This is a genomic window from Vogesella perlucida (assembly GCF_979366545.1).
Genome location: NZ_CEETRO010000003.1, coordinates 56,709 through 110,174 on the forward strand (window position 1 = coordinate 56,709; position 53,466 = coordinate 110,174).

Annotated in this window: 66 protein-coding genes (1 of these 66 cut by a window edge); 9 read left to right on the forward strand and 57 right to left on the reverse strand. The window is 60.0% G+C overall.

Features of this window, described 5'->3' with window-relative positions:
• Positions 1–684, reverse strand: the 5' end (the start) of a protein-coding gene (locus tag ACZ9XP_RS05045; protein ID WP_147686642.1) for an NADPH-dependent 2,4-dienoyl-CoA reductase. It extends 1,338 nt beyond the left edge of the window; 684 of the gene's 2,022 nt are visible here — the first part of the coding sequence; the start codon lies at positions 682–684; its stop codon lies beyond the left edge, outside the window.
• Positions 685–891: 207 nt separating this feature from the next.
• On the opposite strand from ACZ9XP_RS05045, the gene ACZ9XP_RS05050 reads away from it, so the two are divergent.
• Positions 892–1,449, forward strand: a complete 558-nt coding sequence (locus ACZ9XP_RS05050) for a carbonic anhydrase (RefSeq protein ID WP_438696750.1) — start codon at positions 892–894, stop codon at positions 1,447–1,449.
• A 68-nt stretch (positions 1,450–1,517) separates the two neighbouring features.
• Here ACZ9XP_RS05050 and ACZ9XP_RS05055 read toward each other — a convergent pair whose 3' ends face one another.
• The 25 genes from ACZ9XP_RS05055 to ACZ9XP_RS05175 form a co-directional block, all read right to left on the reverse strand.
• Complete coding sequence (locus tag ACZ9XP_RS05055) at positions 1,518–2,432, reverse strand: alpha/beta hydrolase (RefSeq protein WP_438696751.1); 915 nt, start codon at positions 2,430–2,432, stop codon at positions 1,518–1,520.
• A gap of 30 nt (positions 2,433–2,462) precedes the next feature.
• Complete coding sequence (locus ACZ9XP_RS05060; RefSeq protein ID WP_147686635.1) at positions 2,463–2,765, reverse strand: P-II family nitrogen regulator; 303 nt, start codon at positions 2,763–2,765, stop codon at positions 2,463–2,465.
• Positions 2,766–2,776: 11 nt separating this feature from the next.
• The gene (locus tag ACZ9XP_RS05065) at positions 2,777–3,709 is read right to left on the reverse strand and encodes a sodium-dependent bicarbonate transport family permease (RefSeq protein WP_465188101.1); all 933 of its coding nucleotides are present in this window, start codon (positions 3,707–3,709) and stop codon (positions 2,777–2,779) included.
• A 125-nt stretch (positions 3,710–3,834) separates the two neighbouring features.
• Positions 3,835–4,416: a GNAT family N-acetyltransferase gene (locus tag ACZ9XP_RS05070; RefSeq protein WP_017507315.1), complete on the reverse strand. Its 582-nt coding sequence runs from the start codon at positions 4,414–4,416 to the stop codon at positions 3,835–3,837.
• A gap of 116 nt (positions 4,417–4,532) precedes the next feature.
• Complete coding sequence (locus ACZ9XP_RS05075) at positions 4,533–5,399, reverse strand: phosphoribosylaminoimidazolesuccinocarboxamide synthase (protein ID WP_147686631.1); 867 nt, start codon at positions 5,397–5,399, stop codon at positions 4,533–4,535.
• Positions 5,400–5,453: 54 nt separating this feature from the next.
• Positions 5,454–6,584 (reverse strand): 5-(carboxyamino)imidazole ribonucleotide synthase, encoded by a 1,131-nt coding sequence (locus ACZ9XP_RS05080; RefSeq protein WP_465188102.1) that lies wholly within the window; start codon positions 6,582–6,584, stop codon positions 5,454–5,456.
• A complete protein-coding gene (gene purE, locus ACZ9XP_RS05085; protein WP_147686627.1) occupies positions 6,584–7,072 on the reverse strand; it encodes a 5-(carboxyamino)imidazole ribonucleotide mutase in 489 nt (162 codons plus the stop codon). Before purE ends, ACZ9XP_RS05080 begins: the two co-directional genes overlap by 1 nt.
• Positions 7,073–7,236: 164 nt before the next feature.
• The gene (locus tag ACZ9XP_RS05090; protein WP_147686625.1) at positions 7,237–7,992 is read right to left on the reverse strand and encodes a YbgF trimerization domain-containing protein; all 756 of its coding nucleotides are present in this window, start codon (positions 7,990–7,992) and stop codon (positions 7,237–7,239) included.
• Between the two features lie 85 nt (positions 7,993–8,077).
• Positions 8,078–8,623 carry an OmpA family protein gene (locus tag ACZ9XP_RS05095; RefSeq protein ID WP_147686623.1) on the reverse strand — a complete coding sequence of 182 codons (546 nt, stop codon included), beginning with the start codon at positions 8,621–8,623 and terminating at the stop codon, positions 8,078–8,080.
• Positions 8,624–8,723: 100 nt separating this feature from the next.
• Positions 8,724–10,013: a Tol-Pal system beta propeller repeat protein TolB gene (tolB, locus tag ACZ9XP_RS05100; RefSeq protein ID WP_240803452.1), complete on the reverse strand. Its 1,290-nt coding sequence runs from the start codon at positions 10,011–10,013 to the stop codon at positions 8,724–8,726.
• A gap of 4 nt (positions 10,014–10,017) precedes the next feature.
• Entirely contained in the window at positions 10,018–10,890 is an 873-nt protein-coding gene (locus tag ACZ9XP_RS05105; RefSeq protein WP_147686621.1) for a TonB family protein, read from the reverse strand.
• Positions 10,890–11,297: a biopolymer transporter ExbD gene (locus ACZ9XP_RS05110; protein WP_147686619.1), complete on the reverse strand. Its 408-nt coding sequence runs from the start codon at positions 11,295–11,297 to the stop codon at positions 10,890–10,892. The genes ACZ9XP_RS05105 and ACZ9XP_RS05110 overlap by 1 nt, the downstream gene beginning before the upstream one ends.
• Before the next feature lie 105 nt (positions 11,298–11,402).
• Complete coding sequence (locus tag ACZ9XP_RS05115; RefSeq protein ID WP_147686617.1) at positions 11,403–12,068, reverse strand: class I SAM-dependent methyltransferase; 666 nt, start codon at positions 12,066–12,068, stop codon at positions 11,403–11,405.
• Between the two features lie 195 nt (positions 12,069–12,263).
• The gene (locus tag ACZ9XP_RS05120; protein WP_017507325.1) at positions 12,264–12,443 is read right to left on the reverse strand and encodes a DUF3460 family protein; all 180 of its coding nucleotides are present in this window, start codon (positions 12,441–12,443) and stop codon (positions 12,264–12,266) included.
• 57 nt (positions 12,444–12,500) lie between these two features.
• Positions 12,501–13,781 (reverse strand): hypothetical protein, encoded by a 1,281-nt coding sequence (locus ACZ9XP_RS05125; RefSeq protein WP_465188103.1) that lies wholly within the window; start codon positions 13,779–13,781, stop codon positions 12,501–12,503.
• A 20-nt stretch (positions 13,782–13,801) separates the two neighbouring features.
• On the reverse strand, positions 13,802–15,508 hold the full coding sequence (locus ACZ9XP_RS05130) for a tetratricopeptide repeat protein (RefSeq protein ID WP_147686613.1): 1,707 nt from the start codon (positions 15,506–15,508) through the stop codon (positions 13,802–13,804).
• Positions 15,509–15,538: 30 nt separating this feature from the next.
• Complete coding sequence (locus ACZ9XP_RS05135; RefSeq protein WP_465188104.1) at positions 15,539–17,692, reverse strand: UvrD-helicase domain-containing protein; 2,154 nt, start codon at positions 17,690–17,692, stop codon at positions 15,539–15,541.
• A gap of 50 nt (positions 17,693–17,742) precedes the next feature.
• Positions 17,743–18,753, reverse strand: a complete 1,011-nt coding sequence (locus ACZ9XP_RS05140) for a LacI family DNA-binding transcriptional regulator (RefSeq protein ID WP_147686609.1) — start codon at positions 18,751–18,753, stop codon at positions 17,743–17,745.
• A 114-nt stretch (positions 18,754–18,867) separates the two neighbouring features.
• Positions 18,868–19,800, reverse strand: coding sequence for a ribose ABC transporter substrate-binding protein RbsB (rbsB, locus tag ACZ9XP_RS05145; protein ID WP_147686607.1), 933 nt, complete (start codon positions 19,798–19,800; stop codon positions 18,868–18,870).
• 65 nt (positions 19,801–19,865) lie between these two features.
• Positions 19,866–20,804: an ABC transporter permease gene (locus ACZ9XP_RS05150; RefSeq protein WP_147695213.1), complete on the reverse strand. Its 939-nt coding sequence runs from the start codon at positions 20,802–20,804 to the stop codon at positions 19,866–19,868.
• 4 nt (positions 20,805–20,808) lie between these two features.
• Entirely contained in the window at positions 20,809–22,317 is a 1,509-nt protein-coding gene (locus ACZ9XP_RS05155) for a sugar ABC transporter ATP-binding protein (RefSeq protein ID WP_147686603.1), read from the reverse strand.
• 9 nt (positions 22,318–22,326) lie between these two features.
• Positions 22,327–22,725: a D-ribose pyranase gene (gene rbsD / locus ACZ9XP_RS05160; protein WP_147686601.1), complete on the reverse strand. Its 399-nt coding sequence runs from the start codon at positions 22,723–22,725 to the stop codon at positions 22,327–22,329.
• Positions 22,722–23,612: a ribokinase gene (locus ACZ9XP_RS05165; protein WP_147686599.1), complete on the reverse strand. Its 891-nt coding sequence runs from the start codon at positions 23,610–23,612 to the stop codon at positions 22,722–22,724. The genes rbsD and ACZ9XP_RS05165 overlap by 4 nt, the downstream gene beginning before the upstream one ends.
• Positions 23,613–24,038: 426 nt before the next feature.
• On the reverse strand, positions 24,039–26,111 hold the full coding sequence (locus tag ACZ9XP_RS05170) for an acyltransferase family protein (protein WP_465188105.1): 2,073 nt from the start codon (positions 26,109–26,111) through the stop codon (positions 24,039–24,041).
• Between the two features lie 116 nt (positions 26,112–26,227).
• Positions 26,228–26,458, reverse strand: a complete 231-nt coding sequence (locus ACZ9XP_RS05175; protein WP_147695208.1) for a DUF2061 domain-containing protein — start codon at positions 26,456–26,458, stop codon at positions 26,228–26,230.
• A 264-nt stretch (positions 26,459–26,722) separates the two neighbouring features.
• Between ACZ9XP_RS05175 and ACZ9XP_RS05180 the strand changes: the two genes are divergently transcribed.
• The 7 genes from ACZ9XP_RS05180 to lnt all read left to right on the forward strand — a co-directional run bounded on the left by ACZ9XP_RS05180 (position 26,723) and on the right by lnt (position 33,568).
• Complete coding sequence (locus tag ACZ9XP_RS05180) at positions 26,723–27,916, forward strand: cation:proton antiporter domain-containing protein (RefSeq protein ID WP_465188106.1); 1,194 nt, start codon at positions 26,723–26,725, stop codon at positions 27,914–27,916.
• Between the two features lie 94 nt (positions 27,917–28,010).
• Positions 28,011–29,345: a tRNA (N6-isopentenyl adenosine(37)-C2)-methylthiotransferase MiaB gene (gene miaB / locus ACZ9XP_RS05185; protein ID WP_147686591.1), complete on the forward strand. Its 1,335-nt coding sequence runs from the start codon at positions 28,011–28,013 to the stop codon at positions 29,343–29,345.
• A 47-nt stretch (positions 29,346–29,392) separates the two neighbouring features.
• Positions 29,393–29,740 carry a hypothetical protein gene (locus ACZ9XP_RS05190; RefSeq protein ID WP_147686589.1) on the forward strand — a complete coding sequence of 116 codons (348 nt, stop codon included), beginning with the start codon at positions 29,393–29,395 and terminating at the stop codon, positions 29,738–29,740.
• Entirely contained in the window at positions 29,737–30,705 is a 969-nt protein-coding gene (locus ACZ9XP_RS05195; RefSeq protein ID WP_147686587.1) for a PhoH family protein, read from the forward strand. The genes ACZ9XP_RS05190 and ACZ9XP_RS05195 overlap by 4 nt, the downstream gene beginning before the upstream one ends.
• Positions 30,686–31,195 (forward strand): rRNA maturation RNase YbeY, encoded by a 510-nt coding sequence (gene ybeY / locus ACZ9XP_RS05200; protein WP_147686585.1) that lies wholly within the window; start codon positions 30,686–30,688, stop codon positions 31,193–31,195. The genes ACZ9XP_RS05195 and ybeY overlap by 20 nt, the downstream gene beginning before the upstream one ends.
• Before the next feature lie 8 nt (positions 31,196–31,203).
• On the forward strand, positions 31,204–32,040 hold the full coding sequence (locus ACZ9XP_RS05205; protein ID WP_147686583.1) for a transporter associated domain-containing protein: 837 nt from the start codon (positions 31,204–31,206) through the stop codon (positions 32,038–32,040).
• Position 32,041: 1 nt separating this feature from the next.
• Positions 32,042–33,568, forward strand: coding sequence for an apolipoprotein N-acyltransferase (lnt, locus tag ACZ9XP_RS05210; protein ID WP_147686709.1), 1,527 nt, complete (start codon positions 32,042–32,044; stop codon positions 33,566–33,568).
• A 187-nt stretch (positions 33,569–33,755) separates the two neighbouring features.
• Here the strand turns inward: lnt and ACZ9XP_RS05215 are convergent, their stop codons facing one another.
• The 3 genes from ACZ9XP_RS05215 to aptA form a co-directional block, all read right to left on the reverse strand.
• Positions 33,756–35,339 (reverse strand): methyl-accepting chemotaxis protein, encoded by a 1,584-nt coding sequence (locus ACZ9XP_RS05215; RefSeq protein ID WP_240803450.1) that lies wholly within the window; start codon positions 35,337–35,339, stop codon positions 33,756–33,758.
• A 230-nt stretch (positions 35,340–35,569) separates the two neighbouring features.
• Complete coding sequence (locus tag ACZ9XP_RS05220) at positions 35,570–37,057, reverse strand: CoA-acylating methylmalonate-semialdehyde dehydrogenase (protein ID WP_147686579.1); 1,488 nt, start codon at positions 37,055–37,057, stop codon at positions 35,570–35,572.
• Positions 37,058–37,123: 66 nt separating this feature from the next.
• A complete protein-coding gene (gene aptA, locus ACZ9XP_RS05225; protein WP_026107675.1) occupies positions 37,124–38,440 on the reverse strand; it encodes an omega-aminotransferase AptA in 1,317 nt (438 codons plus the stop codon).
• Between the two features lie 125 nt (positions 38,441–38,565).
• Here aptA and ACZ9XP_RS05230 point away from each other — a divergent pair, with 125 nt between their 5' ends.
• The gene (locus ACZ9XP_RS05230; RefSeq protein WP_147686577.1) at positions 38,566–39,960 is read left to right on the forward strand and encodes an aminotransferase-like domain-containing protein; all 1,395 of its coding nucleotides are present in this window, start codon (positions 38,566–38,568) and stop codon (positions 39,958–39,960) included.
• A gap of 44 nt (positions 39,961–40,004) precedes the next feature.
• Here ACZ9XP_RS05230 and rplQ read toward each other — a convergent pair whose 3' ends face one another.
• The 28 genes from rplQ to rplC form a co-directional block, all read right to left on the reverse strand.
• Entirely contained in the window at positions 40,005–40,397 is a 393-nt protein-coding gene (gene rplQ / locus ACZ9XP_RS05235) for a 50S ribosomal protein L17 (RefSeq protein ID WP_026107677.1), read from the reverse strand.
• Positions 40,398–40,420: 23 nt separating this feature from the next.
• Positions 40,421–41,404, reverse strand: coding sequence for a DNA-directed RNA polymerase subunit alpha (locus ACZ9XP_RS05240; protein WP_026107678.1), 984 nt, complete (start codon positions 41,402–41,404; stop codon positions 40,421–40,423).
• Positions 41,405–41,427: 23 nt separating this feature from the next.
• Positions 41,428–42,048: a 30S ribosomal protein S4 gene (rpsD, locus tag ACZ9XP_RS05245; RefSeq protein ID WP_147686575.1), complete on the reverse strand. Its 621-nt coding sequence runs from the start codon at positions 42,046–42,048 to the stop codon at positions 41,428–41,430.
• An 18-nt stretch (positions 42,049–42,066) separates the two neighbouring features.
• Positions 42,067–42,462, reverse strand: a complete 396-nt coding sequence (gene rpsK, locus ACZ9XP_RS05250; protein WP_017507353.1) for a 30S ribosomal protein S11 — start codon at positions 42,460–42,462, stop codon at positions 42,067–42,069.
• A gap of 18 nt (positions 42,463–42,480) precedes the next feature.
• A complete protein-coding gene (rpsM, locus tag ACZ9XP_RS05255; protein ID WP_017507354.1) occupies positions 42,481–42,843 on the reverse strand; it encodes a 30S ribosomal protein S13 in 363 nt (120 codons plus the stop codon).
• A 68-nt stretch (positions 42,844–42,911) separates the two neighbouring features.
• The gene (gene rpmJ / locus ACZ9XP_RS05260; protein ID WP_011137711.1) at positions 42,912–43,025 is read right to left on the reverse strand and encodes a 50S ribosomal protein L36; all 114 of its coding nucleotides are present in this window, start codon (positions 43,023–43,025) and stop codon (positions 42,912–42,914) included.
• Between the two features lie 35 nt (positions 43,026–43,060).
• A complete protein-coding gene (infA, locus tag ACZ9XP_RS05265; RefSeq protein ID WP_017507355.1) occupies positions 43,061–43,279 on the reverse strand; it encodes a translation initiation factor IF-1 in 219 nt (72 codons plus the stop codon).
• Between the two features lie 20 nt (positions 43,280–43,299).
• Positions 43,300–44,616 (reverse strand): preprotein translocase subunit SecY, encoded by a 1,317-nt coding sequence (gene secY / locus ACZ9XP_RS05270; RefSeq protein WP_147686573.1) that lies wholly within the window; start codon positions 44,614–44,616, stop codon positions 43,300–43,302.
• A gap of 10 nt (positions 44,617–44,626) precedes the next feature.
• On the reverse strand, positions 44,627–45,061 hold the full coding sequence (rplO, locus tag ACZ9XP_RS05275) for a 50S ribosomal protein L15 (RefSeq protein ID WP_147686571.1): 435 nt from the start codon (positions 45,059–45,061) through the stop codon (positions 44,627–44,629).
• Between the two features lie 3 nt (positions 45,062–45,064).
• The gene (rpmD, locus tag ACZ9XP_RS05280) at positions 45,065–45,250 is read right to left on the reverse strand and encodes a 50S ribosomal protein L30 (protein ID WP_017507358.1); all 186 of its coding nucleotides are present in this window, start codon (positions 45,248–45,250) and stop codon (positions 45,065–45,067) included.
• Positions 45,243–45,761, reverse strand: coding sequence for a 30S ribosomal protein S5 (rpsE, locus tag ACZ9XP_RS05285; RefSeq protein WP_147686569.1), 519 nt, complete (start codon positions 45,759–45,761; stop codon positions 45,243–45,245). The genes rpmD and rpsE overlap by 8 nt, the downstream gene beginning before the upstream one ends.
• Before the next feature lie 12 nt (positions 45,762–45,773).
• A complete protein-coding gene (gene rplR / locus ACZ9XP_RS05290; RefSeq protein ID WP_017507360.1) occupies positions 45,774–46,127 on the reverse strand; it encodes a 50S ribosomal protein L18 in 354 nt (117 codons plus the stop codon).
• A gap of 13 nt (positions 46,128–46,140) precedes the next feature.
• Positions 46,141–46,674 carry a 50S ribosomal protein L6 gene (gene rplF, locus ACZ9XP_RS05295; RefSeq protein ID WP_147686567.1) on the reverse strand — a complete coding sequence of 178 codons (534 nt, stop codon included), beginning with the start codon at positions 46,672–46,674 and terminating at the stop codon, positions 46,141–46,143.
• Positions 46,675–46,686: 12 nt separating this feature from the next.
• Positions 46,687–47,082 (reverse strand): 30S ribosomal protein S8, encoded by a 396-nt coding sequence (gene rpsH, locus ACZ9XP_RS05300; RefSeq protein WP_026107679.1) that lies wholly within the window; start codon positions 47,080–47,082, stop codon positions 46,687–46,689.
• Between the two features lie 13 nt (positions 47,083–47,095).
• A complete protein-coding gene (gene rpsN / locus ACZ9XP_RS05305; RefSeq protein WP_026107680.1) occupies positions 47,096–47,401 on the reverse strand; it encodes a 30S ribosomal protein S14 in 306 nt (101 codons plus the stop codon).
• 4 nt (positions 47,402–47,405) lie between these two features.
• Positions 47,406–47,945: a 50S ribosomal protein L5 gene (gene rplE, locus ACZ9XP_RS05310; RefSeq protein ID WP_017507364.1), complete on the reverse strand. Its 540-nt coding sequence runs from the start codon at positions 47,943–47,945 to the stop codon at positions 47,406–47,408.
• Positions 47,946–47,954: 9 nt separating this feature from the next.
• Positions 47,955–48,269: a 50S ribosomal protein L24 gene (gene rplX / locus ACZ9XP_RS05315; protein WP_017507365.1), complete on the reverse strand. Its 315-nt coding sequence runs from the start codon at positions 48,267–48,269 to the stop codon at positions 47,955–47,957.
• A gap of 11 nt (positions 48,270–48,280) precedes the next feature.
• Entirely contained in the window at positions 48,281–48,649 is a 369-nt protein-coding gene (gene rplN, locus ACZ9XP_RS05320; RefSeq protein ID WP_017507366.1) for a 50S ribosomal protein L14, read from the reverse strand.
• Positions 48,650–48,819: 170 nt separating this feature from the next.
• Positions 48,820–49,083 carry a 30S ribosomal protein S17 gene (gene rpsQ / locus ACZ9XP_RS05325; protein ID WP_017507367.1) on the reverse strand — a complete coding sequence of 88 codons (264 nt, stop codon included), beginning with the start codon at positions 49,081–49,083 and terminating at the stop codon, positions 48,820–48,822.
• Between the two features lies 1 nt (position 49,084).
• Positions 49,085–49,273, reverse strand: coding sequence for a 50S ribosomal protein L29 (gene rpmC, locus ACZ9XP_RS05330; protein ID WP_017507368.1), 189 nt, complete (start codon positions 49,271–49,273; stop codon positions 49,085–49,087).
• Positions 49,273–49,689: a 50S ribosomal protein L16 gene (rplP, locus tag ACZ9XP_RS05335; protein WP_017507369.1), complete on the reverse strand. Its 417-nt coding sequence runs from the start codon at positions 49,687–49,689 to the stop codon at positions 49,273–49,275. The genes rpmC and rplP overlap by 1 nt, the downstream gene beginning before the upstream one ends.
• Positions 49,673–50,377 carry a 30S ribosomal protein S3 gene (gene rpsC / locus ACZ9XP_RS05340; RefSeq protein ID WP_017507370.1) on the reverse strand — a complete coding sequence of 235 codons (705 nt, stop codon included), beginning with the start codon at positions 50,375–50,377 and terminating at the stop codon, positions 49,673–49,675. The genes rplP and rpsC overlap by 17 nt, the downstream gene beginning before the upstream one ends.
• 10 nt (positions 50,378–50,387) lie before the next feature.
• Positions 50,388–50,717 (reverse strand): 50S ribosomal protein L22, encoded by a 330-nt coding sequence (rplV, locus tag ACZ9XP_RS05345; RefSeq protein ID WP_017507371.1) that lies wholly within the window; start codon positions 50,715–50,717, stop codon positions 50,388–50,390.
• A 9-nt stretch (positions 50,718–50,726) separates the two neighbouring features.
• Positions 50,727–51,005 carry a 30S ribosomal protein S19 gene (gene rpsS / locus ACZ9XP_RS05350; protein ID WP_017507372.1) on the reverse strand — a complete coding sequence of 93 codons (279 nt, stop codon included), beginning with the start codon at positions 51,003–51,005 and terminating at the stop codon, positions 50,727–50,729.
• A 14-nt stretch (positions 51,006–51,019) separates the two neighbouring features.
• Positions 51,020–51,847, reverse strand: a complete 828-nt coding sequence (gene rplB, locus ACZ9XP_RS05355; protein WP_147686565.1) for a 50S ribosomal protein L2 — start codon at positions 51,845–51,847, stop codon at positions 51,020–51,022.
• A gap of 11 nt (positions 51,848–51,858) precedes the next feature.
• Complete coding sequence (rplW, locus tag ACZ9XP_RS05360; protein WP_017507374.1) at positions 51,859–52,167, reverse strand: 50S ribosomal protein L23; 309 nt, start codon at positions 52,165–52,167, stop codon at positions 51,859–51,861.
• Entirely contained in the window at positions 52,164–52,784 is a 621-nt protein-coding gene (rplD, locus tag ACZ9XP_RS05365; protein WP_017507375.1) for a 50S ribosomal protein L4, read from the reverse strand. Before rplD ends, rplW begins: the two co-directional genes overlap by 4 nt.
• A complete protein-coding gene (gene rplC / locus ACZ9XP_RS05370) occupies positions 52,784–53,428 on the reverse strand; it encodes a 50S ribosomal protein L3 (protein WP_020480219.1) in 645 nt (214 codons plus the stop codon). Before rplC ends, rplD begins: the two co-directional genes overlap by 1 nt.
• Between the last annotated feature and the right edge of the window lie 38 nt (positions 53,429–53,466).

Below are 53,466 nucleotides of genomic sequence, written 5' to 3' on the forward strand. Positions count from 1 at the left end.
GGTGCTGCCGTTGTTCACCAGGTCCAGCATGGACAGGCGGTAGATGATGATGAATTCGCGGCCTACCGCCTCGCGCACGGCACGCAGTACCGCCAGCGGGAAGCGGATGCGGTTCTCGAAGCTGCCACCCCAGGCGTCGGTACGCTTGTTGGTATGCTGGGCGATGAACTGGTTAAGCAGATAGCCTTCCGAGCCCATGACCTCTACCCCGTCGTAGCCGGCGTCCTGCGCCAGCTTGGCGCAACGGGCAAAGTCGGCAATGGTGCGCTGGATGTCGTCTTCGGACATTTCACGCGGGCGGTAGAAGTTGATCGGCGCACAGATCGGCGAAGCCGAGACCAGGTTTTCCTGAAAACTGTAGCGGCCGGTGTGCAGAATCTGCATGGCGATCTTGCCACCTGCGGCGTGCACGGCATCGGTCACGATGCGGTGATGCGGCACCTCGGCGGCGTCGGCCAGCATGGAAGCACCCTCGGCCACACGGCCTTCTTCGTTGGGGCCAACCCCGCCGGTCACAATCAGGCCTACGCCGCCACGCGCGCGCTCGGCGTAGAAAGCCGCCATTTTCTCGAAGCCTTGCGGGGCCTCTTCCAGACCGGTGTGCATGGAGCCCATCAGTACGCGGTTTTTCAGCGTGGTAAAGCCCAGGTCCAGCGGTGCCAGCAGGTGCGGGTAAGCCGTCATGATGTTCATCCTCGTGTTGGTTGGTGTGGCGGCTCGTTTGGCCACCACAGCGCTGTCTTCGTTATAGGGGGTGCAGCATGAAAGCGAAGATACTTACTAGTTAGTAAGCTGTCAATTCTGCACGGCTGGCATACCGTAGACATACGACATGGCAGCGTAAATCACCTAGAATGTAGCCAGGTTATTGATAAATTCAGGGAGAAAATCATGTGCCAATGCCCCAACCACGCACAGCAGGACGCTGCGGCCAACCCTGGCCGTCGCCAGTTTGTACAGCTTGCCGCCCTGGGCGGCGGCGCAGCCCTGCTGGGCAGCTTCCTGCCGCAAGCAGCCTACGCTGCCGGTGGCACCGATGCGCTGCTGCTGTCATGCATGGACTACCGGCTGGTCGATGAAACCGAAGCCTTCATGGCCAGGCAAGGCATGAAGAACAAGTACGACCATATCGTACTGGCCGGGGCGGCGCTGGGGGCGATCACCAGCAAGTTCCCCGCCTGGAACCAGGCATTCTGGGAGCACCTGGATGTAGCGATCAGCCTGCACCATATCCACAAGGTGATGATCCTGGACCACCGCGACTGCGGCGCCTACAAAGTGGTACTGGGCGAGGACTTTGGCAAAATGCCGGAAAAAGAAACGCAGACCCATGCCGAAACCCTGATGACGCTACGCAAGCAGATTCTGGCCAAATACCCGCAGCTGGCGGTAGAAACCTACCTGATGGCGCTGGATGGCAGCGTGCAGCAAATCGTGGCCAAAGGCTAAACCTGCCTGGCTATCAATGAAAAAAGCACCGTCCAAGGCAACGGTGCTTTTTTCATGGTTTACACAGCTTAGGCCGTCATACGGTTCAGCCAGGCCAGCAAATCGGCCTCCAGCTGGGCACGGTTGGTTTCATTGTGCATTTCGTGCCGCCCGCCCGGATAGACGGTAACGCTCACATCCCGCATGCCCGCTGCACGGTAGCGGCTGGCCAGCTGGCCCAGACCAAACTTGCCCAGGCTGACCGGGTCGCGGCTGCCGGCCTGTAGCCACACCGGACAGGCTTTGGGCAGCGCGCGGCCATCGGCCTCACCCAGCTCCAGCTCGATAATGCCGCCAAACAGATCGATCCACAGCTGCGGGGTGGGATGTTGGCCGCATAAGGGGTCGGCAATATAGGCATCCACCTGCGCCGGATCGCGGCTTAGCCAATCCAGCCGGGTACGGGCGGGTAAAAACCCCAGATTGAAGCTGCCGAACACCAGCGCTGTCATGAAGGTACTGGGCTTATTTGCCCCGCCCAGCCGGGCCGCCAGCCTGGCGACACCACGCATCACACGCGACAGGTAGCGCTGGCGGTAGCCCGTGGCAGACAGTACGAGCCCGGACAAACGTTGGCCGTAACGCAGCATGAACGCCCGTGCAATAAAGCTGCCCATACTGTGGCCATACAACACCACCGGGCGCTCGTGCTGCTGCCGAGCGTAGTCCACCACCTCGCGCAAATCATCTACCACCTTCTGCCAGCCACCTTGCTCCGCAAACCAGCCGGGTACCGGCGCATGCTCACCATGGCCGCGGTGGTCGTGGGCATACACCGCGTAGCCGGCCAGCGACAGCTTTTGTGCCAGCGCCTGATAGCGCCCGCCGTACTCGCTCATGCCATGGCTAATCACCACCACCGCGCGTGGCTCACCAGCGGGTAGCCAATAGCAACCATGAATATCGGCACCATCACTGGCGGTCAAACGAAAGGTTTGCGTCATGTTTTCCCCCTGATGTCTGGCAGGCTCGCACTAGAATTTGTCTGCGCGTAGCACCCCTACATCCGAAACATACAGGATCAAACCGTAATCCGGCAGATAGCTTTGTTCGCAACGGCGTGCAATCGCCTCGGCCACCTGCGCATCGCATACCACATCGATGCGGATATTGCGGTCGAAACTCCACGCCCCGCCCTGCACGCCATGCGCGCCGCCACCGCGTGCATCCACCACGGTGTAGCCATGTGCGCCCAGGCGCTGGATATCTTTGACCAGCCGTGCCTCCAGCACAGACTCGGTAACAATCGTCAGCAGCTTCTTAGTATGAAATGGCATCGAGCTTCCTTTCAGGCGTAAACCTGCTGTGCCAACCACAGGTACAGCGGTATACCGAGCAACAGGTTAAACGGGAAGGTGACCCCCAGGCTGGCTGCCAGCGATATGGCCGGGTTGGCTTCCGGCACGGCAATACGCATGGCAGCGGGGGCGGCAATATAGGATGACGAGGCACACAGGGTGGCCAGCAGCATGGCACCGCCTACCGACAAGCCCATGCCCACCGCTGCCGCCAGGCCAACGCAGGCAAACAGCAGCGGCATCAGCGTAGAAAAGACCACGACAAACAGCCCCTGGGCACGCAGGCCGGCCAGCTTGCCCGCGGTGAGTAAACCCATTTCCAGCAAAAACAGCGACAGCACTGGCTTGAACATATCGATATACAGCGGAGACAGGCTTTTGATGCCCTCCGCGCCGGCGATCCAGCCTATCAGCAAGCCCCCCATCAGCAGCACCATGCTCTTGCCCAGAAACACCTCGTGCGCCAGGCGGCCCCAGTTCACGCGCTTGTCACCCCCCATGCGGGCCAGCAGCACGCCAACCACCAGCGCCGGCATTTCCATGACCGCCAGAAACACGGTGAGCTGCGGCTCGGCCTCCACGCCATGACGTGACAGGTAAGCACTGGCTACGGCAAAGGTGACCACACTCACCGAGCCATAATGCGCCGCCGTGGCCGCCGCATCCGCCCGGCCCAGACGCCAGCGCAACACGGCAAACGCCAGCAAGGTGAGCGCCGCGCCCAACAGGATCACCGCCACAACCTGCCACAGTACCGCGCTACCAGAAAGCTTGGACAAGGCCACGCCCCCCTTCAGGCCGATGGCAATCAGCAGAAACACCGACAGGGTCTCGTAGAGCGCGGGGGGGAGTTTAAGATCAGACTTGGCCAGCGCAGCCAGCAAGCCCAGCACGAAAAACAGCACGACAGGGTCTAGCGTCATCGGAACACCTTGCATGATGAGGAGGCCACATCATAACGCATGCAGAAATTCCGCCAACCCTATGAGGAATAGGCCTTTTCCGCCATGCGGCCAACCCTGCAGCACGGTGGCCCGTGCGCGCGCGCTCAGGCGCGCAGCGGTGTGCTGTCGAAATCCGGGTTACGGCGCGAAGTCAGCACATGGTCGCGCCAGGCACCGTTCAGGAACAGATAATCCTTGGCCTCGCCTTCAATGGTAAAGCCCAGCTTGGCGAGCAGGCGCGCGCTGCGCTGGTTTTCCGGCTGATAGTTGGCCTGCACGCGGTGCAGGCCCAGGTCGCGGAAGGCAAACTGCACCACCGCCTCCACCGCCTCGCTCATCATGCCCTGCCCCTGGTAGGCATGGTCGATGTTGTAGCCCAGGTGGCAGGCCTGAAACACACCGCGCACGATATTGCTCAGGGCGATCGTGCCGATCACTTGCCCTGGCTGCTTGTCGTGCATCACCAGAAACATGGCACCGCGGCCCAGCTTGAAATCCTCGATGCGTTCGCGCAGGCGCATGCCCCAGAACAGCTCGGTGAAGTACATATCGCCGTGGGTCGGATCCCACGGGGCCAGGTGCTCGCGGTTACGCAGCTGGTAGTCGCGAACGGCGCGGGCCCAGGCCGCTTCTGGCGGCAAAAGCTGTAAACGGGCGGTGCTGAGCGCGGGCTGGCTACGGGCCATATGAGCTACTCCCTTGGCAAATTCGATAAAAACGCAAGTATGCCACCAGTGCGGCAACCAGGCATGAAAAAGCCCGCGCAAGGCGGGCCGGGCAAGCGTCTGGCGTGGGCCGGGGCTTACTGTGCGGTCAGGCGCTCCAGCGCCTCGCGGTATTTGGCCGCGGTTTTTTCGCGTACGTCCAGCGGTACGGCCGGGGCTGGCGGTGCCTTGTTCCAGCCGGAAGCCTCCAGCCAGTCGCGTACGAACTGCTTGTCGAACGACGGCGGCGTGGTGCCTTCAGCGTAGCTGTCGGCCGGCCAGAAACGGCTGGAGTCCGGCGTCAGCGCTTCGTCCATCAGCACCAGGGTGCCGTCGGCATCCAGGCCGAACTCGAACTTGGTATCGCAGATGATAATGCCACGCTTGGCAGCAAAAGCGGCGGCGGTCTGGTACAGCAGGATGGCGGTGTCACGCACCTTGGCCGCCAGCTCGGCACCCACGATGGCTTCGCACTGGGCAAAGGTAATGTTCTCGTCGTGGTCGCCTACTGCCGCCTTGGTAGACGGGGTAAAGATAGGCTCGGGCAGCTTGCTGGATTCCTGCAGGCCGGCCGGCAGAGCAATGCCGCATACCGTGCCGGACTTCTGGTATTCCTTCCAGCCGGAGCCGGCCAGGTAGCCGCGTACCACGGCCTCGATCATCACCGGCTTCAGGCGTTTGGCCACCACGGCACGGCCGGCGACCAGCGGCAGCTCGGCAGCAGCGACCACGTCTTCTACCTGGTCACCGGTCAGGTGGTTGGGCACCACGTCTTTCAGGGTATCGAACCAGAAATTGGAAATGGCAGTGAGGATCTGGCCCTTGCCTGGAATAGGGTCGTCCAGGATCACGTCGAAAGCGGACAGGCGATCGCTGGCCACCATCAGCATGCGCTGATCGTCGATCTCGTACAGGTCGCGTACTTTACCCGAGTAGATTTTTTTCAGGCTGGTCAGTTGGGTCATGAAACTTCCTTCACAAAGCAAAAAGCGACGCCTTGTGGGCGTCGCCTGTTTTCATTACAAGGTGTCTTTCAGCGCGCGCGCCTGTTCCAGCGCGTCGTCTACGTTGGCCGCCAGCACACAGTAGTGCGCCATTTTGCGGCCTGGCCGGGCGTGTTTTTTGCCGTAGCTGTGCAGGTGGGCGTTGGGTGCTTCCATCAGCACCGCCCAGTTCGGCTCGCTGCCGTCCTCGCCCCACACATCGCCCAGCAGGTTCACCATGACCACCGGCGACAGCAGGTCTGTCTTGCCCGGCAGCAGGCCGCACATGGCGCGCACTTGCTGCTGGTACTGGTCGGTGACGCAGGCGTCGATGGTGTAGTGGCCGGAGTTATGCGGGCGCGGCGCCATTTCGTTGACCACCAGGCTATCGTCGCCCAGTACGAAGAACTCCACCGCCAGTACGCCCACGTAGTCCAGCGCTTCGGCCAGCTGCACGGCGTACTGCTGTGCCCCTGCGGCCAACTCGGGCGCGATGCGCGCCGGCACGATGGATTCGTCCAGAATGCCGTTCTTGTGGATGTTTTCCGATACCGGGAACACCGCCACTTGCGCCGCACTGGTGCGGGTCACAATGGCCGAGACTTCCAGCTTCAGGTCCAGCATTTTTTCCAGCACGCAGGCCTGGCCGCCCAGGTTGGCGTAGGCAGCACGGGCTTCGTCGGCGGTTTTTACCCGCACCTGGCCTTTGCCGTCGTAGCCCAGGCGGGCGGTCTTGAGAATGCCCGGCAGGTAGGGCGACAGCTCGACCTGGATGTCCTCCACGCTTTCAATCGCCAGATACGGCGCGGTAGGCAAGCCGGCTTTGCCCACCCAGCTCTTTTCGGCAATGCGGTCCTGGGCAATGGCCACGCAGTCGCCGGATGGCGATACACGGGTGGTCTTGGCCAAGAGACGCATGGCGTCGGCGTTAACGTTTTCAAACTCGGTGGTCACGGCGGCACAGGTACGCGCCAGCGTGGCCAGGGCGTCGGCATCGTCAAACGCGGCACACAGGTGTACATCGGCAAACTCGGCTGCCGGGGCGTTGGCGTCCGGGTCCAGCACGGTCACGCGATAGCCCATGCGCTTGGCGGCGGTAACAAACATGCGGCCCAGCTGGCCACCGCCGAGGATGCCCAGCATGGCTGGCGGCAAAATGGCGGCCATTACTGTACCTCCGGCAGGCTCATGGCCAGCACGGTGTCTTCTTGTTGCTTGCGGAAGGCCTTCAGCTTGGCCGCCAGCTCGGGGTTGCCATTGGCCAGCATGGCGATGGCAAACAGGCCAGCGTTGGCCGCACCGGCTTCGCCAATGGCGAAGGTGGCCACAGGAATGCCTTTGGGCATTTGCACGATGGACAGCAGCGAGTCTTCACCACGCAGGTATTTGGACGGCACAGGCACACCCAGTACCGGGATGTGGGTCTTGGCGGCCAGCATGCCCGGCAGGTGGGCGGCGCCACCGGCACCGGCGATGATGGCTTTCAGGCCACGCGCTTCGGCGGTTTCGGCGTACTGGAACAGAAGGTCGGGGGTACGGTGGGCGGAGACGACGCGGGTTTCGAAAGCGATGCCGAAGTCTTTCAGAACGCGCGCAGCGTTTTGCATGACTTCCCAGTCGCTGTTACTACCCATCACGATGCCAACTTCGATCATGGAGGCTGATTCCGTCAAGAAGGGGAAAAAACGGAATTTTACCTGATTTGGCAAGGGCTTGCCGCCGGGATTTACCTTCCACGGAAGCATCTTCCCGGCAAGACAAAGCCGGCATCCCCTAGGGAAAGCCGGCTTTCGATAGCGACAGGTGCGCTGTGGCCAGACTAGAGCGTGGCCAGCTGTTGCTGGGCGCGCTGCGCCGCCGGGGTGCCGGGGTATTGCTTGATGATTTTACGCAGGGTCAGGCGGGCCTGGTCTTTCTGCTCCAGCTGTAGCTGGTTGCCAGCCATCAGGCGCAGGGTTTCTGCGGCTTTGGGGTGTTTGGGGTATTGCTCGGCAAAACGGCGCTGGATATCAATGGCGGCGCTGTATTGCTTAAGTGCGGTGTGTGCTACGCCCATCCAGTAGGTGGCCTCCAGGCTCTGCTCGCTGCCGGGGTAGCCATCGGCCACGGCTTTGAGCAGGGGCAGTGATTTGGCAAAGTCGCGGGCGCGCAGCACTTCCAGCGCACGGGCCAGTGCGGTTTCGGCAGGGTTGGCCGCAGCGGGCTCGGCGGCGGGTGCCTCAGCCTGTGGCTGGCTGGCTTCTCGCAGCTGCTTTTCCATCTTGCCCACACGCAAGTCGATGTCGTTGTACAGGTCGTTCTGACGCTTTTGCGTTTCGGCTACCTGGTGTTGCAGTACCTCGTTCTGCCCACGCAGCGTGGCCATTTCGCCTTTCAGCAGCGTGACCTGGTTCACCAGGTCCAGCAGGCGCTGGTTGGCCAGCTTGGCTTCGACATCGGACAAACGTGCACTGGCTTGCTGACTGGAGCTGGCCAGCTTGGTTTCCAGGTCCAGACGCGCCTGTTCCAGATCGGTGGTGGTGGCACACGCACCCAGTACGATGGGCAACAGCAGGGGGAGCAGTCGGTTACGCATGGTGGTTAGGGCTTTGCAGAATGGGCAATCCGGGCAGGTTGACGCCTTCCCGGATGCAGGTCAAGCCGGCGTGGCCGGCCGGGGTTTACTGGTAAGCGAAATCGGCGCGGCGGTTTTGTGCGTGATCGCTATCTGTAGTGCCGGTAGCACGGGGTTTTTCCATGCCAAAGCTCACCGCTTCTACCTGCTCCGGCTTCACGCCCAGCACTTCCAGCGACTGTTTCACGCTTTCGGCACGGCGCTGGCCCAGCGCCAGGTTGTATTCGCGGCTACCGCGCACATCGGTGTTGCCTTGTACCAGTACGCGGCCTTTGTACTTGCCCAGATAGGCGGCATGCGCTTCGACCACACCCTTGTATTCGTCCTTGATGGCGAACTGGTCAAAATCAAAAAACACGCTCTTGCCGTTCACGCCAGCATACGCTGCAGCTTCTGCGCTCACTGCATCGACCTGTGGCAGAGGCTGCGCCGGGTTCAGGCTGCTGCCACCTGCACTGCCGGTGGTGCTGCCACTATTGCCGGACACGATAGCGGCATTGCCAGCATTGGCTGTGTCTGCCGGGTTGCTGGTACTGGCGCAGGCACTGAGCAATACCGCCGCTGCGGCTACGACGAAGGGTAAAACTTTCATGCGACGCTCCTTGTTGTGGCTGGCCTGGTGTAGCCAGTGAAATGACTCGGGTAAACCATAAAGACTTTTGAACAAAACCAAAGTTCCACCGCCTTGGCCGTCAGGGGTTAAACGGCCCCCAGGCAGCGTCTTGCACCTGGCCTTCCAGCGCGCCTAGCTTGACGCGGCCAGGGTGCTGGGTAGAGGCGGCATACAGCACGCTACGGCCGCCTTCGTCGCTGGCGTACAGCACCATCTTGCCGTTGGGGGCAAAGCTGGGCGATTCGTCAAACGCGCTGTTGCTGATCATGCGCGCGTCACCGGTGGCCAGGTCTTGCAGCATCACCTTGAAGCGCCCACCCTCGCGGCGCACATAAGCCAGCTGGCGGCCATCTGGCGAAAAAGCCGGCGACACGTTGTACGCGCCCTGGAAGGTCACGCGGCGGACGGTTTTGCTGCCATCCAGTGGCTGGATGTAAATCTGGGGCCCGCCGCTGCGGTCGGACACAAACGCAATCTGGCGGCCATCCGGGCTGAATACCGGTTCGGTATCGATGGCATCACTATAAGAGAAACGGCTTAAGCCCGTGCCGTCGGCATTGATAATATACACCTGCGAATTACCGCTTAATGTCAGCACGATGGCCAGCTTGCGGCCATCCGGGCTCCAGGTCGGTGCCGAGTTGCTACCCTTGAAGTTGGCCAGCAGGCGGCGCTGGCCGGTAGCCAGGTCTTGCACGTAAATCACCGGTTTTTTGTTCTCGAACGACACATACGCCAGACGGCTGCCGTCCGGGCTCCAGGCGGGCGAAATAATGGGCTCGGCCGAGCGCAACACGGTTTGCGCGCGGCGGCCGTCCACATCGGCTACTTGCAGGCGCGACTCTTTACCTTTTTGCACGACAAAGGCAATACGGCTGGCGAACAGGCTCTTGCTGCCCAGCAGCGCCTCGTAAACCATGTCGGCAATGCGGTGCGCCACATCGCGCAGCTGCGAGCTGTGGACATCAAACTCGGCGGCCAGCTTCTGCTCGCGCGGGTTCACCGTTTCGGCCCAGAAGGTCAGGCGCAACAGGCCGCCTTCCAGTTTGGTCACTTTGCCGTACAGCACGGCACGGCTGCCGTTTTGCTGCCATGGCGCGGGATCGAATGCCTGTGGAGAGGCCGGCAGCACGGTGCCGCCCGGCGGCTCCAGCAGGCCGAACAAGCCGGTCATGGCCAGATCGCTTTTGACCGTTTGCGTTACCGCCTCGGGCAGCCATTCTTCGTTTTGCATGGGCAGAATGGTCAGCGGGTAGCGGCTGCTGCCACCGCCCACGATATCTACGGTCAGGTCGGCGCGCGCCAACGGTGCGGCCAACATCATGGCCAGCAGCAGCATGCGCCAGCAGTAAGCAATCAGTCGGTGCAAGGCATTACTCCTTGGGGCGGAAATTAAGGGTGATACGGCGGTAGTCGGCAAAGTCTGCGCCCTTGGGTAGCGGCGGGAAGCGCCGTACTTCGGCCAGGGCTGCCAGTACGGCCTGGTCCCACGCGGGCGAGCCGCTACTGCGCAGGATACGCGTACTGCGGATTTCCAGCGTCGGCAGGATGATCACTTCCACCGACGCCTCGGGGTTACCCTTGATGCCGTCCGGTATCACGATATACGGGCGCACACGGTTCTTGATGGCCTCGCCGTACTGCTGTTTCAGATCTGGCTGGCCGGTGGCCGAACCGGTTTTCGCACCGGTTTTGGCACCGGCCTGGCTCACCTTGCCCTGCCCGGGGCCGGGTGGCAGCGCGTCCAGCTCGGCCAGCAGGTCGTCGGTTTTCACGGCGGCAGGTTTAGGGTTGGCCGCAGGCTTGGCTGCCGCATTACTGGCAGGCTTCGGTGGCGGTGTCCGCTCTGGCGCAGGGGCCGCGGGCTTGGTCTTGGCCACTGGCGGCTCTTTCACCGCAGGTTTGGTGTCCGCTTGCGGCGGCTTTCTGGTGGGCTTGTCGGCCTGTACTTTCACATCGGCAGCCGGGTTATCCACGACCGGGGCCGGAGGCGGCGCTTTCGTGCTCGCCACCGGCGCGGGAGCCGGAGCCGGGGCTGGCGCAGGGGCTGGCTTAGCGGCGGGCGCCGGCGTGGCCACCGGCGCAGCGGCCTGGCCGGTATTCCCCGCCCACAGTTCTACGGCCAGCGGTGGCGGAGTTTTCAGCTGTTCCGGGGCGGCAGACCACCACAGGCAGAGTAATACCAGCGCATGCAAGCAGGCGGACAGCAGCCAGGAGGCGGCACCGGGTTGGCGGGTGGCAACCATCAGCTACCCTGCTGGCGCACCGTAAGCGCCACACGCTGGATACCGGCCGCGTGCAGCTTGTCGGCTACTTTGACCACTTCACTGTATTTCAGGTCCTGATGCGCGGTGACCACTACCGGGCGGCCATCTTTCAGCCGCGCCTGCACCATGGCAATCAGCTCGTCCAGGTTGGCCGCAGGATCACGCTTGCCCCCTTCCCCGACAAAGTAGGCACCACTGGCTTCAATGCTGATTTCCAGCGGCGTGGTGTCGACCTGGGCGGCACGGCTCACACTGGGCACATCGATGACACCCGGGGTAAACATGGGCGCAGTGACCATGAAGATCACCAGCAGCACCAGCATCACGTCGATGTAGGGCACCACATTCATCTGGTTCATCATGCGGCGCGGGCGGCGTTGCAACATGGGTTTATCCTGTTTCAATAACATGCCGATGTTAACACCGGCAGCGGGCTAAAAGGCGTGATTAACAGACCAGCCCGGGAACAGCGGGTTCCTTGAGGTGACCGCTCACAAACGGCGCAGCAGGGTCATGCCATCGCCCATGGGCAAGATGCACAGGCTGACACGCGGGTCGGCCAGCAGCTTTGCGTTGAATTCGTGCATGACGTGCACGCTGCGCGGGTGATCGGGCTGCGGTGCCACCACTCGGCCATTAAGCAGGATATTGTCGATGGCAATCATCCCGCCCGGGCGTACCAGCTGCAGGCAGGTTTCGTAGTAAGCCGGGTAGTTCTGTTTATCGGCATCGATGAATGCCAGGTCAAAGCTGCCGGCCGCGCCCTGCTCCAACAACATGGCGAGCGTCTGTACGGCAGGCTGCACGTACAGGTCTATGCGTTCGGCTACGCCGGCTTGCTGCCAATAATCGCGGGCGATGGTGGTGAACTCTACGCTCATGTCGCAGCACACCGTGCGCCCCTGCTCGCCCATGGCCAGGGCAACGGTGAGCGCGCTGTAGCCCGTAAACGTACCGATTTCCAGATAGCGGCGTGCGCCGGTAAGGCCGACCAGCCAGCGTAGAAACTGGCCCTGCTCCGGGGCGATCTGCATCTTGGCCATGCGGTGGCCGGCAGTAAATTCGCGCAGGGCGCGCTGCACCGGGTGCTCGGTCACACCGATTTGCAGCAAGTAGCTCGCGACATCGTCGCTCATGGTCATGGTTTGTCTGGTCATGCTGATGCTCAAAAAACAAACGCCCTTGCGGGCGTGAAGACTACTGACAAAGCGCCCCGTCCGGTTTGGCCGGGGCGGGCAGCGCCAGGCTGCATGGCGGCCCCGGGCAAGCCCTGGTGTGGACAAGACAAACCCTGCGAGCGTGGCAAGCAGGGTTTGATCAATACGACGGGCCGGAACGGCGGTACGCCAGGTTTACTCGGGCTGGTAAACGTAGGGTTTCTGCGGCACGCGGGAGGCTTTCCAGCGGCGCAGGTCATCCAGGTCCAGCGTGCGTTCCCACCAGGTCAGGCGCAGTTCGCGACGTTCGGTATCGACTTGCGGGTTCTTTTCCAGAAAGCCGTTCATGAAAGCGGTAAATTCGGACTGATACATGTGTATTCCCCCGGTTGGCGATGGCGGCAATTGTACTGCAAAACCGGCAGGCCGGCATCAGCGCCCGGCCACCCCCTGCCCCTGCGGGGCCAACGGAGGGGCCAGTGAGGCGCCAGCCAAGGCACGCTCCAGCTCGCCCACGCCTTTATCCATCTCGAAACACTGCCATATCAGGCCAGCCTCGTCGGGCCGCCCGCCCATGGCGGCTGTCAGCCAGTGCGAAAGCCGGGGGGCATTCACGACCATACCGGGCTCATCCTGCAGCAGCACCAGCACCAGCTGGCCATGGCGTAAACGGACAACCGTCAAGCCGTCAAATGGCGCGCTGCTCAACTGGCTGTCCAGCTGCAGCATGGCTTTTGCCAAATGAAATGTACGACGGCGTACGCCCTTGCCATGCACCCACCAGACACGCATCAGGCACGATGGGGGAAGCGTTTGCAGCTGCCGCTCCAGGGTTGCCAGCGCTCGCTGTGGTGAAACGGGTGCCTGCTGCATGGCGCGCACCAGCCATTGTTCTTGCAGGCGGCGTGCTTGCCGGGTCTGCCGCAGCAGGCCACGACTCTGTCGCCATGACTGCCACCCCAGCAACCAAAGCAAAAGCATAAACGCCAGCAACACCACACTGCGCCATGACAGCTGGTCCAAGGGCTGCCAGGCACGCCACAGGGTAAGATTCAGCTCGAAAGCCCCACTACGCAATGCTTGCTGGCTTAATAAATTACCTGCCGCGCTAGCCGCTGCCGGGGCAGCAGGCTGTGCTGACAGCGTGGCCTTGATATCAGCGGGCAAACTGTCTGGCAGTAGCGCTTGAGGCGACAGCCATAAAGCCAGTGCCATGCCCTGCTTGCCCGGCAAGATCAGCAATAGCTGCTCTGGGGCACGCGGCTGCCAGACCAATAGCTGCGCCTGGCCACGCTGCAAGGCCGGTACGACTGGCGTGACCAGTGGCTGCCGTGCCAGGTCTTGGGTGGGTAGCAAGACCCCACCCAACTGAAAGGGCACAAACGCCAGCACTTCCAGCTGTTTGCCCTGCGCCGGGTTGGCCGCCAGCAGGGCCACCTGCCCCAGCTGGGGGTAATGCTGGCGCAAGCTGGCGAGGTAGGGTGCGTACTGCTCGCTGCCTTGCGCACGGGTCAGCTCCAGGGTGCGCAATAGCTGCCGTGCTTCTTGCTGCATGCCATCCAGCTGGGTGCGTAGCTGCACCAGCTGCTGCTCGGCCTGGTCATCCAGCACCTGCTGTGTCGCGTGACGCTCACCGGTTTCCAGCCATACCCAGCCCATTGCCGCAAACAACAGCCAACAAGAAAACAGCCCCGTAAACAACAGGGGCTGCATACCGTGGTGCTTTGGCGGTATCACAACAGGAATTCCCGCTTCTGGTGCTGGTCGATCAGGCTACGCCAGGCCTGCAACAACTTCTGGAATTTATTATTGGTAGGTGCCATTTCGCGCACACGCTGCAACAGCTCGTGGGCGTGCTTGATATTGCTTTCGTGCCAGCCCTGGCGGTGGCACTGGGCAATGATGGCGTTCACCAGGTTGAGCATCAGCTGCACGTTTTCCGGCATTTCCTGCAAAGCCTTCTGGAACAGGGCGATGGCCTTGTCGTGGTCGCCAGACTGGGCCTCGCGCACGGCCTGGTTGTTCAGGTCCACAATGCCCTGCACATTGCTGGCGATCAGCTCGCGGCCGGCATCGCCGCGGCCAACCTGGTCAAACATGGTGGAGAGTTTTTGCAGCAGCTCTTCGTTATCGTGGTTATTGCGTACCAGGCCACTGGCGACCTTGTCGCCCATGTCGTGCTGGCCCTGCCCATAGCAGGCGCGGGCAAACTCCAGCCGGTCGCTGTCTTTCAGTTTAGTGAGCTGCGACATGCGCTCTTCTGCAGAACGCAACAACTTCTCGGCCGCTGCCTTGTTACCGCTATGACTCTGGATGGTGCTATCGACCACATCTGCCATCCACTCGCCTTCCGGGTTGTGCTTGTAATCGCGGCGTAGCGAGGCCAGGGTTTTCATGGCCTCGGCCTTGTCCTGGCTGGCAAGCTGCGTACGCGCCAACGTAGCGTAATGGGTGGGGCTGCGGTGCCAGCTGGCTTTGGATAGCTCCAGCGTGGTGTTGTAGGCTTTCTTGGCTTGCTCCAGATCGCCGTTTTCTTCGGCCACCTGGCCTAGCGCCTGGTGGCGGCGAATGGTGGCCGGGGATAGCTCGGTGGCGCGCTTCAGGGTTTGCTGCGCTTTGCCCAGGTCGTGGTTATCCTGGTACAGCTTGGCCAGCCAGTCGTAGGCTTCCATCACGCGGTCGTTTTCCACAATCACTTGCTGGAATAGCGCAATGGCCGGCTCCACTTTCTTGAGCCCGGCCATGGACTTGGCCATGCCCACCTTGGCCCACGGGATTTCCTTGATCTTCAGCACCTGCTGGTACAGGTTATGCGCCGAGTCGTAATCGCCTATCTTCATGCTCAAGCTGCCCTTGAGCTTCATGAAATCCAGGCTGAACTCGTTGCGCTCGCTGATTTTCTTGCCACACGCCTCAATGGCGGCCATGTAGTCGTGGCTCATTAGCGCCTCGTCTACCACTTTGAAGGCATCGCGGCGGCGCATGGCGACCTCTAGCCGTTTGGCCAGCTCTTCGCCGGTAAACGGTTTGAGCAAGTAGCCATCCGGTGCCAGCTCGGCGGCAGACAACACCTTGGCCGCACGGCGCTCGCCGCTGACGATCATGAACACGCAGGACTGCTTCAGCAGGTTGCGCTCCTTCGCCTCCTCGTACAGATACAGGCCATCGCTACCGCCGCCCAGATCGTAATCGCACAGCACCACGTCAAAGTCGTAGCGCATCAGCTTCACCAATGCGTCGCTGGCCTTGCCGGCGTATTCCACTTTTTCGGCACCAAAAGACTGCAGCGTCATGGACATGGCACGCTGCATTTCCGGCACGCAATCCACTACCAGAAACTGCTTTTTGGCAAACGGGTTGGAATAATCCCGACGCCCAGTGGCTTCTTTGGCACTGGTAATGGCATTGAACGTAGTCGATTGATTGGACAGCGAACTCATGTATTGCCCCGCTTTTGTTATGTTGGTGGCTTATAGAGACGTCAGTTTGTCTGCAGCGTAACGCAAATCCAGCCACTTGATGCCGTGCTCGGCAAAATTGATCTGCAAACGCAGGTCGTCGCCTGCACCTTCCGCGTTAATCACGACCCCCGCACCAAACTTGGTATGGCTAAGCGACTGGCCCACACGCCAGCCCCCCTGCCGGGCGGCCGCCTTTTGCTGCACAAAAGCCGGTTCTGCCCAGCTGCTGCGGCTGGCAACAGGCGCAGCTTTTACCGTAGCAGATAAAACCTGTAACAGCTCGGCCGGAATTTCATCCACAAAGCGCGAACGGATAGGGTAACGGCTCTGCCCGTGCAGCATGCGGCTTTGCGCATTGGTGAGGTAAAGCCGCTGTCTGGCACGCGTGATGGCCACGTACATCAGCCGCCGCTCTTCTTCCAGACCCTTGGCGTCATTAAAGCTGTTTTCGTGCGGGAACAGCCCTTCCTCCAGGCCACCCACAAATACGGCGTTGAATTCGAGCCCTTTGGCCGCGTGCACAGTCATCAGCTGCAAGGCGTCCTGGCCTGCGTCGGCCTGGTGGTCGCCCGCTTCCAGGCTGGCCTGGGTGAGAAACTCCACCACCGCCAGCTGTGGCTCTTGCGGCATGAAGCCGGTGGCAGCATTGATCAGCTCGTCCAGGTTGGACAGGCGTTCTTCGCCGTCTTTCTTGTCGGCCTCGTACATGCTACGCAAACCGGAATCGTCGATCACCAGGCTCACCTGCTCGGCCAGGTTCAAAGGCTCGCAGCGCTGGCGCAGTTTTTCTACCAGCAGCACAAACTCGGCCAGCTTGCCGGCGGTACGCCCGCCCCCTGCCCCGCAGGCGGCCTGCCACAGGCTGACGCCCTGCTCGCGGCTGGCGGTTTGCAGGTTTTCCACCGTACGGGCACCAATGCCGCGCGCCGGCACGTTGATCACGCGCAGCAGGGCGTTGTCGTCATCCGGGTTGATGGCCAGGCGCAAGTAGGCCAGTGCGTGCTTGATTTCCTGACGCTCGAAAAAGCGCAGGCCACCATAAATACGGTAGGCCACGCCGGCTTGCACCAGCACCTGCTCCAGAATGCGCGACTGCGCGTTGCTGCGGTACAGCACCGCCATGTCGGACAGATTCCAGCCGTCGCGTTTCAGTGCTTTGACCTCGTCCACGATGAACTGGGCTTCTTCGCCATCGGAATACGCATCAAACAAGCGGATCTTGTCGCCGGGGCCGGCGGCGGTCCACAGCTTTTTGCCCAGGCGCCCGTCGTTGCGCTCGATCAGCGCGTTGGCCGCATCCAGGATGGTGCCGGCCGAGCGGTAGTTCTGCTCCAGCCGCACAGGGCCGGCCACGCCGTAGTCGGCCAGCAGCGCGCGCATATTGCCCACTTCGGCGCCACGGAAGGCGTAAATGGACTGGTCGTCGTCGCCCACGGCAAACAGCGCGTTGTCGGGGCCGGCCAGCAGCTTGAGCCAGGCGTATTGCAGGCGGTTGGTATCCTGGAACTCGTCTACCAGCACAAAGCGGAAACGCGCGCGGTAGTGCTCGCATAGCGCGGCATTACGCGACAGCAGCTCGTAGCTGCGCAGCAGCAGCTCGGCAAAATCCACCACGCCTTCGCGGTTGCACTGCGCGTCGTAGGCGGCGTACAGCTCGATGAGCTTTTTGGTATACGGGTCGTAGGCGCTGAGCTCGCCGGCGCGCACGCCGGCTTCTTTCTGGCCGTTGATGAACTGCTGTACCTGCTTGGGCGGGAATTTCTCGTCGGAGATATCCAGGCTCTTGAGCAGGCGTTTGATAGCGCTTTGCTGCTCGCCGCTGTCCAGAATCTGAAAGGTTTGCGGCAGGCCGGCGTCACGGTAGTGCATGCGCAGCAGGCGGTTGCACAGGCCATGGAAGGTGCCTATCCACATGGTTTTCACGTTCACCGGCATCATGGCGGCCAAGCGGGTCTGCATTTCGCGGGCGGCTTTATTGGTAAACGTTACCGCCAGAATGCTGGCCGGGTTGGCTTGGCCGGTTTGCAGCAGCCAGGCAATGCGCGTGGTCAGCACCCGTGTTTTGCCACTACCGGCGCCAGCCAGCACCAGCGCGCTTTTGGCGGGCCAGGTGACGGCGGAAAGTTGTTCGGCGTTCAGGCCAGCAAGCAGGTCATTGTTCATGGGGCGGGGTCAGGCGGGTACGAAAGCGTTCATTCTACCAGCCGCCTGCCCTAGCCGCCGTGCGGGCTGCGCAACAGGGTAGCGGCAATGCGGGTGTCGGTGGCCGGCAGCGGCTGGCCTTCCAGCAAAGCCAGCACTTTAGCCAGGCTGGCGGCGGCCAGGCTTTCCGAATCCTGCTGCACGGCATCGATGGCCAGCGGCAGGCAGTCCAGCAGCGCGTGGTGGTCAAAGGTCATCATGCTGCGCGGCGCATCGTGCAGGCCGTGCTGGCGCAGGTACGCCAACACGCCTTCCAGCAGGGTGATGGATGCGGTAAACAGCGCCTGCGGGTAGCGGCCGTTGGCCGCATGCCAGGCTTGCATCATGGCGTAGCCGGATTCGCGCAGGAAGTCGCGCTCGCACACCCAGCCCGGCTGCTCGGCCAGGCCGGCAGCGGCCAACGCCTGGCGATAGCCGGCCAGGCGGTCGCGGCTGGGGGATAGCGCGGCCTGGCCGCCAAAATACACCAGCTCGCTGATGCCTGCGGCCAACTTGGGTGCCAGGAGCTGTACCACGCTGTCGGTGGCGTCGGTCACCACCGAGGGGATGCCGCTGTCGTCCAGCCGGCGGTCGACAAACACCAGCGGCAGGCGACGTGTCCATTTCTGGTAATGGCGAGCATCGCTACTGCACGGCACCACCAGCATGCCGTCTACCTGACGTGCCACCAGCTGTGTCATGCCGGCGCTTTCGCGCTCGGGGTCTTCGTCGCTGGTCACCATCAACAGCTGCAGGTCGCGGGCGCGGCACAGGTTTTCCAGCGCCTGCGCCAGCGCAGCGTGGCTGGCGTTGGTCAGGTCGGGAATCACCAAGCCAATGGCCTGGCTGCGGCGATTGCGCAGCGAACGTGCCGAGTGCGACGGGCTGAAGTTCAGCTCGCGCGCCACCTGCTCTACCCGCGCCACCGTGGCCTGAGCAATGCGGTAGCGTTCGGCGTGGCCATTGAGCACCATACTGGCCGTGGTGCGCGATACCCCGGCAATACGGGCGACATCGTCAATGGTCAGGCGCTGAAACGTCATGAAAAACTCCTGCGGCGTAGCCGGGCAAAGAAAATCCCTGCCAGCCCTATGCTGGCAGGGACCTCGATTGTATTACAGCGGCTACCCGCCATAGCGGGTTAGCCGCAAGCTGGCTTACTTCACCAGGTTCAGCGGTACCGGGATAAATTTATCCACAGGCTGGCCGGCGATCAGCTTTTTAGCGGTTTGCACGCCGTACTGGCCAATCAGCTCGGGCTGCTGCTGTACGGTCGCGGCCAGGGTGCCACCTTTTACCGCGGCCACGGCGTCGGCGGTCGCATCAAAGCCCACCACTACCACGTTTTTCAGGCCGGCAGCCTGGATGGCTTTCACCGCGCCCAGCGCCATTTCGTCGTTGTGGGCAAACACACCCTGAATGCCTTTATTGCCCTGGATGATGTTTTCCATCACCGACAGGCCTTTGGCACGGTCAAAGTCCGCCGGCTGTTTGGCCAGCAGTTTCACGTCGGCCTTACCATCCACTACCTGATGGAAGCCCTGGCCACGCTCGCGCGCAGCAGACGAACCGGCAATGCCTTCCAGCTCTACGATATTGCCCTTGCCGCCCAGTTTTTCCAGCAGAAACTCGCCGGCCATCTTGCCACCGGCCACGTTGTCGGACGCAATGTGCGCGCTGACGTCGGCACCGGTCACGCTACGGTCCAGCGATACCACCTTGATGCCCTTGCTGGTGGCTTCTTTCACCACATTGGCCACGGCGGCGGAGTCGGTCGGGTTAATCAGGATCACGTTTACCTTTTTCTGGATCAGGTCTTCCACGCTGGCCTGTTGCTTGGCCGGGTCGTCCTGAGCATCCACGGTAATCAGGTTGATGCCTTCTTTCTTGGCCTCCGCCTCGGCGCCGTCACGCAGCGACACAAAGAACGGGTTGTTCAGCGTGGACACGGCCAGGCCAACGGTGGCGGTGCTGGTGGCAGCAGCCGGCTCGCTGGCAGCGGCCGGTGCGCTGTCCGGGCCCTGCTTGGAGCAAGCAGCAATACCAAAAGCCAGCAGGCTGGCCAGCAGCGGGGTGATGATGCGATTCATGGTGCGACTCCCTGTTTTATTGAACGACACGTGTTGCCGCCACCGGCCACCGGCCGGCAGCCGGTTTACTTTTTGCCTGCGCGGTCCAGTAGTACCGCCAGCAGAATGACAGCGCCCTTGATCACCTGCTGGTAGAACGACGATACGCCCAGCAGGTTCAGGCCATTGTTCAGTACGCCAATCAGCAGCGCCCCCATCAGGGTGCCAAAGATCCAGCCACGGCCGCCGGTCAGGCTGGTGCCACCCAGCACCACGGCTGCGATGGCGTCCAGCTCGTAGCCGGTACCGGCGGTGGGCTGCGCCGAGTTCAGGCGCGAGGTCAGCACCACGCCTGCCATGGCCGACATGGCGCCGGACACGGTGTAAACCCAGATCTTGATGCGGTCCACCTTCACGCCGGACAGGCGCGAGGCTTCTTCGTTACCGCCGGTGGCGTACACGTGGCGGCCGAAAACGGTCTGCTTCAGCAGGAACCAGAAGCCGGCAAACATCAGCAGCATCCATACCACCGGTACCGGCACCAGACCGGCCACGTAGCCGCCGCCCAGCATCTGGAAGAAATCGCTGTCCAGGCCGGTAATGGGGCTACCACCGGAAAACACCAGCGACAGGCCGCGCAAGATGGTCATGGACGCCAGCGTGGCGATAAACGGTGCCACCTTGCCCTTGCTGATGATCCAGCCGTTGGCAAAGCCCATGCCGGCACCGGCAGCAATGCCCAGCAGCGTGGCCAGCACCGGGTCCAGCCCGCTCTGGATCATCAGCGCAATGCACACCGACGACAGCGCCAGGATGGAGCCCACCGACAAATCAATACCGCCCAGCAGGATGACCAGCGTCATGCCGAAGGCAATCAGCGCGTTGATCGATACCTGGCGCATCACGTTCATCAGGTTGCCCACGGTCAGGAAATCCGGGCTCATGATGGCCAGCGCGCCGGAAACCACCAGCAGCGCGATAAAAGGGCCCAGCTTTTGCAGCGTGGCTTTTTGTTGTGCAGTCATGCTTTTAGTCCTGTGTAGTGCGGGTGTCGTGGCCGGCGGTGCCGGTGGCGGCGGCCATGATGTCTTCCTGGCTCAAGTTGGCCGCATCGAACAGCGCTGTCTGGCGGCCTTCGTGCAGCACCAGAATGCGGTTGCTCATCGCCATCACCTCGGGCAGCTCGGACGACACCATCACGATGGCCACGCCGGCGGCGGCCAGCTGGTTGATGATGTGGTAAATCTCGGCCTTGCCGCCCACGTCCACGCCGCGCGTGGGTTCGTCCAGCAGCAGCACCTTGGGCGGCTTGGCAAGCCATTTGGCAAACACCACTTTTTGCTGGTTGCCACCGGAGAGCGATTTCACGTCCAGCTCAGCATCGCGGGTGCGGATGCGCAGCTGGCTGATCTGCTGCGCCACCGCGGCCTGCTCGGCCGCACCGTTGACCACGCCCAGGCGGGCGTAGCTGTCCAGGTGCACCAGCGTGGCGTTTTCGCGCACCGACATGCCCAGCACCAGGCCCTGGCTTTTGCGGTCTTCGGTGACAAACGCCAGGCCGGCAGCAATGGCGGCGGCCGGGCTGCGCACGTCCAGCGGCGCGCCGTCCAGCCACACTTCGCCGGCGGTGCGGCGGTTCACGCCAAACAGTGTCTTGAGGATTTCGCTACGGCCGGCGCCCATCAGGCCGGCAATGCCCAGTACCTCGCCGGCGCGGGCTTCGAAGCTGATGCCGTCGATATGGCGGCCATCAGACAAGCCGCGCACCGCCAGCCGCACCGCGCCCGGCACCACGTCACGGCCGGGGAAGCGGTCGCCGATTTCGCGGCCAACCATCAGCTTCACCACTTCGTCGAAACCGGTGTCGGCAATCACGCGCTCGCCCACAAAACAGCCATCGCGCAGCACGCTGATCTTGTCGCAGATATGGAAGATCTCTTCCATGCGGTGCGACACATACACAATGGCCACGCCGCGCGCCTGCAGGCCGCGCATCAGCGCAAACAGGGTGTCGATCTCGCGCGCCGACAACGCGGCGGTGGGCTCGTCCATGATCAGCACGCGGGCGTCCATGGCCAGCGCCTTGGCGATTTCCACCATCTGCTGCTGGCCGATGGACAGGCTGCCGGCTTCGGCTTCCACGTCGATCTGGCTGGCGCCCAGCGCGTCCAGCTGCGCCCGCGCCTGCTGGCGCATGGCGGCACGCTGGATCACGCCAAAGCGCGACGGCTCGCGGCCCAGAAACAGGTTTTCCATCACCGACAGCTGCGGAATCAGGTTCAGTTCCTGGTGGATGATGGCAATGCCCGCTGCCTCGGCGTCGCGGGTGCTGCGGATGGCCACGGCCTGGCCGTCTACCTCCACGCTACCGCTATCCGGCTGGTACACGCCGCTAAGGATCTTCATCAGCGTGGACTTGCCCGCGCCGTTTTCGCCCATCAGCGCGTGGATTTCGCCACCGTGCAGGGTGAAGTCCACGTTTTCCAGCACCCGCACCGGGCCAAAGGCCTTGCAGATGCCACGCATGCTTACCTTCATCGCCGCCTCCTAGAAAATCACGCCGGCGTACAGGATCACATTGGCGTACGGCGTGGCGTCGCCGGTGCGGATCACCGCCCGCGCCTGGCGGCAGTGCTGCTTGAACGCTTCGTGGCTGACAAATTCGGTGGCAATGCCCTGCGCCGGTAGCGCGGCGGCCAGCGCCGACACCGCCGGGTTATGGCTGTGGCACTCGCTGGCAAACAGCGCGCGCTCGCACGCCATGTCGGCCAACACGGTCTCCAGTACGCGGGCAAAACCGGGCTCGCCCAGCGCCAGCGACACGTCGATGCACTCCACGCCCGCGGGTACCGGCAGGCCGCAATCGGCAATGACAATACTGTCGGTATGGCCCAGGCACGCCAGCACGCGGGCGATATCACGGTTCAGATGGCCCAGTTTTTTCATGCGGCGTGCTCCTGCAAAAAGGTGTCCAGTGCGGCCAGCGTGGGCATGCCGCCCTGCGCGCCCGGCTGCGTGACCGACAGCGCACCGGCGGCGGCGGCGCGACGTACCGCTTCGGGCAGGCCCAGGTGCAGGAAAGTCGCCAGCGCGCCGTTGAACGTGTCACCGGCCCCGGTGGTGTCTATCGGGGTCACCGCAAAACCGGGCTGCTGCTGCAGCTGGCCGCCGACATCGGCAAAGAAAGCGCCTTCGGCACCGTGCGTCATCACGATGCAGCCGCCTGCAGCAGCCACCAGCTCGCGCCATGGCTGCTGGCTGGCCAGCGTGGTGGCCAGCTCGAATTCATTGGGGGTCAGTACGCTGACGCGGGCCAGCAGCGCGGCCGGCAGCGCCACCGCTGGCGCCGGGTTCAGCATGAAGGGCTTGCCGTGGCGTGCGGCCAACATGGCGGCGTGCTCGACGGTAGCCAGTGGCACCTCCAGCTGCGCCAGTACCACGTCGGCGTCGGCAAAGGCCTGCTCGGCGGCGTCCAGCTGCGCCGGCTGCAGCGCATGGTTGGCGCCTGGCACCACGATGATGGCGTTATCGCTGCCACACAGGGTAATGCTGGCCACGCCGGTGGCCACGTCCACTTCGCTGACCCAGCGGGTATCCACGCCTTCGTGCGCCAGCACGGCTTTCAGCGCGGCGCCGAACGCATCGCGCCCCACACAGCCGATCATGCTCACCTGCGCGCCCAGACGCGCGGCGGCCACCGCCTGGTTGGCACCTTTGCCGCCCGGATAGGTGGCAAAGCCGCTACCGCTGAGCGTTTCGCCCAGCCGTGGCATGGTGGGGCTATTCACCACCATGTCCATATTGATACTGCCTATTACCAGCACACGCGTCATCGCGCTTGTCTCCTGCCTGCGGCCAACCTTGGTGGTAAACCGCGTTATCTGTTAGCTAACGTTTAGCTAAAACGTCATCAGCCAGCGCGAATGCTAGCGCACAGGGCCAGCGGCAGGAAAGAGAAAAACGCAAAAAATGTAAGGCATGCACTACAGAAAAGCACCGGATATGCCATTGGTTATCAATAGGACGCAGCAAAATGCAGCGTTAGCATACTCAGCAAGCCGGGCAGGCAGCGTGCTGTAGTTGCAGCGCACAAATTCTGACAAGCCACCGCAGCAAGCCTGCCCGGTGGCGAGCACCGCAGTGCAGCACGACCAGGCTGCCCGGCTGGGGCGGCACCAGCCCTGGGTGTGCTACAAAAAACAACACCCTCTGGTGACCTATGTCAGCAGAGGGTGTGTACAGGCGAGCAATAAACCGCTTCAGGGTTGGCTTGCCCAGCTAAACAAGGGGGCAAACTCCGCCTGCAGAGTACGCGACATACTGGCGGTCAGGTGATTCTGGTCCTGATAGCGCACCACGCCTGCGGCTGCCGCATAACAAGTCTGGGCATCGCAAAAACGGGCGATCGGGTCCCAGACGCGCACATTGGCATGGCGGCTGGCAACTTGCTGCAGAATGGGCAGGATAGCGGCGCGCTGGCGGTCGACATCGGCACGGCTGGCATGGCAGGCGGCTGCGCCACGGCGGGCCAGGCATTCCGGCACAGAAAGCGGCATTTCCGGCTCGGGCGCCAGCAGCACCAGCTTGAGCTTGAGCGCCGCCAGCTGGCTGGCGACGCGATCCAGCGAGGCCGCCATCACCTGCAAGGAATGCGCACGGTCAAGCTGGCCCACGCCTGCCAGCATGGCCCCCGCCACCGCCACATTGCCCTGGGCATCCGCCTGCGCCAGGCCGGTAATGCTGGCACTGCCCGCGACAGGCAGCGCGGTATAGCCGTTCCAGCGCACGTTCATCAGCACGCCATGCAGCCCGCTACGCGATAGCTGTGCCAGCTCGGCCATCACCGCGCGCGAGTGATTCAGGCACCAGCTGCGCACCTTACCCTCCCCCACCGGCACGGCATCCACCAACGGCGGGCAGCCATGGTAAGCGCGGCGCAGGATACCTACCCCTTGTGCCTGTGCCAGTAGCTGGTACATGGGCATGGCGTGGTCGGTATGGGAATCGCCCCAGGCCAACAGCTGCAAGGGCGCTTGCGCGGGGCCGATACGGCAGCGGGCTTGCGGCGAGAGTGGCACGCCACGTTCTGGCATGTCACAGCCTGGCGGTAGCTGCGCCTGGTCTTGCTTGACCTGCAAAATAGCCTGATAACCTGGCCAGGGGTATTTTTTGGGCAGATACATGGCAGCGCTGGCGACCAGCCACACCAGCACCGACATGGCCAGCCCGGCCCACAGCGTAGACTTGTCGGTTGCAAAGCAGCGCCAGCGGCGTTGCCTTACCGGCTGCTCGACCAGGCAGTAGGTTAGCCAGGCCAGCAACAGCGCCAGCACCCCACCCAACAGGAAATCCCGTGGCAGATCGCGCTGGCCTACATCGTAATAACGCCCCAGCGCCAGCAAAGGCTGGTGCCACAGATACCAGCTGTAGGACAACAAGCCTAGCGCCGTAAACCAGCGGCTACCCAGCAGGCGGCCTGGTGCGTTATGCGGGTCCAGCCCGCCTGCGGCCAACACCAGCAGCGTACCGCATACTGGCAGCAACACCACCCAGCCGGGGAACACCATGCTGTGCTCGTCAAGCAGCACAATGCTGGCCAGCAAGATAGCCAGGCCGCCACCCGCCAAAGCATTGGCATGCCATGCACTACGGCTATGGCGCAGCGGTAGCCAGGCCAGCAAGCCACCCGCCGCAAACTCCCACGCTCGTGCCGGCATCAGGTAAAACGCCTTGGGCATATCGCGATAGGACAAATAAAGACAAGCAGCAAAAGACAGCAACAGCACGGCCAGCAAGGTTGGCCGCAAAGCCTTTTCCCCGCCCCCCGCACGGTAAGCCCCCAGCATCAGCAGCGGCCACAACAGGTAATACTGCTCCTCTACCGCCAGCGACCAGGTATGCAGCAAGGGCTTCAGGTCGGTAGCCGTATTGAAGTAGTCAAAAGCATGCTTCATGAAATGGTGGTTGGCCGATAAGGTCACCACCGCGCGCGCCTCGCGCCCCAGCGTGTTGGCAGCATCCGGCAGCAAAACCATATAGCCTGCCAGCAGCGTAGCCAGCGTCACCAGCACCAGTGCCGGACCCAGACGGCGGATACGCCGTGCAAAGAAGGCGGCAAAACCCAGGCGGCCGGTAGCCAGCAGCTCCTGGCGCAGCAAGCCGCTAATCAGAAACCCGCTGAGTACAAAAAAGATATCCACGCCCACAAAGCCACCCGGCAAGCCGGGCACACCAATGTGATAGGCAATCACGCTCAGTACCGCAATGGCGCGCAAGCCATCGATATCCGGGCGATAAAACGCAGAAGAAGCAGGACGGGGGAAGGCCAGCATGCGGGAAACCAGTGTAGGAGGCGGGCTCTGCATCGCTAGCACACTCGCTAACGCACAACAAAACCCTACAAAAATGATGCAATTCTACACCAGCCTTTTACATACGGCGGGAGCTGCTAGTGGCGATGCAGCAGCCCCCGGTGCCCGGCGGTGGCGGTATCCGGTTCTGCCGCCTTGTTGGCCCGGATACGGTCCCACACTTTTTCATGAAAGTAGTACGCCACGGTATTCACCAGCGGTTCTACCAGTGCCAGCAGGCTGGCGATGCCAAAGCTGCCGGTGAGCAGATAAGCCACGCAGAACGCCACGGTGAAATGACAGATGGCGAAGGTGATGGTCTTGATCATGATGCACTCCAGAAGCTATTGAACTTAAGTTGATGATAGCCACAATCACTCAATAGCTAAAATTGAATGTTTTTAGCAGCACCATTAAGTAAAACAAATTCGATGGATTATGCTCAAACGGTGAACTCTGCCGCCGCCAGACTTTCTATCTTTAAATAGCCGCCAGCCAGGCCTAGCGCAGACAGGCCAGCCGCGCCCTGCCGCCCCGCCCGCAGCACGCGGCCAGGCTGGCGACCACAAAATGACAATGGACAGGGAGAACACATGCATGCAACCCCACTGATTACCACGCTGGTCGGCGCACTGGTCACCGCCTTTCTGCTGGGCGCCGTGGCGCTCAAGCTGCGCCTGCCACCGCTGCTGGGCTATCTGGCGGCCGGTATTCTGATCGGCCCGTTTACCCCGGGTTTTGTGGCAGATGGCCACCTGGCGGCCGAGCTGGCCGAGCTGGGGGTCATCCTGCTGATGTTCGGCGTCGGGCTGCACTTTTCCATACAAGACCTGTGGGCGGTACGGCGCATTGCACTACCCGGTGCTTTTGCCCAGATTACAGTGGCCATCGCCCTGGGCTGCGGCCTGAGCGTGCTACTGGGCTGGAGCGTGCCGCAGGGCCTGCTGTTTGGCATGGCGTTATCGGTAGCCAGCACCGTGGTGCTGCTCAAGGCACTGGAAGAACACAACAAACTGGAAACCCCGGCTGGCAAGGTGGCGGTAGGCTGGCTGGTCAGCGAAGACCTGGCCACCATTCTGGCGCTGGTGCTGATCCCCGCGCTGGCAGGTAGCGCTGCGGCCAACCTGGGGGACTCGCTACAGGCGATTCTGCTCACGCTGGGCAAAGTGGCCGCCTTTGTGGCGGTGATGATGCTGGTGGGACAGAAAGCCATCCCGTGGATGCTGGAAAAAATCGTGCACACCGGCAGCCGCGAAATGTTCCGCCTGGGTGTGCTGGCCACCGCACTGGGCGTGGCCTATGGCGCCACCGCCTTGTTTGAGGTGTCGTTTGCGCTGGGCGCCTTCTTTGCCGGCACCGTGCTGGCCGGCTCACCGTTCAGCCACCGCGCCGCCGAAGAAGCCATGCCGCTGCGCGATGCGTTTTCGGTGCTGTTTTTCGTGGCTGCCGGCATGCTGTTCGACCCGCGCGTGCTGATTACCGATACCGCGGCCGTGCTGGCCACGCTGGCCATCATCATCGTGGGCAAGGGCCTGGCCGCCTGGCTGCTGATGGCGCTGCTGCGCCAGCCACGCGGCGAACGCTGGCTGCTGGCGGCCAGCCTGGCGCAGATAGGCGAGTTCTCCTTCATTCTGGCCAACCTGGGCCTGAGCCTGCAGCTGCTACCCGAACGCGGCCATGCGCTGATCATGGCCGGGGCCATCTTGTCCATCCTGCTGAACCCGCTACTGTTCCGCCTGGCACTGCGCCGCGCCGGCCCGCCCGCTGCCGCTACCGGCGCGATGTGATAAACTCGCGCAAGCTATTCATTCGCCAGCAAAAACACGCCCACGACACAAGTGGCCGCTGTGAGCTGGCCTTCTCTTTTTTGCAGATACCAGCATGAAAAAGGTTTACATCAAGACATTCGGCTGCCAGATGAACGAGTACGACTCGGACAAAATGGTAGACGTACTGGGCAGTACCGAGGGCATGATCAAGACGGAAAACCCGGAAGAGGCCGACGTGATCCTGTTCAATACCTGTAGCGTGCGCGAAAAAGCGCAAGAAAAGGTGTTTTCCGACCTGGGCCGTATCCGCCCGCTGAAAGAGGCCAACCCCAACCTGATTATCGGCGTGGGCGGCTGCGTAGCCAGCCAGGAAGGCGACACCATCGTGAAGCGTGCGCCGTATGTAGACGTGGTGTTCGGCCCGCAAACCCTGCACCGCCTGCCCGAGCTGATCAAGAGCCGCCAGCAAAGCGGCACCTCGCAGGTAGATATTTCCTTCCCCGAAATCGAAAAATTCGACCACATCCCGCCGGCCAAGGTAGACGGTGCCGCCGCCATGGTGTCGGTGATGGAAGGCTGTTCCAAATACTGCTCGTTCTGCGTGGTGCCCTACACCCGCGGCGAAGAAGTATCGCGCCCGTTTGACGACGTACTCACCGAAATAGCCAACCTGGCGCTGCAAGGCGTTAAAGAAATCACCCTGCTGGGCCAGAACGTCAACGCCTACCGCGGTGCCATGGCCGACGGCGAGATTGCCGACTTTGCCACCCTGCTGGAATACGTGCACGAGATCCCCGGCATCGAGCGCATGCGTTTTACCACCAGCCACCCACGCGAGTTCAGCCAGCGCATCATCGACTGCTACGCACGCCTGCCCAAGCTGGTATCGCACCTGCACCTGCCGGTACAAAGCGGCTCCGACCGCGTGCTTAGCGCCATGAAACGCGGCTACACCGCGCTGGAATACAAGTCCATCATCCGCAAGCTGCGCGCCATCCGCCCCGACCTGTGCCTGTCGTCCGACTTTATCGTGGGCTTCCCCGGCGAAACCGAGGCCGAGTTCGAGCAGACACTCAAGCTGGTGAAAGACCTGGCCTTCGATTTCAGCTACGTGTTCATCTACAGCCCGCGCCCGGGCACCCCTGCGGCCAACCTGGTAGACGACACCCCGCACAAGGAAAAAGTCCGCCGCCTGGAAGCGCTGAACGAAGTGATCGAAGCGCGTGGCTTCGAGATCAACCAGAGCATGGTGGGCACCGTACAGCGCGTGCTGGTGCAGAACATCTCCAAAAAAGACCCCGGCATGCTGGCAGGCCGTACCGCCAACAACCGCGTGGTGAACTTTGTCGGCCAGCCACGGTTGATCAACCAGCTGGTAGACGTGGTGATTACCGAAGCCAACCCGCACTCGCTGGGCGGTGAAATCCTCACCCTGGAAACCGCCTGAGCCAGGCCAGCCGGGCAGCCCGCTGCCCGGTCCCTACCGGAGCCACCATGCCACGCACCCTGCCCCTGATTGCCTGCCTGCTGCTGGCCGCCTGTGCCAGCCTGAAGCAGCCCGACCCCGCCACGCTGGACTGCGCCGGCCTGGCGCAAGCCGTGGCCGACACCAGCCTGGTGCTGGCCCGCGAGCGTACAAACCTGCGGGCGCCGGTTACACTGAACATCGGCTTGGGCGGTGCGGTAGGTAGCCACGGCAGCATCGGTGTCGGTTTTGGCCTGCCGGTGGGCACACCGCGCGCCGACGACGACCGCATCCAGGCCCTGGAAGAAAAGCTGGCCCACCTGCAAAGCCTGCAGCGCCAGCGCCAATGCCCGCCAACTACAGCAAAGCGTCCATGAGCGAATCTACCTGCACCCACAGTTTTACCCCTGTCGATAACGACCGCCTCGCCCGCCTGTGCGGCGCGCTGGACGAAAACCTCAAGCAGATTGAAACCGGGCTGGATGTGGTGATCCAGCGCCGCAGCGAGCAGTTCACCATGCGCGGCCAGCACGCCCACACCGCGCTGGCCCTGCTGCTGCGCTTTTACGATATGGCCGAAAAACGCGATCTGGGCATACGCGACATCCAGCTTGGCCTGGTAGAAGCACGCCAGCACAACCCGCAGGGGGCGGACGACGACACCCCGCAGCTGGCTACCCGCCGCCGCGACCTCAAAGGCCGCACCCCGCGCCAGGGAGCCTATATCAAGGCGATCTTCGGCCACGACATTACCTTTGGCATTGGCCCGGCCGGCACGGGTAAAACCTACCTGGCGGTAGCCTGCGCCGTGGATGCCATGGAACGCGACGCGGTGAAGCGCATCGTGCTGGTGCGCCCGGCGGTAGAAGCCGGCGAAAAACTGGGTTTCCTGCCCGGCGACCTGGCACAAAAAGTAGACCCCTACCTGCGCCCGCTGTACGACGCGCTGTATGACCTGATGGGCTTTGACAAAGTGGCGCGCCTGTTCGAGAAGAACCTGATCGAAATCGCCCCGCTGGCCTATATGCGCGGCCGCACGCTGAACAACGCCTTCATCATTCTGGACGAGGCGCAGAACACCACGCCCGAACAAATGAAGATGTTCCTCACCCGTATCGGCTTTGGCTCGCGCGCGGTCATTACCGGCGACATCACCCAGATCGACCTGGCACGCCACCAGAAAAGCGGCCTGGTCGAGGTAGAGCGCATCCTGGGCAAGGTGCGCGGCATCCATTTCCATCATTTCCAGAGCGACGACGTGGTGCGCCACCCGCTGGTGCAGAAGATCGTCGACGCTTACGACCACTATCAGGCAAGACAAGATGAAAAAAGCGAAACGTAACCCCTTCCTGCAAAGGTTGGCCGCACGGCTGGACCTGACCCTGGAAGACCGCCTGGAAAGCGAACAGCCGCTGCCGGACGGCAAACAATGGCGCCGCTGGTGCCAGGCCGCCCTGCAGCGCCAGCACCGCCAGGCGCAGGTCTCGCTGCTGGTAGTAGACGAGGCCGAAGGCCGCCAGCTGAACCACGACTACCGCGGCAAGGACTACGCCACCAATGTGCTGTCCTTCGCGCTGAACGAAGGCGACACCGTGGCGGGCATGCCACTGTTTGGCGACCTGGTATTCTGTGCCCCCGTGGTCGCCCGCGAGGCCGCCGAGCAAGGCAAGACGCTGGACGCGCACTACGCCCACCTCACCGTGCACGGCATGCTGCACCTGCAGGGCTTTGACCACGAGCAGGACGACGAGGCCAACATCATGGAAGCGCTTGAAACCGCCATCCTCGCCAAGTTAGGCTATGACGACCCTTACGCCGCAGAGAAAACCTGACCCCATCTATGGACGACCCCAGTAAACCCGCCAGTTGGTTTGACCGCCTGCTAAACCGCTTTACCCACGAACCTGAAGACCGCGAAGAGCTGCGTGAGCAACTGCACGCCGCCTTCGAGCGCAACCTGATGGACGCCGAGGCGCTGTCCATGATCGAGGGCGTGCTGTCGTTTTCCGAGCAAAGCGTGCGCGACGTGATGGTACAGCGCAGCCAGATTACCGTGCTGAAGCTGGAAGACAGCATCGAAAAATGGCTGCCGCAGCTCATCGAAACCGGCCATTCGCGCTTTCCGGTCATCGGCGACGACAAGGACGACATCAAAGGCATCCTGCTGGCCAAAGACCTGCTGCACTACTTTCACCAGCCCGACGCCTTCGACGTGAAAAAAGTACTGCGCCCGATGGTATTCGTGCCGGAAAGCAAGCCACTCAATGCCCTGCTGCGCGATTTTCGCGCCAGCAAAACGCATATGGCCATCGTGGTGGATGAATACGGCGGCGTGTCAGGCCTGGTCACCATCGAGGACGTGCTGGAAGAAATCGTGGGCGAAATCGACGACGAACACGACCTGGAAGAGCAAGAAGACGATATCGTACCGGTACGCGGCGGGCGCTACCGCGTACGCGCCACCACCGCCATCGACGACTTCAACACCTTCTTCGACAGCACCCTGCCCGACGACGAAGTCGACACCGTCGGCGGCCTGGTGATGGCTAACCTGGGCTACGTACCCACACGCGGCGAAGGCCTGCAGCTGGACGACTGGCACTTCACCGTGATCCGTGCCGACAGCCGCCGCCTGCACGCCCTGCTGGTAGAGCGGCGTGCCGCCAAACCTAGCTGACATGCTACGCCACGCACTCACCCTGCTGCTGGCCACGCTGGCCGGTGCCAGCACCGTACTGGCCTTTGCCCCCTACCGCCTGTACTGGGTGGCCCTGCTGGCGCTGGCGGCGCTGATCCTGCTGGTACAACGTTGGCCGCAGCGCGCCTTTGGCCTGGCCTGGGTGTGGGGCGTGGCCGCCTACACCAGCCAGTTCTACTGGATCTACATCAGCCTGCACGATATTGGCGGCATGCCCCCGCTGCTGGCCGGCGGCATGACCCTGCTGCTGCCCATGTACCTGGCGCTCTACCCCGGCCTGGCCACCTGGCTGGCCGCCCGCATGCACCACCTGCCCGCTGTGCGCTGGCTGGTGGTGTTCCCCGCCGCATGGACGCTGGGCGAATGGCTGCGCAGCTGGGTGTTCACCGGTTTCCCTTGGGGCGCCATCGGCTATAGCCAGATTACCGAAAGCCCGCTCGCCGGCTTGGCCCCCGTGGGCGGCATCCATGCTGTGACCCTGGCGGTGGCGCTCAGCGCCGGCGTGCTGGCGCTGCTACCGCAAGCCGGTCTGCATCTAGCCAAGCGCGCTGCCCTTGGCGGCTTGCTGCTGTTGCTATGGGGTGGCAGCGGCTGGCTGCAACAGCAAACATGGACCACCCCAGCCGGCGCCCCGCTGCGCGTGGCACTGCTGCAAGGCAATATCCCGCAGGCGCTGAAATGGGATCCGGCCACCTTCGACTTCACCCTGGCCACCTACTACCGCATGGTGGTGCAGGCGCCACCGGCAGAGCTGACCTTGCTGCCGGAAACCGCGCTACCGGTGTTCCTGGACGACCTGCCCTCCGGCTACCTCACCATGATCAACGGCGTAGCCGACCGTAAAAAGACCGCCCTGGTCGCCGGCATCCCGCGCCGTACGCCGGATGGCCGTGGCTACCTGAACGCTGTCATCGCGCTGAACCAGCCCACGCAGGACTACTACGCCAAAAACCACCTGGTACCGTTTGGCGAATTCATCCCGCTGCCTGCCGTCACCAGCTGGATCTACCAGTTCCTGCGCATGCCGCTGTCCGGCTTTACCCCCGGTGGTACGGATCAGCTGCCGCTAACCATCGGCCAGCAAAAGGTCGCGTTCAATATCTGCTACGAAGACGGCTTTGGTGAAGAGCTGATCGGCCCGGCGGCCAACGCCACCATTCTGGCCAACGTCAGCAACCTGGCCTGGTTCGGCAAAAGCAACGCCATGAGCCAGCACCTGCAACTGTCGCAAGCGCGAGCCCTGGAAACCGGCCGCCCCATGCTGCGCGCCACCAATACCGGCATGACCGCCGCCATCGACCACCGTGGCGAGCTGATCGCCGCTGCCGCACCGGACACCCGCCAGACGCTGCTGGCCACGGTACAGGGCCATAGCGGCCTGACACCGTATATGCGCCACGGCAACGCGCCGGTACTGCTGCTATGCGCTGTGCTGCTGGCCATCGCCGGCGGCTGGGGGCTGTGGCACCGCCGGGCAGCCCAAACTAACAGCAAGGCAGCGGTGTAAAAGACAAGGTGGGCAATAGATAGCGTGAGCATGGCGCCACAGCCTGTGCCCACGCTGTTTTCACTTTATTAGCACGCGCATCCCGTTTCACTGCACCCGACAAAAAAGCTTGGCCGCGCGCCCTGTCACAGGCAATGCGGCCAAGCTTTTTATCTTACCGGCAGCGTCGCCGGGCTAGACCACGGGACTACACCTGAAAACGCGACACCATGCTGCGCAGGCGCTGGGTCAGCTCGTTCAGCTCGCCAATCGCCTGGGACGACTGGCCGGAGGCGGCAGCGTTGTTGGCTGCAGCCTGGGCGATCTGCTCCACATTGCGGGTGATCTCCTCGCTGGCGTGGCCCTGCTCGGCCAGTGCTTGCGAGATGTCTTTCACCACACCCACCACGCCGTTGGCACTGTCGCGTATCTGGTGGATAGCCTCGCCACCCTGCTCGGCCAGCGCCAGGCCGGCTTTTACGCGGTTGACGGCTTCTTCCATATTGCTGCGCGAGGCCTCGGAGCCAGCCTGAATCTCGTTGATCATGCCGGCGATTTCCTGCGTGGCGGCGGCAGTCCGCTCGGACAGCTTGCGCACCTCGTCGGCCACCACGGCAAAGCCACGGCCCATTTCCCCGGCACGCGCGGCTTCAATCGCCGCGTTCAGCGCCAGCAGGTTGGTCTGGTCGGCAATGTCCTTGATCACCTGCATGATGGTGGAGATGGTTTGCGTCTTGCTCACCAGATTGCCAATGGTGCCAGCCGCCTGGTCTACCGCGCTGTTGATGCGCTGCATTTCGCTGACGGCACTGGCAATCACTTCGCCGCCCTGGTTAGATAGTTGGCCGGAGCTGGCCGACACGGTACGGGCGTGCTCGGCCAGCTCGGCAATCTGCTTGATGCTGGCGGTAAGTTGCTCGATGGACGCGGCCATTTCGGTCGCCGCGTGGCTTTGCTGGTCGGAGCTGCTGGCAACCGCGGCGGCACTACCAGCAATATTGCCAGCCATGCCGGACAGGGTACTGCTGCTGCCGGCAATACCACCTACCAGCTCGCGCAGGTGCTGCTGCATATTGGCGACGGCGGCCAGCAGGCTGTCTTTATCGCCTGCGGCCAACGGTACCTGCACGTTCAGATCGCCCTGGGCGATGCGGTGTACCACGTCCCGTGTCAGTGCGGGGTCGCCGCCCAGCTGCTGCATCACGCTGCGGCGAATCAGGTAGCCCACGGTCACCACCAGCGCCACGGCCAGCAGCACCTCGACGATCAGCACATAAGCCTGTGCCATAAAGCCGGCCTGTACGTCGTCCAGGTAAATGCCGGTCCCCAGTACCCAGCCCCAGCCAGCGGTAGTGGCGATATAGGAAATCTTGTCTTGCGGGGTATCAAAGCCCGGCTTGTCCCACACATAGGCCACCAATCCTTTGCCGCCCCCGCTTTGCAAGGCTTGCTCGAACAACGGTTTCAGCGGCACACCAGAAGCATCTTTGACGCTATTCAGGTTTTTGCCAATCATGGCGGCCTTCGCACCATGCGCAACCCAGTTCCACTCGCGATCAAAGGCAAAAAAGTATTCACGTTCGTCGTAGCGCATGGCGTTCAGTACCGATGCGGCCTGCTTTTTGGCCTCGGCTTCGCTCAGCGCACCGCTGCTGGCCTTGTCTTCGTAGGCCTTCACCACGGTCATGGCCGACTCCACCAGATTACGTACTTTTATCTCGCGGTCTTCCAGCATGGTGGCACGCTCATGCATGAGCGACAGCACACCCAGCACACAGAGAATTACCGTCACCAACACCACCTGAAGCTGTAACCTACGCTTCAGCGACAAACCAGCGGTTTTTTGCATTCCATCACTCCCGTGAAGCATTTTTATTAAATCAGGCCGCATTGTGCGACACATTTGTATCAAGTAATTTAAGCCGCATCAGACAGTTTGTCATTGCCTTAAACAAAAAAAACCCGGCCAAAGCCGGGTTGAAGCTGCGATACAAGGGTTATCCCCCTATCGTGGACAGAGCATTACTTCATGGTGGGCATCACAAACTCGGCGGTGAGCTTGTCTGGCCAGCGCGTAGTGATGGTTTTCATGCGGGTGTAGAAGCGCACGCCTTCCGGGCCATGCATATGGTGGTCACCAAACAGCGACGCTTTCCAGCCGCCAAAGCTGTGGAAGGCCATGGGCACCGGGATGGGCACGTTCACACCGACCATGCCTACCTGGATGCGGTGGCCAAACTCGCGGGCGGCGGCACCGGAACGGGTAAAGATGCTGGTGCCGTTGGCGTACTGGTGGCTGTTGATCAGCTGTAAGGCTGTCTCGAAATCCGGCACGCGCACGATGGATAGCACCGGGCCGAAGATTTCTTCGCGGTAGATGGTCATCTCCGGCGTCACGTTATCGAACAGGCTGGGGCCCAGGAAGAAGCCGCTTTCGTAACCCGGGTGGCGGTAGCCACGGCCGTCGACGACCAGCTTGGCGCCTTCGTCCACGCCCTGATCAATGTAACCGGCGACCTTCTGCTGGTGCACGCGGGTCACCAGCGGACCCATTTCGGCGGCGGCGTCGTTGCCCACGCCGATTTTTAGCTGGCGGGCACGTGCGGCCAACTTCTCTACCAGCGCATCAGCAATGTCGCCTACCGCCAGCGCCACCGAAATCGCCATGCAACGTTCGCCGGCCGAACCGTAGGCGGCGCCAATCAGCGCTTCTACCGTGCCGTCCAGGTCTGCATCCGGCATCACCACCATGTGGTTTTTAGCACCGCCCAGTGCCTGCACGCGCTTGCCGTGGCGGGCACCGGTTTCGTAGATGTATTGGGCGATCGGCGTGGAGCCGACAAAGCTGATGGCCTGCACATCCGGGTGGGTCAGCAGGCCATCTACCGCCTGTTTATCGCCGTGCAGTACGTTGAACACGCCGTCGGGCAGGCCGGCTTGTTTGAGCAGCTCGGCCAGGAACATGGCGGCGGACGGGTCGCGCTCGGACGGTTTCAGAATAAAGGTGTTACCGCAGGCCAGCGCTACCGGGATCATCCACAGCGGCACCATGGCCGGGAAGTTGAACGGGGTGATACCGGCCACCACGCCCAGCGGCTGGCGCAGGCTGTGGCTGTCGATACCGCTGCCGACTTGCTCGGTAAACTCGCCTTTCAGCAGCTGCGGAATACCGCAGGCAAACTCCACTACTTCCAGGCCACGGGTGACTTCGCCCATAGCGTCCGACACCACCTTGCCGTGTTCTTGCGAAATGATCTCGGCCAGCTTTTGCGCATTGTCTTCAAGCAGGGCTTTGAACTTGAACATGACGCGGGCACGCTTCAGCGGCGAGGTCTCGGCCCAGGCCGGGAAAGCACGGCGGGCAGCGGCTACGGCAGCCTGGATGTCGTCATCGTTAGCTAGCGGTACGCGGGCAATGACTTCGCCCAGCGCCGGGTTGTACACTTCGGCAAAACGGCTACCCTGGCCTGCATGCAGCTCGCCAGCAATCAGGTGTGGAATGGTTTTCATGGTGTCAGCTTTATCAATGTCAGTATCAGTCCGCTGCGGCCAACGTTGGCCGCAGCGCCAGTAGGGTCAGTCGGCTTCGTGAATGGCTTCGCCAATGGTGGCAAACAGGCGGTCGATCTCGGCTTCGCTGATGATCAGCGGTGGCGACACGGCGATGATGTCGCCGGTAAAGCGCACCAGTACGCCTTTTTCCCAGCATTTCAGGAACACATCCATGCCACGCGCACCAGGTGCACCCGGCCGGCTATCCAGCTCGATACCGGCCACCAGGCCCAGGTTGCGAATGTCCTTGATATGGCGGGTGCCACGCAGCGCGTGGGCTTTTTCTTCAAAGCGCGGGGCTAGGTTGGCCGCACGCTGGAACAGGCCTTCGTCGCGGTACAGGTCCAGCGTGGCCACCGAGGCGGCGCAGGCCAGCGGGTGGGCCGAGTAGGTGTAGCCATGGGGGAACTCGATGGCACGGTCAGCCGCAGCCGCCATAAAGGCGTCGTGGATGGCAGGTTTGACGATGAGCGCGCCCATCGGCACCACGCCGTTGGACAGGCCTTTGGCACAGGTGATGATGTCCGGCAACACGTCGAACTTGTTGGCTGCCCAGTCGGCGCCCAGGCGGCCAAAGCCGGTGATGACTTCATCAAAAATCAGCAAGATGCCGTATTTGTCGCAAATCTCGCGCAGGCGTTTCAGGTAGCCTTTGGGCGGAATCAACACACCGGTGGAGCCGGCCATCGGCTCCACGATCACGGCCGCAATGGTGGACGGGTCGTGCAGCGTGGTGATGCGCGCTTCCAGCTCGTCGGCAAACTCTGCACCGAACTCCGGCTCGCCGCGCGTAAAGGCATTACGCGCCAGGTCGTGCGTGGAGCGAATGTGGTCGGTAGCCGGCAGAGCCACCGGGAACAACTTGCGGTTGCCGGCAATGCCGCCTACCGAAATACCGCCAAAGTTCACACCGTGGTAGCCGCGCTCGCGGCCCACCAGCTTCACGCGACCAGCGTCACCACGCACACGGTGGTAGGCAATAGCCATTTTCAAGGCGGTGTCGGCAGCCTCGGAACCCGAGTTCACAAAGAACACTTTATCCAGCCCAGCCGGTGCCATCTCGGCCAGTTTCTCTGCCGCTTCGAATGCCTTGGGGTGGCCCATCTGGAAAGGCGGCGCGTAGTCCAGCGTGGCAGCCTGGCGCTGAATGGCTTCCACAATGGGTTTGCGATTGTGGCCGGCATTCACGCACCACAAGCCAGCGCAGCCATCCAGAATGCTGCGGCCAGCGTCGTCCTGGTAGTACATACCGTCTGCGCTGACCAGCATGCGCGGGTTGGCCTTAAAGTGGCGGTTTGCCGTAAACGGCATCCAGAAAGCGTCCATTGCTTGGGGGTTCATTGCGGTGTCTCCTCTGCCTGATTGCAGCACTGATGGCATAAATGTAGGTGCCAAGCCAGTACAGTTACAGGTACAGTTAGGTCGCAAACACACCAAACCGTACTGGTAAAAAAATAGGTACAGTCATGAACCGCTATCAAAGCTACCTGGACCCCAGCCAACGCACCAAGGTAGAACAGCTGGTGCGCGGCATCCAGCAGGCCATTCGCGAGGGCCGCCTGACACCGGGTAGCAAGCTGCCATCGATCCGCGCATTTGCCAAAGAGATTGGTGCCAGCCCGTTCACGGTAAGCGAGGCCTACGACAGACTGGTACAGGAAGGCTGGCTGGCCGCCAGGGCGGGCTCCGGCTTTTATGCACAACGTAAACAACAGCAGAGCAGCGGCCAGGCGGTGCGCAAACAGCTCAGCGATTTGCCGCTGGATAGTGACTGGCTGCTCAGCGGTATCTATCAGGGAGAACAGCAGGGCATTCTGGCAGGCTGCGGATGGCTGCCAGCCAGCTGGTACGACGATCAGGCCCAGGTGCGCGCCCTGCGCAAGATCGCCCGCGAGCAGATAACAGAAATGACCTACGGCCACCCGCAGGGCCTGTTGTTACTGCGCGAGTTTCTGGCCGATAAACTGAGCCAGCAAGGCATGAGCTGCCATGCAGAAGAGATCCTGCTGACCCAGGGTGCCACGCACGCACTGGACATTGTGTGCAGTACCCTGCGGCTGGATGGCACAGCAGTACTGATAGATAACCCCGGCTACTGCAACCTGCTGTCGGCACTGCGCTTCAGGGAATGCCAGCTGCTACCGGTGAACTGGACACCACAAGGGCCGGATCTGCAGCAGCTGGAACAACTGATGCAGCAACACCGTCCGCGGGTGTTTTTTACCAACCCCTGGCTACACAACCCCACCGGGGCCAGCTATGCGCCGCATATTGCCCACGGCGTGCTGCGACTGGCGCAGCAGTACGACGTATTGCTGGTAGAAGATAATGTCTCGGCGGACCTGTTGGCCCATGGCGGGCCCAGTCTGGCCGCCATGGATGGCCTGCGTCAGGTACTGCACATCGGTAGCTTCAGCAAGGCACTGAGCCCGGCGCTGCGCGTAGGCTACCTGCTGGCACCGGCACGCTGGCAAGCCGCGCTGACGCGCGCCAAGATGTTGGCCGCACTCACCTCCTCTACCCACACCGAACGGCTCGCCTACGAACTGGCCAGCGACAGCAAATACAAACGCCAGAACAGCCGGCTGATAGAACGCATCGCGCAGAGTACCAGCAAGGCGGTAGCACGCTTCGAACAACTAGGCTGGCAGGTGTTTCAGCCCAATAGCAAAAGCATGTTCATCTGGGCCAGGCCGCCTCAGAGCGTGGTGATTGATCAGGAAAGTGCACGGCAGCAGCAAATCTTTCTGGCACCAGGCGAGCTGTTTAGTAGCGATGGCAGCAGCACGCCTTACTACCGTTTTAATGCAGCCTACCTGGACCATACGCAGTTCTGGCAATGGTTGGCCGCGCAACAATAGAAAAAGCCAGCGCAAGCGCTGGCTTTTTTTACAGAGGCTGTCGATTACTCGGCGGCTTCTTCTACTACCACTTCACCTTCCGGACGGTCTACCAGTTCTACCAGTGCCATCGGAGCGTTGTCGCCCTGACGGAAACCGTACTTCAGGATACGTACATAACCACCGTTACGGGCAGCGTAGCGCGGGCCCAGAACGTCGAACAGTTTTACAACCATTTCGCGGTCACGAGTACGGTCGAAAGCCAGACGACGGTTGGCCAGAGAAGGCTTCTTACCCAGGGTAATCAGCGGCTCGGCTACGCGACGCAGTTCTTTTGCTTTCGGCAGGGTAGTCACGATAACTTCGTGACGGAGCAACGAGTTCGCCATGTTGCGAAGCATCGCCAGGCGATGGCTGCTCGTGCGGTTCAGTTTACGATTGCTATTACGATGACGCATTGTAGTGTCCTTTTATCCCAAACTTACGGCTTCTCTAGGCCAGCCGGAGGCCAGTTTTCGAGCTTCATGCCGAGTGTCAGGCCTTTAGAAGCGAGAACTTCCTTGATCTCGTTCAGCGACTTACGACCAAGGTTCGGGGTCTTCAGCAGCTCGGTTTCCGTACGCTGAATCAGATCACCGATGTAGTAAATGTTCTCGGCCTTCAGACAATTGGCGGAACGAACAGTAAGTTCGAGATCATCGACTGGGCGCAACAAGATCGGATCGATCGGTGGCGCCTTCTCAACGACTTCCTCAACTGCTGTACCTTGCAAGTCTGCAAAGATCGACAGCTGATCTACCAGAATACGGGCCGCCAAGCGTACCGCTTCTTCCGGTTCGATCACACCGTTGGTCTCGATGTCCAGTACCAGACGGTCAAGGTCGGTACGTTGTTCTACACGGGCGCTTTCAACATTGAAGCTGACGCGGCGCACCGGGGAGAAGGAAGCATCAAGCTGGATAGTGCCGATCGCACGATTGTCATCGTGGTTGATACGGGCTGCTACCGGCTGGTAGCCGCGGCCTTTCTCAACCTTGATTTCCATATCGATTTTACCGCCAGCAGACAGATAGCAGATGACGTGATCAGGGTTGATCACTTCTACATCGTGCGGCAGTTCGATGTCACCAGCCAGGACAGGACCTTCACCTTCCTTTTTCAAGGAAAGAATCAGGCTGTCACGACCATGCAGCTTAAGCACTACGCCCTTCAGGTTCAGGAGGATGTCGACGACATCTTCCCGAACACCGTCAAGAGCGGAATACTCATGCAAAACGCCAGCGATTGTTACTTCGGTCGGAGCATAGCCCGGCATGGAAGAGAGCAGAATACGACGCAGTGCATTACCCAGAGTATGGGCATAGCCGCGTTCGAACGGCTCCATCGACACACGAGCATGTGTAGCCGAAACCGGCTGCACATCGATCAGTCGCGGTTTCAGAAATTCCGAAGCGCTGTTTTGCATAGTCATTCCTTAAGAGCTAGCGATTACTTGGAGTAGAATTCCACAACGAGTTGTTCGTTGATATCGCTAGACAACTCGGAACGCTCAGGAGCAGTTTTGAAGACACCTTCCATCTTTTTGGTATCAACAGCTACCCATGCCGGGAAGCCAATCTGCTCTGCCAAAGCCAGACCTTCTTGAATACGAACCTGTTTCTTGGACTTTTCACGAACAGCAACCACATCACCAGCTTTAACCTGGTAAGAAGGGATGTTCACTAGAGCACCATTCACGGTGATCGCTTTGTGGCTTACCAGTTGGCGAGCTTCTGCACGAGTGGAACCGAAGCCCATGCGATAAACAACGTTATCCAGACGAGCTTCCAGGATCTTCAGCAGGTTTTCACCAGTGGAGCCTTGGCGACGTGCAGCTTCGGCGAAGTATTTACGGAACTGACGCTCCATAATGCCGTAGATGCGACGTACTTTTTGTTTTTCACGCAGTTGAACACCGAAGTCGGACAGACGGGTGTTCTTGGCGCCATGCTGGCCAGGTGCAGTATCCAGCTTGCACTTGGTGTCCAGAGCACGACGGGCGCTCTTCAGGAAGAGGTCAGTCCCTTCGCGACGAGCGAGCTTACATTTAGGGCCGGTATAACGTGCCATTTCTCAGACTCTCCGAAATTAGATACGACGTTTCTTGGGAGGACGGCAGCCGTTGTGCGGGACTGGCGTCACGTCAGAGATGCTGGTCACTTTGAAACCCAGAGCATTCAGTGCGCGCACGGAGGACTCACGGCCTGGACCGGGACCCTTGATGCGAACTTCCAGGTTTTTTACGCCGTATTCTTGGGCAACTTTACCAGCGTGCTCTGCTGCTACCTGAGCGGCAAAGGGTGTACTTTTACGCGAGCCTTTAAAGCCAGCACCGCCGGAGGTAGCCCAAGACAAAGCATTTCCTTGACGATCGGTGATGGTAATGATGGTGTTATTGAAGGAAGCGTGCACGTGCACGATACCGTCGCTAACAGACTTGCGTACTTTTTTGCGTACACGGACAGCTGTGTTTGCTTTAGCCATTATCTGTGTTCCTTAAAATTACTTCTTACCGGCGATAGCCTTGCGCGGACCTTTGCGGGTACGAGCATTGGTACGAGTGCGCTGACCACGGCACGGCAGACCACGACGATGACGGAAGCCACGATAGGAACCCATGTCCATCAGACGTTTGATGCTCATGGTGATTTCACGACGCAGGTCACCTTCAACGGTGAACTTGGCGACTTCTACACGCAGAGACTCCATCTCGGCTTCGGTCAGATCCTTCACTTTCGAAGAAGGATTGATACCAGCGGAAGCACAAATGTGCTTAGCGCGGGTAGCACCAATGCCATAGATAGCCTGCAGGCCGATAACGGCATGCGCATGATTGGGGATGTTTACCCCTGCAATACGGGCCATTCTCTTTCCTTAAGCCTTAAGCTTGAAAAGGTTGCGATTGTAACACGACAAAACCAAGCTAACAAATGTTAGCCTTGTTTTTGTTTGTGACGCGGATCAGTGCAGATCACTCGAACAACACGGTTGCGACGAATGATTTTGCAGTTACGGCAAATTTTCTTTACCGAAGGTTGTACACGCATTTCAGTTCCTTTCTATCTGAAAAGAGCAAGTGCGATTACTTCGCACGGAACACGATACGGGCACGAGACAGGTCATACGGTGTCATCTCCACCGTTACCTTGTCACCAGGCAGAATACGGATGTAGTGCATACGCATCTTGCCAGAGATGTAACCCAGAACTACGTGTCCATTTTCGAGCTTGACCCGGAAAGTTGCGTTAGGCAACGTTTCCAGGACTTCACCCTGCATCTGGATAGTATCTTCTTTCGCCATAAAACCAGTTACCGTTTACCTTAACGATTACCGCCACTCTTGAAGTTTGCTTTCTTGAGCAGGCCTTCGTACTGATGGGAAAGAACATACGACTGTACTTGCGCCATGAAATCCATCGTTACTACTACCATGATCAGCAGAGAAGTGCCGCCAAAGTAGAAAGGAACGTTCCAGCTAAGGATGAGGAACTCGGGCATCAAGCAAACAAGTGTGATGTAGATCGCACCAATCAATGTGAGGCGGAGAATGATCTTCTCGATATACCGCGAAGTCTGCTCGCCTGGGCGGATTCCGGGAATAAATGCCCCACTCTTCTTCAGGTTATCTGCCGTTTCCTTGGGATTGAATACCAAGGCGGTGTAGAAGTAACAGAAGAAAATGATTGCCGCAGCGTACAGCAACACGTATACCGGCTGGCCAGGATGAAGCTTGTCTGCAATAGACTTCAGCACGCCAAGGCCTTCGGTATTACCGAACCAACCCAACACCGTTGCCGGGAACAGGATAATGCTCGATGCGAAAATTGGCGGAATCACACCGGCCATGTTCAGTTTCAGCGGCATGTGGGTGCTTTGACCCTGCACAACGCGGTTACCTACTTGACGCTTGGCATAATTAACCAGAACTTTTCGCTGGCCCCGTTCCACGAATACAACCAGATAGGTTACCGCAATCACTGCAACAAACAGCGCGATCACCAGCAGGATAGGCAGGGAACCTTGGCTAGTGAGCGTCAGGGTCTTACCAATCGCAGCGGGCACACCGGCAGCTATACCTGCGCAGATGATCAGGGAAATACCATTACCCAACCCGCGTTCCGTGATTTGCTCACCGAGCCACATCAGGAACATGGTACCGGTTACCAGCGAAACAACTGTCGTTACGTAGAACTCGAGCTGTGGTGCCACCACCAGACCAGGCTGTTTAAACAGCATTACCGCGATACCAAAACTCTGGAAGCTAGCCAGAGCCAAGGTTGCATAACGTGTGTACTGAGTTATTTTGCGACGTCCCGCATCGCCCTCTTTCTTCATCTGTTTGAGCGACGGAACGATCTCCGACGCCAACTGAAGAACGATAGAGGCAGAGATGTACGGCATAATGCCCAAGGCAAATACCGTAAATCTCTCCAAGGCGCCTCCCGAGAACATGTTAAACATGTCCAGGAGGCCCGTTTGCGACGACTGGAACAACTTCGCTAGTTCTGCAGGATTGATACCTGGCACGGGTACGTGTGCACCAATGCGGTAAACAATCAAAGCTCCGACCAAAAACAAGATACGGCGCTTGAGATCACCAAACTTGTTGGCGTTTCCAACTAGAGAAGTATTCGCCACGGATTGCGCCTTATTCTACGAAACTGCCACCAGCAGCTTCGATCGCAGCTTTAGCACCAGCGGTAGCAGCAACGCCACGCAGGGTAAATGCACGATCAACGGAGCCGGACAGGATCAGTTTGGCGCCCAGTGCTTGCACAGGAACCAGACCAGCCTGTTTCAGGGACAGCAGATCCACCTCGGCAACTGGCAGCAATGCCAGCTCGGACAGGCGAACTTCAGCCACATCACCAGCAGTCAGGGACTTGAAGCCACGCTTAGGCAGACGACGTTGCAGTGGCATTTGACCACCTTCGAAGCCTACTTTGTGGAAGCCACCTGCACGGCTCTTCTGACCTTTATGGCCACGACCAGCGGTTTTACCCAGGCCGCTACCAATGCCACGACCTACACGACGCTTGGCGTGTTTTGCGCCAGCGGCAGGCTTAATGGTATTCAGCAACATTTATCAGCCCTCGCTCTTAACCAGGTAGCTGATCTTGTTGATCATGCCACGGTTAGCTGCAGTGTCGATCACTTCAACGGTCTGATTGATTTTCTTCAGACCGAGACCACGTGCGCAAGCCTTGTGCGATTCAATACGACCAATCAGGCTCTTAACCAGAGTCACTTTGATGGTTTTGATATCACTCATGATCTGCCCCCAGAATCTGCTCTACGGTCAGACCACGCTTGGCTGCGATCTGAGCCGGAGTGTGGATCTTGCTCAGACCGTCCAGTGTTGCACGAACCACGTTGTACGGGTTGGTGGAACCATGGATTTTGGCCGAAACGTTGTGCACGCCCAGGGCTTCAAACACAGCACGCATCGGGCCACCGGCTTTTACACCGGCACCGTCTTTAGCCGGCTGCATGAACACGGTGGTAGCACCGTGCTTGCCTACGACTGCGTGGTGCAGCGTACCGTTTTTCAGCGGTACTTTAATCATGTTGCGACGTGCTTGTTCCATGCCTTTTTGTACAGCAGCAGGAACCTCTTTGGAACGGCCCTTACCCATGCCGATACCACCGTCGCCATCACCTACGACAGTCAGAGCCGAGAAGGCCATGATACGACCACCCTTCACCACTTTGGTGACACGGTTTACGCCGATCATTTTCTCGATCAGACCATCGCCACGATCTTCGATCTCGTGCTTAGCCATTCTTAACTCCGATTAGAATACAAGACCGTTTTCACGGGCAGCGTCTGCCAAGGCCTTGATGCGACCATGGTATTTGAAGCCGGAACGATCGAATGCAACTTGGCTTACGCCAGCAGCTTTGGCTTTTTCGGCAATTGCTTTGCCAACCACAACAGCTGCAGCAACGTTGCCACCGTTTGCAAGATTAGCGCGCACATCAGCTTCAAGACTGGAAGCACTAGCCAGAACACGGCTGCCAGTTTCGTCAATGACCTGAGCGTAAATGTGGCTATTAGTGCGGTATACGCACAGACGAGCCATCTTGAGCTCCGCAATACGTGCACGGGTTTTGCGTGCGCGGCGGAGTCGAGTCTGTTTCTTGTCCATTTCAGTGCCTCAATTACTTCTTCTTGGTCTCTTTCAGAACCACAACCTCATCAGCGTAACGAACACCTTTGCCTTTGTATGGCTCTGGGGAACGATATGCGCGGATTTCGGCAGCAACCTGGCCAACGCGCTGTTTATCAGCACCTTTGATCAGGATTTCGGTCTGAGTCGGTGTTTCGCACTTGATGCCAGCAGGCATCTGGTGAACTACCGGGTGGGAGAAACCGAGAGACAGGTTAAGAGCGTCACCTTGAGCTTGCGCGCGGTAACCTACACCTACCAGTTGCAGTTTCTTCTCGAAGCCTTTGCTAACACCAAGTACCATGTTGTTCAGCAGGGCACGCAGGGTGCCGGACATCGAACGGGCAAATTTGGTGTCATTGTTGGCCGCAAAAACCAGTTGGTTATCAACCAGTTTTACGTCAACATCGGCACACAGCGGGGTGCTCAAAGAGCCCAGCGCGCCCTTTACGGTTACTTCAGCAGCGCCGAACTTAACTTCTACGCCTGCAGGAATAACCACGGGGTTTTTAGCTACGCGAGACATTACACCCTCCGATTAAGCCACGACGCACAGCAACTCACCGCCGATACCGGCAGCACGTGCTTTACGATCAGTCATTACGCCACGCGAAGTCGAAACGATGGTAACGCCCAAACCGTTCAGTACCTTCGGAATCTCGGTGGAACCTTTGTAAACACGCAGGCCAGGACGGGATACGCGTTCGATACGCTCAATTACCGGGCGGCCAACGTAGTACTTCAGCTCAACTTCCAGAACCGGCTTTTTGTCAGCTTCGGTTACTGCGAAGTTTTCGATGTAGCCTTCATCCTTCAGAACCTGAGCGATTGCTACCTTCAGTTTCGACGATGGCATCGAAACATTGGTTTTAGCAGCGCGCTGGCCGTTACGGATGCGAGTCAGCATATCGGAAATAGGATCTTGCATGCTCATTCTGTATCTCCTATTACCAGCTGGCTTTAACAACACCCGGGATTTCGCCTTTCATAGCGATTTCACGGAGTTTGTTACGAGCCAGACCGAATTTGCGGAAAACGCCACGCGGACGACCAGTCAGTGCGCAGCGACGACGCTGACGTACCGGGCTGGCATTACGCGGCAGCTGCTGCAGCTTCAGACGAGCAGCAAAGCGCTCTTCTTCAGACAAATTCGGGTTATTGATGATGGCGAGAAGCTGTTCACGCTTGCCGGCGTACTTAGCCACGAGCTTCGCGCGCTTCTCTTCACGATTAATCAGAGCAAGAGTTGCCATGTGCTTAGCCCTTAAACGGGAATTTGAACGCAGCCAGCAGTGCGCGGGCTTCTTCGTCAGTTTTCGCGGAAGTCGTGATAGTAATGTTCATACCACGCAGAGCATCGATCTTGTCGTACTCGATTTCCGGGAAAATGATCTGTTCTTTAACGCCCATGTTGTAGTTACCGCGACCGTCAAAAGACTTGGCGGAAACACCACGGAAGTCACGAACGCGCGGCAGCGAGATAGTTACCAGGCGATCCAGGAACTCGTACATGCGTTCGCGACGCAGAGTTACCTTGCAACCTACCGGGTAGTTATCACGGATCTTAAAGCCGGCGATGGACTTGCGAGCAGCAGTAACAACTGGCTTCTGACCAGCAATCTTTTCCAGATCGCCAACCGCATGGTCCATAACTTTCTTGTCAGCAACCGCTTCGCCAACACCCATGTTCAGGGTGATCTTTTCAATGCGCGGCACTTCCATAACGGACTTGTAGCCGAATTGTTTGATCAGCTCTGGAACAACGGTGCTTTTGTAGAAATCATACAAACGTGCCATTTTTGCTCCTTACGCGCCCACGATTTCGCCAGTGGACTTGAAGACACGTACTTTTTTGCCGTCATCAAGAACCTTAAAGCCAACACGGTCAGCTTTCTGGGTAGCCGCGTTGAAAATAGCGACATTGGAAACATCCAGAGGCATTGTTTTTTCAACAATACCGCCAGCCACACCGCGGATCGGGTTAGGCTTCTGGTGTTTTTTCACCAGGTTGATGCCTTCTACCAATACCTTGCCTTCGAGCACGCGCAGTACAGCACCACGTTTGCCTTTGTCTTTGCCGGTGATTACGACGACTTCGTCGCCTTTACGAATCTTACGCATGGGTTCTCTCCTTACAACACTTCAGGAGCCAGCGACACGATCTTCATGAAGCGCTCGGTACGCAGTTCACGCGTAACAGGCCCGAAGATACGAGTACCGATCGGCTCAAGCTTGTTGTTGAGCAGAACAGCCGCGTTGCTGTCAAATTTAATCAGAGAGCCATCAGGACGACGAACGCCTTTAGCAGTGCGAACCACTACAGCGTTGTAAACATCACCCTTCTTGACACGACCACGAGGAGCAGCATCCTTGATGCTCACCTTGATAATGTCACCCACGCCGGCATAGCGACGTTTGGAGCCGCCCAACACCTTGATGCACATAACAGAGCGCGCACCAGTGTTGTCTGCAACATCCAAAATGGACTGCATTTGAATCATGTTTGATTACCTTTCTATCCAACTTAATTCCGCCTCTTTCCTTCTGAACATGAAGGAAACGCCGCAAAATGCGGCGTGTCTAGCGGCCAGTCTTGGACCCCGTCAGGGATGATTTCGGAGGAACCCCCGAAAACAGCCATTATACAGAGGGGTCGCCCCCTCTGCAAGCATTACACTTGGCGAGCTTTCTCGACCAGTGCAGTGACAGCCCAAGTTTTTGTTTTCGAGAGCGGACGAGTCTCGCTGATGACTACGATATCACCGGCGCGGAACTCGTTGTTCTCATCATGGGCATGAAACTTCTTGGAACGACGAATAACTTTGCCGTAGATCGGGTGCTTTACTTTGCGCTCAACCAGGACAGTTACTGTCTTATCCATTTTATCGCTGACTACTTTACCAGTCAGCGTACGAACCACTTTAGTGTCGCTCATATTATGCAGCCTTCTCTTTCAGAACGGTGCGGACACGCGCGATGTCACGACGCACTTTTTTCAGCTCGCTGTTTTTAGCCAGCTGCTGGGTTGCGTGTTGCATGCGCAGTGCGAACTGAGCTTTCAAAAGACCGAGCAGTTCGGCTTTGAGCTCATCAACGTTCTTGGCTCTCAGTTCAGTCGCTTTCATTACTGGCCCACCTGTTTAGTCACAAACACCGTCGGGATTGGCAGCTTGGCAGCAGCCAGACGGAACGCTTCACGAGCCAGTTCTTCAGCAACGCCGTCCATTTCGTACAGCATCTTACCTGGCTGAATTTCTGCCACGTAGTATTCAGGAGAACCTTTACCCCCACCCATACGAACTTCGGCTGGCTTGGAAGTGATTGGCTTGTCCGGGAATACACGGATCCAGATACGACCGCCACGTTTGATGTGACGAGTCATAGCACGACGTGCGGCTTCAATCTGGCGAGCAGTCAGACGACCACGGCCCAGAGCTTTCAGACCGAAGTCGCCGAAGCTCACCTTGTTGCCACGGGTAGCAATACCAGTATTGCGACCTTTGTGCTGTTTACGGTATTTGAGTCTAGTTGGCTGCAGCATTACGAGCTCCTGCCTTTCTGGATTTCTTCTCAGGTGCTACCGGGGCTGCCTGAACCTGACCTGGCTTCATGTCACCCTTGTAGACCCATACCTTGATACCGATAACACCGTAGGTGGTGTGGGCCTCGGAAGTAGCGTAGTCCACATCTGCACGCAGGGTGTGCAGTGGAACACGACCTTCGCGATACCACTCGCTACGGGCAATGTCGATACCGTTCAGACGGCCGGAGCTCATGATCTTGATGCCCTGAGCACCCATGCGCATTGCATTTTGCATGGAGCGCTTCATGGCACGACGGAACATTACGCGCTTTTCCAGCTGGGAAGCGATACCATCGGCAATGATCTGTGCATCGATTTCCGGCTTGCGAACTTCTTCGATGTTCACATGCACAGGAACACCCATGCGACGCTGCAGTTCTTTTTTCAGAACTTCAATGTCTTCACCTTTTTTACCAATTACAACACCTGGACGGGCGCTGTGAATGGTAATACGGGCGGACTTGGCTGGGCGCTCAATAACGATGCGGCCAACTGCAGCATGAGCGAGCTTCTTCTTCAGGAATTCACGAACTTCGATATCCTGCTTCAGCTGACCTGCAAAATCGTGCGAGTTTGCAAACCACTTGGAAGCCCAGTTTTTTGTTACTGCGAGACGGAAACCCGTCGGATGAATCTTCTGACCCATAGCTTACCCCTTAGTTGCCAACACTTAGCGTGATGTGGCAGGTCTGCTTCTCGATGCGGTTACCACGGCCTTTGGCACGTGCGGTAAAGCGCTTGAGGCTAGGACCCTTGTCAACATAGATGCTCGTCACTTTCAGAGTATCGATATCCGCGCCTTCGTTGTGCTCAGCGTTAGCAATAGCGGATTCCAGTACTTTCTTGATCAGTGCAGCACCCTTTTTCGGGCTGAAAGTCAGAATGTTCAGTGCCTGACCAACGGATTGACCGCGGATCAGATCTGCTACCAAGCGGCACTTCTGTGCCGAAAGGCGTGCATTATTCAGTTGTGCAGAAACTTTCATCGCATCACCTTATTTCTTCTTGGCCTTCTTATCAGCCGCATGGCCTTTGAAGGTACGAGTCAGCGAGAATTCACCAAGCTTGTGACCAACCATGTTCTCGGACACATAAACCGGCACGTGAGTGCGGCCGTTGTGTACGGCGATAGTCAGACCGATGAAGTCCGGCAGAATGGTCGAGCGACGGGACCAAGTCTTGATCGGGCGCTTGTCATTCGTCGCACGCACCGCATCCACTTTTTTCAGCAGGTGGAGATCAACGAACGGGCCTTTTTTAAGCGAACGTGCCATAAGTCAATTACCCCTTATTTCGAAAAGCGACGGCGTACGATCATATTGTCGGTACGCTTGTTGCGACGGGTACGGAAGCCCTTAGTTGGGGTACCCCATGGGCTTACTGGCACGCGACCTTCACCGGTACGGCCTTCACCACCACCGTGCGGGTGATCCACCGGGTTCATGGCAGTACCACGAACGGTCGGACGAATACCGCGCCAGCGGTTTGCACCGGCTTTACCAATCTTACGCAGGCTGTGCTCTTCGTTGCCTACTTCGCCAACAGTGGCGCGGCAGTCAACGTGTACCTTACGGATCTCGCCGGAGCGCAGACGCAGCTGGGCGTAAACGCCTTCGCGGGCCAGCAGCATAGCGGAAGAACCAGCGGAACGAGCGATCTGAGCACCTTTACCCGGCTGCAGTTCGATGCAGTGGATGGTGGTACCAACTGGAATGTTGCGGATAGGCAGGGCATTACCAGCTTTGATCGGGGCTTCAGCACCGGACATCAGCTCGGTACCTGGCTTAACGCCACGCGGAGCGATGATGTAGCGACGCTCACCGTCTGCATAGCACAGCAGTGCGATGTGGGCGGTGCGGTTCGGATCGTATTCGATACGCTCAACTTTGGCCGGGATCGCATCTTTGTTGCGACGGAAGTCTACGATACGGTAGTGCTTCTTGTGGCCACCACCCTTGTGACGGGTAGTGATGTGACCGTTGTTGTTACGGCCAGCAGTCGAAGTTTTCTTTTCAACCAGCGCAGCGAACGGAGCACCTTTGTGCAGGTCAGGATGTACGACCTTGACAACGGCACGACGACCTGCGGAAGTCGGTTTAACTTTTACGAGAGGCATGCTCTATCTCCTTACTCCGCAACGGCCGGGGTGGCGGTCAGGTCAAGTTCTTGACCCGGAACCAGGCTTACATACGCCTTTTTCCAGTCCTTGCGGCGGCCAACGAAGCGACCAAAACGCTTGGTTTTGCCCTTAACGTTGACAGTGGAAACACCTTCAACCTTGACATTGAACAGCAGTTCAACGGCAGCCTTGATTTCCGGCTTAGTTGCATCGGTAGCAACGCGGAAAGCAACCTGCTGGTTTTTCTCGGCAACCAGTGTGCTCTTTTCAGACACGATCGGCGCCAGGATTACTTGCAGCAAACGTTCCTGGTTCATACCCACTGCTCCTCGAGTTGCTTCACGGCATCACGGGTGATTACCACTTTCTTGAAGCGTACCAGGCTGAACGGATCAGCTTGCTGAGCTTCAATTACCAGCACGTTAGGCAGGTTACGGGAAGATAGATACAGATTCTCATCCAGCTCTTTGGTGATGATCAGTGCACGGTCCAGACCCAGAGCTTTCACCTTGGCGGCGAATTCTTTGGTTTTTGGGGTGGCAACATTCAGCTCATCAACAATGATCAGGCGTTCGTCACGAACCAGCTGGGACAGAATGGTAGCCATACCTGCACGGTATTGCTTACGGTTCACTTTATGAGTGAAGTTTTCGTCCGGCTTGTTCGGGAAGGTGCGACCACCACCACGCCACAGCGGGGAAGAAGTCATACCGGCACGAGCACGGCCTGTACCTTTCTGGCGGAAAGGCTTCTTGGTCGAGTGTTTAACCTCGGCACGAGTCAACTGGGCACGGTTACCGCTACGGGCGTTAGCCAGGAAGGCAGTAACAACCTGATGTACCAGTGCTTCGTTGTAGTCACGTGCAAACAGTGCTTCAGAAGCTTGCAGGGCGTCTACTTGCTGACCCTGGGCATTGATCACTTTCAATTCCATTATGCACCTGCCTTCACGCTAGGACGCACCACTACGTCACCGTTCTTGGCACCAGGCACTGCGCCTTTTACCAGAATCAGCTGACGCTCTACGTCGATACGAACGACTTCCAGGCACTGAACAGTGCTCTTCACATTACCGTACTGACCAGCCATGCGCTTACCAGGGAATACACGGCCCGGATCTTGCGCCTGACCGATAGAGCCAGGGGAGTTGTGGGAAACCGAGTTACCGTGCGATGCACGGTTGGACGAGAAGTTGTGACGCTTGATGGCGCCAGAGAAGCCTTTACCTTTGGAGGTACCGGTAACATCTACCAGTTGGCCAACGGTGAAGATTTCAACGGACAGCGCATCACCAACATTCAGCGACGCCAGTGCTTCTGCAGTGAGGGTGAACTCACGCATAGTACGGGCGGCTTCAATGCCGGCCTTAGCGAAGTGACCGGCTTCTGCCTTGGTCACGCGATTGGCCTTGCGGGCACCTGCAGCAACTTGGACAGCTACGTAGCCGTCGGTTTCTGCGTTTTTAATTTGCGATACGCGGTTTGCGGACATATCCAGCACAGTTACTGGGACGGTAGCACCGTCTTCAGCAAAAATGCGGGTCATGCCGACTTTGCGACCGACTAGACCTAAAGTCATGGTTATTTCCTTTACAGGCGCCGATTACGATTGACCGG

What these genes read in the sequence shown, in the direction of transcription:
- ACZ9XP_RS05090 (WP_147686625.1), bottom strand. Translation starts at nt 7,992, where the DNA reads ATGCGTAACCGACTGCTCCCCCTGCTGTTGCCCATCGTACTGGGTGCG.
- rplX (WP_017507365.1), bottom strand. Translation starts at nt 48,269, where the DNA reads ATGCGTAAGATTCGTAAAGGCGACGAAGTCGTCGTAATCACCGGCAAA.
- ACZ9XP_RS05165 (WP_147686599.1), bottom strand. Translation starts at nt 23,612, where the DNA reads ATGACGCGTGTGCTGGTAATAGGCAGTATCAATATGGACATGGTGGTG.
- rpsH (WP_026107679.1), bottom strand. Translation starts at nt 47,082, where the DNA reads ATGAGCATGCAAGATCCTATTTCCGATATGCTGACTCGCATCCGTAAC.
- miaB (WP_147686591.1), top strand. Translation starts at nt 28,011, where the DNA reads ATGAAAAAGGTTTACATCAAGACATTCGGCTGCCAGATGAACGAGTAC.
- ACZ9XP_RS05055 (WP_438696751.1), bottom strand. Translation starts at nt 2,432, where the DNA reads ATGACGCAAACCTTTCGTTTGACCGCCAGTGATGGTGCCGATATTCAT.
- rplR (WP_017507360.1), bottom strand. Translation starts at nt 46,127, where the DNA reads ATGGACAAGAAACAGACTCGACTCCGCCGCGCACGCAAAACCCGTGCA.
- ybeY (WP_147686585.1), top strand. Translation starts at nt 30,686, where the DNA reads ATGAAAAAAGCGAAACGTAACCCCTTCCTGCAAAGGTTGGCCGCACGG.
- rpmC (WP_017507368.1), bottom strand. Translation starts at nt 49,273, where the DNA reads ATGAAAGCGACTGAACTGAGAGCCAAGAACGTTGATGAGCTCAAAGCC.
- ACZ9XP_RS05075 (WP_147686631.1), bottom strand. Translation starts at nt 5,399, where the DNA reads ATGACCCAACTGACCAGCCTGAAAAAAATCTACTCGGGTAAAGTACGC.
- ACZ9XP_RS05170 (WP_465188105.1), bottom strand. Translation starts at nt 26,111, where the DNA reads ATGCTGGCCTTCCCCCGTCCTGCTTCTTCTGCGTTTTATCGCCCGGAT.
- ACZ9XP_RS05050 (WP_438696750.1), top strand. Translation starts at nt 892, where the DNA reads ATGTGCCAATGCCCCAACCACGCACAGCAGGACGCTGCGGCCAACCCT.
- ACZ9XP_RS05150 (WP_147695213.1), bottom strand. Translation starts at nt 20,804, where the DNA reads ATGACTGCACAACAAAAAGCCACGCTGCAAAAGCTGGGCCCTTTTATC.
- rplC (WP_020480219.1), bottom strand. Translation starts at nt 53,428, where the DNA reads ATGACTTTAGGTCTAGTCGGTCGCAAAGTCGGCATGACCCGCATTTTT.
- rplE (WP_017507364.1), bottom strand. Translation starts at nt 47,945, where the DNA reads ATGGCACGTTTGTATGATTTCTACAAAAGCACCGTTGTTCCAGAGCTG.
- ACZ9XP_RS05125 (WP_465188103.1), bottom strand. Translation starts at nt 13,781, where the DNA reads ATGCAGCCCCTGTTGTTTACGGGGCTGTTTTCTTGTTGGCTGTTGTTT.
- ACZ9XP_RS05130 (WP_147686613.1), bottom strand. Translation starts at nt 15,508, where the DNA reads ATGAGTTCGCTGTCCAATCAATCGACTACGTTCAATGCCATTACCAGT.
- rbsD (WP_147686601.1), bottom strand. Translation starts at nt 22,725, where the DNA reads ATGAAAAAACTGGGCCATCTGAACCGTGATATCGCCCGCGTGCTGGCG.
- rplD (WP_017507375.1), bottom strand. Translation starts at nt 52,784, where the DNA reads ATGGAATTGAAAGTGATCAATGCCCAGGGTCAGCAAGTAGACGCCCTG.
- ACZ9XP_RS05095 (WP_147686623.1), bottom strand. Translation starts at nt 8,623, where the DNA reads ATGAAAGTTTTACCCTTCGTCGTAGCCGCAGCGGCGGTATTGCTCAGT.
- rplF (WP_147686567.1), bottom strand. Translation starts at nt 46,674, where the DNA reads ATGTCTCGCGTAGCTAAAAACCCCGTGGTTATTCCTGCAGGCGTAGAA.
- rpsK (WP_017507353.1), bottom strand. Translation starts at nt 42,462, where the DNA reads ATGGCTAAAGCAAACACAGCTGTCCGTGTACGCAAAAAAGTACGCAAG.
- rpsN (WP_026107680.1), bottom strand. Translation starts at nt 47,401, where the DNA reads ATGGCAACTCTTGCTCTGATTAATCGTGAAGAGAAGCGCGCGAAGCTC.
- rplP (WP_017507369.1), bottom strand. Translation starts at nt 49,689, where the DNA reads ATGCTGCAGCCAACTAGACTCAAATACCGTAAACAGCACAAAGGTCGC.
- ACZ9XP_RS05155 (WP_147686603.1), bottom strand. Translation starts at nt 22,317, where the DNA reads ATGAAGGTAAGCATGCGTGGCATCTGCAAGGCCTTTGGCCCGGTGCGG.
- ACZ9XP_RS05190 (WP_147686589.1), top strand. Translation starts at nt 29,393, where the DNA reads ATGCCACGCACCCTGCCCCTGATTGCCTGCCTGCTGCTGGCCGCCTGT.
- purE (WP_147686627.1), bottom strand. Translation starts at nt 7,072, where the DNA reads ATGATCGAAGTTGGCATCGTGATGGGTAGTAACAGCGACTGGGAAGTC.
- lnt (WP_147686709.1), top strand. Translation starts at nt 32,042, where the DNA reads ATGCTACGCCACGCACTCACCCTGCTGCTGGCCACGCTGGCCGGTGCC.
- ACZ9XP_RS05105 (WP_147686621.1), bottom strand. Translation starts at nt 10,890, where the DNA reads ATGGTTGCCACCCGCCAACCCGGTGCCGCCTCCTGGCTGCTGTCCGCC.
- rplW (WP_017507374.1), bottom strand. Translation starts at nt 52,167, where the DNA reads ATGAACCAGGAACGTTTGCTGCAAGTAATCCTGGCGCCGATCGTGTCT.
- ACZ9XP_RS05115 (WP_147686617.1), bottom strand. Translation starts at nt 12,068, where the DNA reads ATGACCAGACAAACCATGACCATGAGCGACGATGTCGCGAGCTACTTG.
- rpmJ (WP_011137711.1), bottom strand. Translation starts at nt 43,025, where the DNA reads ATGCGTGTACAACCTTCGGTAAAGAAAATTTGCCGTAACTGCAAAATC.
- ACZ9XP_RS05110 (WP_147686619.1), bottom strand. Translation starts at nt 11,297, where the DNA reads ATGTTGCAACGCCGCCCGCGCCGCATGATGAACCAGATGAATGTGGTG.
- rpsM (WP_017507354.1), bottom strand. Translation starts at nt 42,843, where the DNA reads ATGGCCCGTATTGCAGGGGTAAACATCCCCAATCATGCGCATGCCGTT.
- rbsB (WP_147686607.1), bottom strand. Translation starts at nt 19,800, where the DNA reads ATGAATCGCATCATCACCCCGCTGCTGGCCAGCCTGCTGGCTTTTGGT.
- ACZ9XP_RS05230 (WP_147686577.1), top strand. Translation starts at nt 38,566, where the DNA reads ATGAACCGCTATCAAAGCTACCTGGACCCCAGCCAACGCACCAAGGTA.
- ACZ9XP_RS05220 (WP_147686579.1), bottom strand. Translation starts at nt 37,057, where the DNA reads ATGAAAACCATTCCACACCTGATTGCTGGCGAGCTGCATGCAGGCCAG.
- ACZ9XP_RS05080 (WP_465188102.1), bottom strand. Translation starts at nt 6,584, where the DNA reads ATGGCCGCCATTTTGCCGCCAGCCATGCTGGGCATCCTCGGCGGTGGC.
- ACZ9XP_RS05065 (WP_465188101.1), bottom strand. Translation starts at nt 3,709, where the DNA reads ATGACGCTAGACCCTGTCGTGCTGTTTTTCGTGCTGGGCTTGCTGGCT.
- ACZ9XP_RS05180 (WP_465188106.1), top strand. Translation starts at nt 26,723, where the DNA reads ATGCATGCAACCCCACTGATTACCACGCTGGTCGGCGCACTGGTCACC.
- rplN (WP_017507366.1), bottom strand. Translation starts at nt 48,649, where the DNA reads ATGATTCAAATGCAGTCCATTTTGGATGTTGCAGACAACACTGGTGCG.
- rpsQ (WP_017507367.1), bottom strand. Translation starts at nt 49,083, where the DNA reads ATGAGCGACACTAAAGTGGTTCGTACGCTGACTGGTAAAGTAGTCAGC.
- ACZ9XP_RS05240 (WP_026107678.1), bottom strand. Translation starts at nt 41,404, where the DNA reads ATGCAAAACAGCGCTTCGGAATTTCTGAAACCGCGACTGATCGATGTG.
- ACZ9XP_RS05070 (WP_017507315.1), bottom strand. Translation starts at nt 4,416, where the DNA reads ATGGCCCGTAGCCAGCCCGCGCTCAGCACCGCCCGTTTACAGCTTTTG.
- aptA (WP_026107675.1), bottom strand. Translation starts at nt 38,440, where the DNA reads ATGAACCCCCAAGCAATGGACGCTTTCTGGATGCCGTTTACGGCAAAC.
- rpmD (WP_017507358.1), bottom strand. Translation starts at nt 45,250, where the DNA reads ATGAGTGATATCAAAACCATCAAAGTGACTCTGGTTAAGAGCCTGATT.
- rplV (WP_017507371.1), bottom strand. Translation starts at nt 50,717, where the DNA reads ATGAAAGTTTCTGCACAACTGAATAATGCACGCCTTTCGGCACAGAAG.
- rpsE (WP_147686569.1), bottom strand. Translation starts at nt 45,761, where the DNA reads ATGGCTAAGCACGAGATCGAAGATCGTGGCGATGGTCTGATCGAGAAA.
- ACZ9XP_RS05205 (WP_147686583.1), top strand. Translation starts at nt 31,204, where the DNA reads ATGGACGACCCCAGTAAACCCGCCAGTTGGTTTGACCGCCTGCTAAAC.
- ACZ9XP_RS05195 (WP_147686587.1), top strand. Translation starts at nt 29,737, where the DNA reads ATGAGCGAATCTACCTGCACCCACAGTTTTACCCCTGTCGATAACGAC.
- ACZ9XP_RS05060 (WP_147686635.1), bottom strand. Translation starts at nt 2,765, where the DNA reads ATGCCATTTCATACTAAGAAGCTGCTGACGATTGTTACCGAGTCTGTG.
- ACZ9XP_RS05120 (WP_017507325.1), bottom strand. Translation starts at nt 12,443, where the DNA reads ATGTATCAGTCCGAATTTACCGCTTTCATGAACGGCTTTCTGGAAAAG.
- rplQ (WP_026107677.1), bottom strand. Translation starts at nt 40,397, where the DNA reads ATGCGTCATCGTAATAGCAATCGTAAACTGAACCGCACGAGCAGCCAT.
- rpsS (WP_017507372.1), bottom strand. Translation starts at nt 51,005, where the DNA reads ATGGCACGTTCGCTTAAAAAAGGCCCGTTCGTTGATCTCCACCTGCTG.
- ACZ9XP_RS05175 (WP_147695208.1), bottom strand. Translation starts at nt 26,458, where the DNA reads ATGATCAAGACCATCACCTTCGCCATCTGTCATTTCACCGTGGCGTTC.
- ACZ9XP_RS05135 (WP_465188104.1), bottom strand. Translation starts at nt 17,692, where the DNA reads ATGAACAATGACCTGCTTGCTGGCCTGAACGCCGAACAACTTTCCGCC.
- rpsD (WP_147686575.1), bottom strand. Translation starts at nt 42,048, where the DNA reads ATGGCACGTTATACCGGCCCTAAATGTAAGCTCGCTCGTCGCGAAGGG.
- rplO (WP_147686571.1), bottom strand. Translation starts at nt 45,061, where the DNA reads ATGTTGCTGAATACCATTAAGCCTGCCGCTGGCGCAAAACACGCCAAG.
- ACZ9XP_RS05140 (WP_147686609.1), bottom strand. Translation starts at nt 18,753, where the DNA reads ATGACGTTTCAGCGCCTGACCATTGACGATGTCGCCCGTATTGCCGGG.
- infA (WP_017507355.1), bottom strand. Translation starts at nt 43,279, where the DNA reads ATGGCGAAAGAAGATACTATCCAGATGCAGGGTGAAGTCCTGGAAACG.
- rpsC (WP_017507370.1), bottom strand. Translation starts at nt 50,377, where the DNA reads ATGGGTCAGAAGATTCATCCGACGGGTTTCCGTCTCGCAGTAACAAAA.
- rplB (WP_147686565.1), bottom strand. Translation starts at nt 51,847, where the DNA reads ATGCCTCTCGTAAAAGTTAAACCGACTTCCGCAGGTCGTCGTGCCGTT.